58 protein-coding genes, 1 pseudogene and 1 riboswitch (1 of these 60 cut by a window edge) are annotated in these 57058 nt (G+C 43.6%); of the genes and pseudogenes, 43 read left to right on the forward strand and 16 right to left on the reverse strand.

All coding sequences use genetic code 11. The features are described 5' to 3' along the window. Positions 1-174: 174 nt before the first annotated feature. Both AC3EBE_RS24180 and AC3EBE_RS24185 read right to left on the reverse strand, forming a co-directional pair. The gene (locus tag AC3EBE_RS24180; protein WP_488597581.1) at positions 175-387 is read right to left on the reverse strand and encodes a methionine aminopeptidase; all 213 of its coding nucleotides are present in this window, start codon (positions 385-387) and stop codon (positions 175-177) included. Positions 388-965: 578 nt separating this feature from the next. Further along, on the reverse strand, positions 966-1274 hold the full coding sequence (locus AC3EBE_RS24185; RefSeq protein ID WP_488597582.1) for a winged helix-turn-helix transcriptional regulator: 309 nt from the start codon (positions 1272-1274) through the stop codon (positions 966-968). Between the two features lie 192 nt (positions 1275-1466). Between AC3EBE_RS24185 and AC3EBE_RS24190 the strand changes: the two genes are divergently transcribed. The 4 genes from AC3EBE_RS24190 to AC3EBE_RS24205 all read left to right on the forward strand — a co-directional run bounded on the left by AC3EBE_RS24190 (position 1467) and on the right by AC3EBE_RS24205 (position 4155). Next, positions 1467-1874: a DoxX family protein gene (locus AC3EBE_RS24190; RefSeq protein WP_488597583.1), complete on the forward strand. Its 408-nt coding sequence runs from the start codon at positions 1467-1469 to the stop codon at positions 1872-1874. Positions 1875-1890: 16 nt separating this feature from the next. Then, the gene (locus AC3EBE_RS24195; RefSeq protein WP_488597584.1) at positions 1891-2754 is read left to right on the forward strand and encodes a VOC family protein; all 864 of its coding nucleotides are present in this window, start codon (positions 1891-1893) and stop codon (positions 2752-2754) included. Positions 2755-2777: 23 nt separating this feature from the next. Further along, a complete protein-coding gene (locus tag AC3EBE_RS24200; protein ID WP_488597585.1) occupies positions 2778-3374 on the forward strand; it encodes an NADPH-dependent FMN reductase in 597 nt (198 codons plus the stop codon). Between the two features lie 145 nt (positions 3375-3519). Continuing rightward, the gene (locus AC3EBE_RS24205) at positions 3520-4155 is read left to right on the forward strand and encodes an FMN-dependent NADH-azoreductase (RefSeq protein ID WP_488597586.1); all 636 of its coding nucleotides are present in this window, start codon (positions 3520-3522) and stop codon (positions 4153-4155) included. Positions 4156-4199: 44 nt separating this feature from the next. Here the strand turns inward: AC3EBE_RS24205 and AC3EBE_RS24210 are convergent, their stop codons facing one another. The 3 genes from AC3EBE_RS24210 to katA all read right to left on the reverse strand — a co-directional run bounded on the left by AC3EBE_RS24210 (position 4200) and on the right by katA (position 7554). Further along, positions 4200-5351: a DUF4179 domain-containing protein gene (locus AC3EBE_RS24210; RefSeq protein ID WP_488597587.1), complete on the reverse strand. Its 1152-nt coding sequence runs from the start codon at positions 5349-5351 to the stop codon at positions 4200-4202. 12 nt (positions 5352-5363) lie between these two features. Beyond that, on the reverse strand, positions 5364-5873 hold the full coding sequence (locus AC3EBE_RS24215; RefSeq protein WP_488597588.1) for an RNA polymerase sigma factor: 510 nt from the start codon (positions 5871-5873) through the stop codon (positions 5364-5366). Between the two features lie 220 nt (positions 5874-6093). Beyond that, positions 6094-7554 (reverse strand): catalase KatA, encoded by a 1461-nt coding sequence (katA, locus tag AC3EBE_RS24220; RefSeq protein WP_488597589.1) that lies wholly within the window; start codon positions 7552-7554, stop codon positions 6094-6096. Between the two features lie 416 nt (positions 7555-7970). Here katA and AC3EBE_RS24225 point away from each other — a divergent pair, with 416 nt between their 5' ends. After that, complete coding sequence (locus AC3EBE_RS24225; protein ID WP_488597685.1) at positions 7971-8558, forward strand: cell wall hydrolase; 588 nt, start codon at positions 7971-7973, stop codon at positions 8556-8558. Positions 8559-8701: 143 nt separating this feature from the next. Here the strand turns inward: AC3EBE_RS24225 and dacB are convergent, their stop codons facing one another. Beyond that, complete coding sequence (gene dacB, locus AC3EBE_RS24230) at positions 8702-10180, reverse strand: D-alanyl-D-alanine carboxypeptidase/D-alanyl-D-alanine endopeptidase (RefSeq protein ID WP_488597686.1); 1479 nt, start codon at positions 10178-10180, stop codon at positions 8702-8704. A 129-nt stretch (positions 10181-10309) separates the two neighbouring features. On the opposite strand from dacB, the gene AC3EBE_RS24235 reads away from it, so the two are divergent. The 7 genes from AC3EBE_RS24235 (at position 10310) to AC3EBE_RS24265 (ending at position 16258) form a co-directional block, all read left to right on the forward strand. Continuing rightward, entirely contained in the window at positions 10310-10513 is a 204-nt protein-coding gene (locus tag AC3EBE_RS24235; protein WP_488597590.1) for a hypothetical protein, read from the forward strand. Between the two features lie 129 nt (positions 10514-10642). Next, on the forward strand, positions 10643-10963 hold the full coding sequence (locus AC3EBE_RS24240) for a metal-sensitive transcriptional regulator (RefSeq protein WP_488597687.1): 321 nt from the start codon (positions 10643-10645) through the stop codon (positions 10961-10963). A gap of 59 nt (positions 10964-11022) precedes the next feature. Further along, positions 11023-11168: riboswitch (FMN riboswitch) on the forward strand. A 163-nt stretch (positions 11169-11331) separates the two neighbouring features. Further along, complete coding sequence (gene ribD / locus AC3EBE_RS24245) at positions 11332-12426, forward strand: bifunctional diaminohydroxyphosphoribosylaminopyrimidine deaminase/5-amino-6-(5-phosphoribosylamino)uracil reductase RibD (protein ID WP_488597591.1); 1095 nt, start codon at positions 11332-11334, stop codon at positions 12424-12426. A 1-nt stretch (position 12427) separates the two neighbouring features. Continuing rightward, positions 12428-13084 (forward strand): riboflavin synthase, encoded by a 657-nt coding sequence (ribE, locus tag AC3EBE_RS24250; protein ID WP_488597592.1) that lies wholly within the window; start codon positions 12428-12430, stop codon positions 13082-13084. Between the two features lie 14 nt (positions 13085-13098). Further along, a complete protein-coding gene (locus AC3EBE_RS24255; RefSeq protein ID WP_488597593.1) occupies positions 13099-14292 on the forward strand; it encodes a bifunctional 3,4-dihydroxy-2-butanone-4-phosphate synthase/GTP cyclohydrolase II in 1194 nt (397 codons plus the stop codon). Between the two features lie 20 nt (positions 14293-14312). Further along, on the forward strand, positions 14313-14783 hold the full coding sequence (gene ribH / locus AC3EBE_RS24260) for a 6,7-dimethyl-8-ribityllumazine synthase (RefSeq protein WP_488597594.1): 471 nt from the start codon (positions 14313-14315) through the stop codon (positions 14781-14783). Between the two features lie 362 nt (positions 14784-15145). After that, on the forward strand, positions 15146-16258 hold the full coding sequence (locus AC3EBE_RS24265) for an IS110 family RNA-guided transposase (protein WP_488597595.1): 1113 nt from the start codon (positions 15146-15148) through the stop codon (positions 16256-16258). Positions 16259-16712: 454 nt separating this feature from the next. Here AC3EBE_RS24265 and AC3EBE_RS24270 read toward each other — a convergent pair whose 3' ends face one another. Then, positions 16713-16916, reverse strand: coding sequence for a hypothetical protein (locus AC3EBE_RS24270; RefSeq protein ID WP_488597596.1), 204 nt, complete (start codon positions 16914-16916; stop codon positions 16713-16715). A 62-nt stretch (positions 16917-16978) separates the two neighbouring features. Here AC3EBE_RS24270 and AC3EBE_RS24275 point away from each other — a divergent pair, with 62 nt between their 5' ends. From AC3EBE_RS24275 to AC3EBE_RS24295, 5 genes are all read left to right on the forward strand, one after another. Then, the gene (locus tag AC3EBE_RS24275; RefSeq protein ID WP_488597597.1) at positions 16979-17158 is read left to right on the forward strand and encodes a hypothetical protein; all 180 of its coding nucleotides are present in this window, start codon (positions 16979-16981) and stop codon (positions 17156-17158) included. Positions 17159-17470: 312 nt separating this feature from the next. Further along, positions 17471-18682: a S1C family serine protease gene (locus tag AC3EBE_RS24280; protein ID WP_488597598.1), complete on the forward strand. Its 1212-nt coding sequence runs from the start codon at positions 17471-17473 to the stop codon at positions 18680-18682. 229 nt (positions 18683-18911) lie between these two features. After that, complete coding sequence (locus AC3EBE_RS24285) at positions 18912-19787, forward strand: peptidylprolyl isomerase (protein ID WP_488597599.1); 876 nt, start codon at positions 18912-18914, stop codon at positions 19785-19787. A 282-nt stretch (positions 19788-20069) separates the two neighbouring features. Beyond that, positions 20070-20879: a zinc transporter ZupT gene (zupT, locus tag AC3EBE_RS24290; protein ID WP_488597600.1), complete on the forward strand. Its 810-nt coding sequence runs from the start codon at positions 20070-20072 to the stop codon at positions 20877-20879. Positions 20880-21351: 472 nt separating this feature from the next. After that, positions 21352-22593: a S8 family peptidase gene (locus tag AC3EBE_RS24295; RefSeq protein WP_488597601.1), complete on the forward strand. Its 1242-nt coding sequence runs from the start codon at positions 21352-21354 to the stop codon at positions 22591-22593. 45 nt (positions 22594-22638) lie between these two features. Here AC3EBE_RS24295 and AC3EBE_RS24300 read toward each other — a convergent pair whose 3' ends face one another. Then, on the reverse strand, positions 22639-23772 hold the full coding sequence (locus AC3EBE_RS24300) for a CAP domain-containing protein (protein WP_488597602.1): 1134 nt from the start codon (positions 23770-23772) through the stop codon (positions 22639-22641). A gap of 602 nt (positions 23773-24374) precedes the next feature. Here AC3EBE_RS24300 and AC3EBE_RS24305 point away from each other — a divergent pair. From AC3EBE_RS24305 to hemY, 9 genes are all read left to right on the forward strand, one after another. Continuing rightward, positions 24375-25370, forward strand: coding sequence for a hypothetical protein (locus tag AC3EBE_RS24305; RefSeq protein WP_488597603.1), 996 nt, complete (start codon positions 24375-24377; stop codon positions 25368-25370). A gap of 210 nt (positions 25371-25580) precedes the next feature. Next, positions 25581-26867: a kynureninase gene (kynU, locus tag AC3EBE_RS24310; protein ID WP_488597604.1), complete on the forward strand. Its 1287-nt coding sequence runs from the start codon at positions 25581-25583 to the stop codon at positions 26865-26867. Between the two features lie 20 nt (positions 26868-26887). Further along, positions 26888-27727 carry a tryptophan 2,3-dioxygenase gene (gene kynA, locus AC3EBE_RS24315; protein WP_488597605.1) on the forward strand — a complete coding sequence of 280 codons (840 nt, stop codon included), beginning with the start codon at positions 26888-26890 and terminating at the stop codon, positions 27725-27727. A 25-nt stretch (positions 27728-27752) separates the two neighbouring features. After that, positions 27753-28376 (forward strand): arylformamidase, encoded by a 624-nt coding sequence (gene kynB, locus AC3EBE_RS24320; protein ID WP_488597606.1) that lies wholly within the window; start codon positions 27753-27755, stop codon positions 28374-28376. Positions 28377-28517: 141 nt separating this feature from the next. After that, a complete protein-coding gene (locus AC3EBE_RS24325; RefSeq protein WP_488597607.1) occupies positions 28518-29141 on the forward strand; it encodes a TetR/AcrR family transcriptional regulator in 624 nt (207 codons plus the stop codon). 28 nt (positions 29142-29169) lie between these two features. After that, positions 29170-30054: an ABC transporter ATP-binding protein gene (locus AC3EBE_RS24330; protein WP_488597608.1), complete on the forward strand. Its 885-nt coding sequence runs from the start codon at positions 29170-29172 to the stop codon at positions 30052-30054. A gap of 3 nt (positions 30055-30057) precedes the next feature. Continuing rightward, a complete protein-coding gene (locus AC3EBE_RS24335) occupies positions 30058-30855 on the forward strand; it encodes an ABC transporter permease subunit (protein ID WP_488597609.1) in 798 nt (265 codons plus the stop codon). A 16-nt stretch (positions 30856-30871) separates the two neighbouring features. After that, positions 30872-31669, forward strand: coding sequence for a DUF2705 family protein (locus tag AC3EBE_RS24340; RefSeq protein ID WP_488597610.1), 798 nt, complete (start codon positions 30872-30874; stop codon positions 31667-31669). Between the two features lie 518 nt (positions 31670-32187). Further along, positions 32188-33594: a protoporphyrinogen oxidase gene (gene hemY, locus AC3EBE_RS24345; protein ID WP_488597611.1), complete on the forward strand. Its 1407-nt coding sequence runs from the start codon at positions 32188-32190 to the stop codon at positions 33592-33594. Between the two features lie 55 nt (positions 33595-33649). On the opposite strand, the gene AC3EBE_RS24350 is transcribed toward hemY, so the two are convergent. Further along, positions 33650-34399, reverse strand: a complete 750-nt coding sequence (locus AC3EBE_RS24350; RefSeq protein ID WP_488597612.1) for an SDR family NAD(P)-dependent oxidoreductase — start codon at positions 34397-34399, stop codon at positions 33650-33652. 214 nt (positions 34400-34613) lie between these two features. On the opposite strand from AC3EBE_RS24350, the gene AC3EBE_RS24355 reads away from it, so the two are divergent. After that, on the forward strand, positions 34614-36077 hold the full coding sequence (locus tag AC3EBE_RS24355) for a PAS domain-containing sensor histidine kinase (protein WP_488597613.1): 1464 nt from the start codon (positions 34614-34616) through the stop codon (positions 36075-36077). A gap of 35 nt (positions 36078-36112) precedes the next feature. On the opposite strand, the gene AC3EBE_RS24360 is transcribed toward AC3EBE_RS24355, so the two are convergent. Together AC3EBE_RS24360 and AC3EBE_RS24365 are read right to left on the reverse strand one after the other, a co-directional pair. Beyond that, positions 36113-36496 carry an SET domain-containing protein gene (locus tag AC3EBE_RS24360; RefSeq protein ID WP_488597614.1) on the reverse strand — a complete coding sequence of 128 codons (384 nt, stop codon included), beginning with the start codon at positions 36494-36496 and terminating at the stop codon, positions 36113-36115. Positions 36497-36688: 192 nt separating this feature from the next. After that, positions 36689-37477 carry a hypothetical protein gene (locus tag AC3EBE_RS24365; protein ID WP_488597615.1) on the reverse strand — a complete coding sequence of 263 codons (789 nt, stop codon included), beginning with the start codon at positions 37475-37477 and terminating at the stop codon, positions 36689-36691. A gap of 205 nt (positions 37478-37682) precedes the next feature. Here AC3EBE_RS24365 and AC3EBE_RS24370 point away from each other — a divergent pair, with 205 nt between their 5' ends. The 6 genes from AC3EBE_RS24370 (at position 37683) to AC3EBE_RS24395 (ending at position 44383) form a co-directional block, all read left to right on the forward strand. Next, positions 37683-38705, forward strand: a complete 1023-nt coding sequence (locus tag AC3EBE_RS24370; RefSeq protein WP_488597616.1) for a BUD32 family EKC/KEOPS complex subunit — start codon at positions 37683-37685, stop codon at positions 38703-38705. Between the two features lie 44 nt (positions 38706-38749). Beyond that, positions 38750-39856, forward strand: a complete 1107-nt coding sequence (locus AC3EBE_RS24375) for a glycosyltransferase family 4 protein (protein WP_488597617.1) — start codon at positions 38750-38752, stop codon at positions 39854-39856. After that, a complete protein-coding gene (locus AC3EBE_RS24380; RefSeq protein ID WP_488597618.1) occupies positions 39853-40629 on the forward strand; it encodes a HipA family kinase in 777 nt (258 codons plus the stop codon). Before AC3EBE_RS24375 ends, AC3EBE_RS24380 begins: the two co-directional genes overlap by 4 nt. 247 nt (positions 40630-40876) lie before the next feature. After that, entirely contained in the window at positions 40877-41785 is a 909-nt protein-coding gene (gene galU / locus AC3EBE_RS24385; RefSeq protein ID WP_488597619.1) for a UTP--glucose-1-phosphate uridylyltransferase GalU, read from the forward strand. Further along, the gene (locus AC3EBE_RS24390; RefSeq protein ID WP_488597620.1) at positions 41782-43107 is read left to right on the forward strand and encodes a UDP-glucose dehydrogenase family protein; all 1326 of its coding nucleotides are present in this window, start codon (positions 41782-41784) and stop codon (positions 43105-43107) included. Before galU ends, AC3EBE_RS24390 begins: the two co-directional genes overlap by 4 nt. Before the next feature lie 622 nt (positions 43108-43729). Next, positions 43730-44383 (forward strand): phosphatase PAP2 family protein, encoded by a 654-nt coding sequence (locus AC3EBE_RS24395; RefSeq protein ID WP_488597621.1) that lies wholly within the window; start codon positions 43730-43732, stop codon positions 44381-44383. A gap of 45 nt (positions 44384-44428) precedes the next feature. On the opposite strand, the gene AC3EBE_RS24400 is transcribed toward AC3EBE_RS24395, so the two are convergent. Further along, positions 44429-46390 carry an alkaline phosphatase family protein gene (locus AC3EBE_RS24400; RefSeq protein WP_488597622.1) on the reverse strand — a complete coding sequence of 654 codons (1962 nt, stop codon included), beginning with the start codon at positions 46388-46390 and terminating at the stop codon, positions 44429-44431. A gap of 376 nt (positions 46391-46766) precedes the next feature. On the opposite strand from AC3EBE_RS24400, the gene AC3EBE_RS24405 reads away from it, so the two are divergent. Genes AC3EBE_RS24405 through cydS form a run of 3 tightly spaced genes read left to right on the forward strand, consistent with a single transcriptional unit; the run spans position 46767 to position 49254 of the window. Next, positions 46767-48113 (forward strand): cytochrome ubiquinol oxidase subunit I, encoded by a 1347-nt coding sequence (locus AC3EBE_RS24405; protein ID WP_488597623.1) that lies wholly within the window; start codon positions 46767-46769, stop codon positions 48111-48113. Continuing rightward, positions 48110-49135, forward strand: a complete 1026-nt coding sequence (locus tag AC3EBE_RS24410) for a cytochrome d ubiquinol oxidase subunit II (RefSeq protein ID WP_488597624.1) — start codon at positions 48110-48112, stop codon at positions 49133-49135. Before AC3EBE_RS24405 ends, AC3EBE_RS24410 begins: the two co-directional genes overlap by 4 nt. Before the next feature lie 11 nt (positions 49136-49146). Next, positions 49147-49254 carry a cytochrome bd oxidase small subunit CydS family protein gene (gene cydS, locus AC3EBE_RS24415; protein WP_488597625.1) on the forward strand — a complete coding sequence of 36 codons (108 nt, stop codon included), beginning with the start codon at positions 49147-49149 and terminating at the stop codon, positions 49252-49254. 48 nt (positions 49255-49302) lie between these two features. On the opposite strand, the gene AC3EBE_RS24420 is transcribed toward cydS, so the two are convergent. Beyond that, the gene (locus tag AC3EBE_RS24420; RefSeq protein ID WP_488597626.1) at positions 49303-49620 is read right to left on the reverse strand and encodes a BC1872 family protein; all 318 of its coding nucleotides are present in this window, start codon (positions 49618-49620) and stop codon (positions 49303-49305) included. 159 nt (positions 49621-49779) lie between these two features. On the opposite strand from AC3EBE_RS24420, the gene AC3EBE_RS24425 reads away from it, so the two are divergent. The 5 genes from AC3EBE_RS24425 (at position 49780) to AC3EBE_RS24445 (ending at position 52573) form a co-directional block, all read left to right on the forward strand. Then, on the forward strand, positions 49780-49908 hold the full coding sequence (locus AC3EBE_RS24425) for a hypothetical protein (protein WP_488597627.1): 129 nt from the start codon (positions 49780-49782) through the stop codon (positions 49906-49908). Positions 49909-49935: 27 nt separating this feature from the next. Next, on the forward strand, positions 49936-50058 hold the full coding sequence (locus tag AC3EBE_RS24430; RefSeq protein ID WP_488597628.1) for a hypothetical protein: 123 nt from the start codon (positions 49936-49938) through the stop codon (positions 50056-50058). Between the two features lie 207 nt (positions 50059-50265). Next, on the forward strand, positions 50266-51147 hold the full coding sequence (locus AC3EBE_RS24435) for a D-alanyl-D-alanine carboxypeptidase family protein (RefSeq protein WP_488597629.1): 882 nt from the start codon (positions 50266-50268) through the stop codon (positions 51145-51147). A 96-nt stretch (positions 51148-51243) separates the two neighbouring features. Then, a complete protein-coding gene (locus AC3EBE_RS24440) occupies positions 51244-51795 on the forward strand; it encodes a sigma-70 family RNA polymerase sigma factor (protein WP_488597630.1) in 552 nt (183 codons plus the stop codon). After that, positions 51782-52573: a hypothetical protein gene (locus tag AC3EBE_RS24445; RefSeq protein ID WP_488597631.1), complete on the forward strand. Its 792-nt coding sequence runs from the start codon at positions 51782-51784 to the stop codon at positions 52571-52573. The genes AC3EBE_RS24440 and AC3EBE_RS24445 overlap by 14 nt, the downstream gene beginning before the upstream one ends. 42 nt (positions 52574-52615) lie before the next feature. Here AC3EBE_RS24445 and AC3EBE_RS24450 read toward each other — a convergent pair whose 3' ends face one another. From AC3EBE_RS24450 to AC3EBE_RS24460, 3 genes and pseudogenes are all read right to left on the reverse strand, one after another. Next, positions 52616-53485, reverse strand: a complete 870-nt coding sequence (locus AC3EBE_RS24450; protein WP_488597632.1) for an EamA family transporter — start codon at positions 53483-53485, stop codon at positions 52616-52618. 134 nt (positions 53486-53619) lie between these two features. Further along, the gene (locus AC3EBE_RS24455) at positions 53620-53790 is read right to left on the reverse strand and encodes a hypothetical protein (RefSeq protein WP_488597633.1); all 171 of its coding nucleotides are present in this window, start codon (positions 53788-53790) and stop codon (positions 53620-53622) included. 457 nt (positions 53791-54247) lie between these two features. Then, a pseudogene (locus tag AC3EBE_RS24460) lies at positions 54248-54685 on the reverse strand (peroxiredoxin-like family protein); the annotation flags it as partial. A 382-nt stretch (positions 54686-55067) separates the two neighbouring features. Between AC3EBE_RS24460 and AC3EBE_RS24465 the strand changes: the two are divergent. Beyond that, positions 55068-56018: an ABC transporter ATP-binding protein gene (locus AC3EBE_RS24465; RefSeq protein ID WP_488597634.1), complete on the forward strand. Its 951-nt coding sequence runs from the start codon at positions 55068-55070 to the stop codon at positions 56016-56018. After that, on the forward strand, positions 56015-57058 hold the 5' portion of the coding sequence (gene opuFB / locus AC3EBE_RS24470) for an osmoprotectant update ABC transporter permease/substrate-binding subunit OpuFB (RefSeq protein WP_488597635.1). The gene runs 477 nt beyond the window's last position; 1044 of the gene's 1521 nt are visible here — the first part of the coding sequence; its start codon is at positions 56015-56017; the stop codon falls past the right edge of the window. The genes AC3EBE_RS24465 and opuFB overlap by 4 nt, the downstream gene beginning before the upstream one ends.

A 57058-nucleotide genomic window follows, 5' to 3' on the forward strand; every position in this document is an offset into this window, starting at 1 on the left:
GATGGCCAACTGGACATGGAGAAGTCCAGAAATGGCCTAAAAGTATAGCAAAGGGAGTCTGTTTCCTTTGAAAAATCCGATAAAATCCAAAAAGGGGTTCGGAATGAGACCATTCCGAACCCCTTTTGTCTACAAACTGAAATGGCCGCTGCGCAGATGCAGCGGCCATTTTTTTTAATTGGCACTGTCAATCCAGTCTGAATAGAGCCCGCTGCCATTGCAGCCAGGGCACTCATAAGGAGCAGCATAGTAAACAAATTCATTGGCCGAAAATGGATAGTAGCCTCTTCCGTGGCAATCCGGGCATTTATTTTGCTCCTTCATATTGGAAAGATGATTCTCATATCTCGTATTTCTCCATTGGTTCAGCGCATTAAGCAAACCCATTTAACGTCCACCTCCAGTTCTATACACATAGTTTGGAGAAATTTATCTCTTTTTATGTATAGTTTATGGAGAAATTTGGATTTTGCGCCGGTATTAGCACAGAACTTGTCTTTATAAAATAAAAGGATCTGTTATGTAAGGCCGTTGATTTCCGTTCCAGGCGCTTCGCTTTCCGCGGGGCTGGCGCTGAGCCTCCTCGTCGCTTTGCTCCTGCGGGGTCTCACCTGTCCAGCTGCGCCCGCAGGAGTCTACGCGCCTTCCACTACAATCAACTCGTCTTGTAAACGGTAACGGGTATAACAGAGCTCCAAAAAATACCTATTTATGTGATAAAAGAATTGGATTTCTCTATAGTGCTAACCAAAAACAATTCAGAAGCTAAAGGACCTATTGAACTGCAAGGAGAGCCCCCTCGATCCACTTCGTAAAATAAGAACCGTCTTGAACAGTAATGTGGGCACCCCTCAATACACCGCGAAAGGAAAAAATCGGCTTGAACTGTAATGGTTAGTTCTAAACCGGAACCCACCACCCCCTTCAACCGCCTAAAAACAAAAAAACACCCGTTAACAGGGTGCTTATGCTTCCAGCCATCCTTGTGACCATTTTTCGATATCCCTCATAAGAGGCTCGAGTGCCATGCCTTTTTCGGTCAGGGAATATTCTATTCTAACAGGAGTTTCAGGGTATACTTCGCGTTTGACGATCCCTTCGTTCTCCAGGTCCTTTAATCTTTCTGACAGTACTCTGCCGCTGACTCCAATCGCTGATTCAATGCTGCAGAAGCGCTGTGGTCCGGTTAGCAGCTGGTATATGATCATTCCTGTCCATCTCTGGCCCAGGATTGCCATTGCTTTTTCAAATCTGGGGCATATTGTTTTATCCACTTCAATCACTCCTTATCTCTATTATAAACCCATTAGAAGAAAAATAAATTACTTTTTATAAAATAATTACTTGACGTAATTAAATAATGAAAATATAATTACTTACATAAAGTAACCTACTAACGAAATGAAATATAAAACTGCAGTTGTATTCTATCGTTGGAATGAATTAAAAAAAGGAGTTTTTAGGGTATGTTAAAAAATAAGGAAATCGGAACAACAATCTTGAGGGTATTTCTTGGAATCACATTCCTGGTTCATGGAGCGGCAAAGTTCCAGGGAGGAATTGAAAATACGGTTGGATTTTTTGAAAGCCTGGGCTTGCCGGGGTTCGCAGCTTATCTTGTAGCAGTGATTGAATTGGTTGGCGGAATTGCCATGATAGTGGGAGTGGGCACAAGAATCGTTTCCATTTTATTCGCTGCCGTACTTGCAGTTGCGACTAATAAAGTAAAGCTTGCCGGCGGGTTTCTTGGTAACGGCCAAATGGCTGGATATGAACTTGATTTAGCATTAATGGTTATTGCGATTTATCTCGCTTTGACAAACAAGTCGCTTTTCGCTTTAGATAATGTACTTTTTCAATCAAAAAATGCATAAAGAGGAGGCAATAAACATGAATTTTCATCAGCCGCCAGTCACATTTATCGGACAGGTAAATCTTAAAGTGCAGGATTTAGAAAGAGCTCTTGCTTTTTATAAAGAAGTAATTGGTTTTAAGGTTCACGAACAAGATGAAAAATCAGCAAAACTTTCTGCAGACGGGAAAACAGTCTTATTAACGATTGAGCAGCCTGCAGACGTTATGCCGAAGCAGGGAAGAACGGCTGGACTCTATCACTTTGCCCTTTTAGTGCCAACTCGCGGGGATTTGGGGAAAGTACTGAAGCATTTGCTCCAGTCTGGCTATCCGCTGCAGGGAGCTTCTGACCACCTTGTTAGCGAGGCCATTTATTTAGCTGATCCAGATGGCAATGGGATTGAAATCTATTCTGACCGTCCAGCTTCTGAGTGGGAGTGGAAAGGTGGGGAAGTAGTGATGGCCACTGATGCAATGGATGCTCAGGGTGTCATGGCTGAAGGTTTGAATGGGGCATGGACTGGATTGCCTGAAGGCACTGTCATGGGACATATCCATCTGCATGTTTCGGAATTAAGCAAGACAGCAGAGTTTTATACAAAAGGCTTAGGATTTGAAGTTGTTTGCCGCTATGGTTCCCAGGCGCTATTCATTTCTTCTGGCAAATACCATCATCATATCGGACTGAATACGTGGAATGGCGTGGGTGCACCAGTTGCCCCTGCAAACAGCGTTGGCTTAAAATCCTTTACTATAGAACTGCCAGATCAGAATGCTTTAACACAAACAATTGAACAGCTAACAAAGATTGGAGCAGCTGTTAAAGAAAAAAATGGTGTCTATGTAACAGCCGATCCTACGGGAAATAAGATGATTTTACAGATAGCGGATCAGGCATAACATTTTTATAGGTGGTGGAAGCTATGGGCTTTTTTGATAAATTATTCGGAAGACAAACTAAGGAGGAAGAAACAATGACTGAAAAATTGAACATCGGAATTATTTTAGGAAGTACACGCCAGGGAAGAGTAAGTCCACAGGTTGGAGAATGGGTGAAGGGCATTGCTGAAAAACGTGGAGATGCGAATTATGAAATCGTCGACATCGCCGACTTTAATTTGCCTTTCCTGGGGACTACTGACGGTACAGAGCCAGGGATTGCTGCCTGGAATGAAAAGCTGGCTAGTCTGGATGGGTTCGTCTTCATCGTTCAGGAATACAATCACAGCATTACTGGAGCACTGAAAAACGCGCTTGACTTTGCCCGTGAAGCATGGAATAACAAGGCAGCCGGGATTGTCAGCTACGGTTCAACTGGGGGAGCGCGCGCTGCAGAACATCTGCGCGGCATCTGTGGCGAATTGAAAATTGCAGACGTCCGGACACATCCAACTCTATCATTATTTACAGATTTCGAAAATGGAACTGAGTTCAAGCCGCAGGCGCTGCATCTTGATAACGTAAATGCCATGCTTGATGAAGTCGTTTCCTGGAGCGGAGCATTGAAAACAATCAGATAAATTTAGACTTAGTGAGACCATAATGAGCATTTTTGTTGACCAGCGGGCATGAATGAATTAATATCTCGAGGTAAACTATTTTTACTTCGAGATATCCCCCCCTCGAAGTAGTTATACTATATAGCAGAAAAGGTGAGATAACATCATGGCAAAAGTTTTATACATCACAGCACATCCACTGACAGAGGAGCATTCTTTCAGCCTTGCAGCAGGAAAAGCTTTCATCGAGACTTACAAGGAAGTCAATCAGAATGACGAAATCATTCACTTGGATCTTTTCAAAGAATTTATCCCGCAAATTGATGCGGATGTATTGGGCGGATGGGGCAAGCTTCAGAAAGGTACAGCTTTTGAAGAGCTTACTTCAGATGAGCAGGCAAAGATTGGCCGCCTTGCTGAATTGGTTGACCAGTTCACAGGCGCAGACAAGTTTGTCTTTGTAACTCCACTTTGGAACTTCTCATTCCCGCCAGTAATGAAAGCATATCTCGATTCAGTTGCAGTCGCTGGCAAAACATTCCGCTATACTGCAGAAGGTCCGGTCGGATTAATGACGGACAAGAAGGCTCTTCATATCCAGGCACGCGGAGGCTACTACTCTGAAGGACCTGCTGCTGAAGTGGAAATGGGCCACCGTTACTTGGCTAATATCATGAACTTCTTTGGTGTCCCTTCCCTTGAAGGTATTTTCATTGAAGGCCATAATGCAAATCCTGAAAAAGCACAGGAAATCAAAGAAAATGGAATTGCACGTGCGAAGGATATGGCACACACATTCTAATATTTTCAAAACGAAAGCAGGCCGGTTCCGGCCTGCTTTTTTTCTTAATTAGATAACGGAACTTTTAATTCTTTGCCAATCTCAAGTACGCAATCCTGGCGATCCTTGACCGGAGCGAAGGTAATAATATACTCATCTTTTCCGCCCCTAACTTCGGCCTTATGATAGATTGGGTCAGCGTATACACCAGCAGATTCCAGAAAAACCCCTGTTTTTGTATAATCAACCCTGAAGCCGAATTCTTTGTCATGCACCCTGGCGTTCATATATTGTTCTTCCAGTTTGCTCCACACTCTATATTCCATTCCTTGTTCATCTTTTAGAAGCTTGGTGTCAGTACCTGTAACGACAATCCGCGTCTCAAGTTTTGAAAACTCGACTTGTTTAATGAGATACACTTCATTTTTAAAAGTGAATTCTTTATTGAGCGCTACTATTTCCCGATTAGTGATAGCCGATTGATCAAGCTTGAAAACCAGCGGCCACACTGTTTCAACAGCGGCTGTGTCATTCACATTGTTTGCAGGGGTGTCATCCCATTTGGTTAAATCAGCGATTTCCAGCCTTACCTGCTGGCCTGCATATTCCTTGATTGAAGCAAAAGACAGTGCCTGTGCGACCTTATTTTCCTTTTTATCAAAATATCTGCTGCCCCAGCCGACATTATTCAGCTTGATTCGATTTCCTTCAGCACCAACAATAAAGATGGAACTTTTTCCTTCAAAAATATCTATTGAGTAGTTTTCCAAATCCGTACTTTTACTTTGATAGGTAAGGAGAAGCTTTGTCTCCTTGTCATCTGTCATGATGCTCTGGAACTGAACGGTAATATCGTTCTTTTCATCATAAAAAGTCTGGTTCGTGAATTGGCCTTCACCATTCAGGACGGCCGTTCTTACCGCGATATCATCAATATGATCAGAGGAAAACAGTTTATCATACATCTGCTGGAGTGCAGCCAGCGCCGGGGTGAATGTGAACATCGAAGCGATCATCAGGCAGGCTGCAGCCAGTGCGAGAACTTTATTAGAAATCATTCTGTTGGTCTTGATTCTATCTTTCCCCTGTAAAACAACAACTTTTCCGGATTCTGTCCTTTCGATTGTATGTATCCGGCGGTTGATTTGATCCCAAACATCAGGTACTTGCTGGTCAATACCTTTATTCAAATGCTCCAGCATTTTTTCCTTTTCCATTTGAATTCCCCCCTAGTTAAAATTCTGTCTGAGCTTTTTCATAGCTTTGCTATATTTCCACAGTACTGTTCCTAAAGGCATTTCAGTAATCTTGGCAATCTCTCTGTGCTTCATGCCAGAGATGTCCTTTAAAATGACAATTTGCCGCTCCTCCGTATCAAGAAGCTCCAGGTATTTCGCTAAAACCATCCTGTCTAAAGGGTCATGGAACTGGTCCTGCATCTGCTCAAAATAGCCAGTTTCAAAGCCGGTCAACTCACGTTTCTTTTTACGATACAAATCAAGTGCCATGTTTCTTGAAACGGTAAGCAGCCATGCTTTTACATTAGGGATTTCTTGATGGTTCATATGCTGGTAAAGTTTGATGAACGTCTCCTGGAGCACATCCTCCGCCAGGGAAAAGTCCCTTAGAACCGATAGCGCGATCGCAAACACATGCTTTTTATGCTCATCATATAACTGTTTAAATCCAGCTTTGTCATCAATCAGGTCATCATTATGATGCAAACTTGTTTGGCCCATGCTGCACCTCCTTCTATATAATAAACGATTCAGTAGGACCTTTTATTGGTTTGAAAAACAATTATTTACATATTTTTATAAAATTGCTTTGTACCTCTTAGAGATGGATGAGACTTGGGAAGCGGGGGGCAGGAGGTTCATCGCACTGGGGATTGGTTAAGAGGCCTGAAGTCTGGATAAAAAAAGAGTGCCCAAATGGACACTCTGCTTTCTATTCCTATTAAACTTCCTGCGGAACCTGAAGGCCCAGGCCTTGAGCGATCCTTGTTCCGTATTCTGGATCCGCCTTATAGAAATGGCCAATCTGGCGGAGCTTGATTTCTTCATATTCAACGGGCTTCATTGCCGCGACAATATTGGCGACAAGGCGGGCGCGTTCTTCTTCGTTCATCAGGCGGTACAAGTCGCCAGCCTGAGTGTAATGATCATGATGGTCGTAGCCCGCATTTTCTGCTATACCGCTGACAGGGAAGGCTGCCTGCTTATGCTCGTTCACCTCAGCAGGTCCTCCGAAGCTATTAGGCTCGTAGTTTACTTTCTTGCCGCCATTGCCATCAAAGCGCATCTGGCCGTCACGCTGATAATGATTCACCTCAGACTTTGGCCTGTTGATTGGCAAGTGGTTGTGGTTCACGCCTACGCGGTAGCGATGTGCATCAGCATATGCGAAAAGGCGGCCCTGAAGCATTTTATCAGGTGAAACATCGATGCCTGGCACAAAGTTTCCAGGTGAGAATGTGGCCTGTTCAACCTCTGCAAAATAGTTCTCAGGATTGCGGTTCAATACCATCCGGCCAACCTCGATTAATGGATAGTCCTTTTGTGACCAAACTTTTGTGACGTCAAATGGATCAAAGCGGTAAGTATCTGCATCCTCAAGCGGCATGATCTGTACATAAAGCTTCCAGGCAGGGAAGTCCCCGTTTTCAATCGCGTTGAAAAGATCCTCTGTATGGTAGTCAGGATTTTCACCGGCAATTTTAGCAGCAACGTCAGCAGTAAGATTCTTGACTCCCTGCTCAGTCTTGAAGTGGTACTTGACCCAAACGCTTTCGCCCTCTGCATTTGTCCATTTGAATGTATGGCTGCCAAAGCCATGCATATGGCGGAAAGTGGCCGGAATACCGCGATCCGACATCAGGATTGTCACCTGATGCAGTGATTCTGGAGACAGTGACCAGAAATCCCAAACCGCATTTGGGTTTTTTAAATGTGTTTGAGGATCCCTTTTTTGTGTATGGATGAAGTCAGGGAACTTGATAGCGTCGCGGATAAAGAATACAGGAGTATTATTGCCGACGATATCGTAGTTTCCTTCCTCTGTGTAAAATTTAACGGCAAAACCGCGTGGATCGCGAACCGTATCGGCTGATCCCAGTTCTCCGGCAACCGTTGAAAAACGGATGAACATAGGAGTCTTTTTTCCGACCTCAGAAAGGAAGTCGGCCTTCGTGAATTCAGAAACATCATTCGTCACTTCAAAATATCCATGAGCTCCGGCACCTTTTGCATGCACCACACGCTCAGGCACACGCTCACGGTTAAAGTGCGCCAATTTCTCCAAGAGATGCACGTCCTGGATTAGTGTAGGACCTCTTGATCCCGCTGTCATTGAATTTTGGTTGTCCCCAACTGGAGCACCCCAGCTAGTAGTAAGATGGTTCTTTTGATTATTGCTCATCATCAACCCGCCTTTATCATGTATTTTTTGAATAACTAAATGATAACACTTTTCAATTAAAAATCAATACTAATTTATAATTATTTTAAATTAGAAATTAGTACAAGTTATAAAACTCCCTATAAATATATGTATTACATTGTCCGAAATTTAGAAAAGATTTTTTAATAAATCGGAAAGTTACAAATCTGTAACCTCTGTAAAATTTGAACCGATAAATGCTAATGCTGGTTATAGAAGGAAAATGAATGGCGTTGGAATAACTTTCTAGGTTTAAAACGGTTTCAAGCATAATGCGGATTAGGGGATTAATAGGCCGATTGGCACTTATTGGACGATGAATAACTATATTACAACTGCTAGCCTTAATATCAGAGAGAGAAGCAACAATACTGGAGGTATGGAGAATGAGAAAAATGAAAAAGAGCTTGGCAGCGCTGACAGCAGTAATGTCATTATCATTGTTTGCAATGAATGGCACAGCAGATGCTGCTACACACACAGTCCGCGCTGGCGATACATACTGGGGAATTGCAAGCAAATACGGAGTGCCCCTGCTTGATCTTAAAAAAGCAAACAATGCAACTAGCTATCTAGTATATCCGGGACAGCAGCTGACAATTCCGTCATCGCCTGTAACAGCGACAGACCAGGATTTGCTGGCACGCCTTGTGCATGCTGAAGCTAAAGGGGAGCCATATGCAGGGAAAGTGGCAGTAGCGACCGTTGTCCTTAACCGCGTGGCAAGCCCGGACTTCCCGAATACAATCAAAAGCGTAATCTATCAAAAATCCAATGGCTACTATGCATTCACGCCAGTAAAGAACGGTGCGATCAACCAGCCTGCGGATGAAGCATCCAAGAAGGCTGTTAAAGAAGCGCTAGCTTTCAAGGGCAGCGGAAAAGGATCATTATTCTTTTACAATCCTAAAACAGCAGTGAGCAAATGGATCTTCTCAAGAGAAGTTACAGTTACGATCGGCAACCACCGTTTCGCGAAATAACATGGTTCCGGAATAAACTCTTAAGGGATGGTTTCCGGAATAAATAGCAAATTACCGGAATATGTGAAAATAACCTATGAGTTTAATGAAATATACCATCAGAAAAAGCTGTGCAGATTCTCATCTGCACAGCTTTTTCTCATTTAGGGCTGCTTTGCTATTATTTCTACTATCTGGTCCTGAACTTTTTTGCCAGTTTTCTCATCTAGCAGATTATTTAATAGCACAGCGAAAATGATTGTATCGCCATTGCTTAAGTTCACATAACCAGCGAGGGTGCTGACTCCTGTAAGCGAGCCCGTTTTGGCCATGACATTTTCCTTTAGCAGCTCATTTTTCATCCGGCTGCGCAATGTTCCGCCTGTCATTCGGTCAGGAGAGCCTGATACAGGCAGTGAATTCCTGAAGGCAGGAAACCACGTTTCCTTTTGGACCTGGTAGAGCAGGGAGGTAATCTCATTGGCGGGTATAAGGCTGGCATGTGAGATTCCTGAACCATCTCTAATCACAAGTTGGTCCATGTTGATTCCGAATCTTTTCAGTTCAGAAGCCATAACCTCAAGACCCTTTTCCCAGCTGCCCTTATTATGGACCACCCTGCCCATTTCCTTCACCAGAACTTCTGCGTGACCGTTATTGCTTAGCTTCATAAACGGGAACAGCAGCTCTGATAGCGGCATCGATTTATGAGAAATCACTGGTTCCAGTTTTTCGGATGCACTGCCTCTAATTATTTTCCCAACAAGCTGAATTCCCTGATTGGTTAATGAATCCTCCAATAGACTCATGGCATACAAGGAAGGCTCCCAGACTGCAACCCATTCCTTCATTGCCTTTGCCTTCAATGGAATGGTACCCGTAACGGTGATTGTATTTCCCCCATGAGCCCGCTCTATTTTAATGGCTTTTTTGCCATCTGAAGCTGCTGTTTTCGTATGATTAACGATTTTAATATAATCACTAGCTGGCTCCGTTGTAATGGATGCTTCCATTCCAGTCTTTTTTCCCGGGAGGATATCTAAAATGATAGTTCCCGCATCGTAATCATGATTCGGGGACGCTGTTAAAGCGGAGATTTGCGCACCGTAATATTCATGTTCATCATTCCAGGTTAAATCCATCGAATAACGGATGTCGTCAAACCAAGTATCATCGGCAATTAAATTCCCTTTGATTTTGCTGATTCCCATCGCTTTTAATTGTGTTGCAAATTCATCGAAATCTGCCTGGATGAGGGTGGGGTCGCCCTTTCCCTTTAAAAATAAATTGCCATGCAGTGTATCGTTTTTTATTTTTCCATCCGTCAATAGCTCTGTTGTAAAAGTATAATTCTCTCCCAAAACCGAGAGTGCCGAAGCAGCTGTGAACAGCTTCATTACCGATGCTGGCTGGAGCCGCGTGCTTCCCATATGATCATACAAGAGTTCGCCAGTTTCAGCCGATCGGACACTGATCCCTGCCAATGAACCTTTTAGTTCAGGTGTGCTTTGGATCAGATTGTTTATTTCACTGGCCATATCCAGCTGACGTTTTGGCTCGACGGCCTGTGCGGGCGGCTCCTCAGGCTGAAGGAAGGGGAAGGCGGCAAGCAATAAGGCCAATGAAAAAATGATAAAGAGCATGCTTTTATTCTGCAAAATTTGGATCCTACCTTTCACGATTGGATGAATTTCGACATGGATTTTCCCAATAAACAACTAGTAAAGTCTATGATAATCTTTACATTAATAGAATGTTTAGGAGGGAAATAGATGAACCGATTCATGTGGAATGCTTTACTCATTGTAGCCATCGGAACAGGATTTTACTTCTATGTCCAGCTGATTTTTTCAAAGATAGCCGATCCGCTATTCGGCACCCTGGCCCTATTATTTGGATGTCTGTTTGCTGCCGGCATACTGAGAGAACTGATGCAGACCTCCCATCCTGAACATGAAAAAAGCCAGATTACATGACACTCCTGTCGGGGTGTCTTTATTTTTTTTATAGCATGATGGGTTTTATGAGAAGTACTCCATAGGGGTATGATAGTATTAAGATAAAAGAAAAAAGGGGGTTTTTAATTGGATATCCTCGAAACAGGAATGGACCCGGCGGAGTGCGAGGACAGCTGTTGTTCCTCACATAGGAAAAGCCATCACTCCGAAAAAACAAAAAAGAATCTCGTAACCAGACTGAATCGGATTGAAGGCCAAATCCGCGGCATAAAGGGCCTTATTGAAAGAGATACGTATTGTGATGATGTCATCACTCAAATATCCGCAACCCAGGCAGCCTTGAATAGCGTAGCCAAACTGCTTTTGGAAGGGCATATGAAATCGTGCATCGTCGAGCGTATCCAGGAAGGCGATAATGAAGTCGTGGATGAATTGCTGACAACGATTGAAAAGCTGATGAAAAAATAGGCAGATGCGCTTTGCTCGTATTCTGATTATTTATTCTGTATAATGAGTCATTAATTGAATATTTCCTTCGGGGTCGGGTGAAATTCCCAACCGGCGGTGATGAAGCTTGTGCTTCTTAGTCCGTGACCCGGTTAACATTTGTTAAACGGTGGATCTGGTGAAACTCCAGGGCCGACAGTTACAGTCTGGATGGGAGAAGGAAAAAAACGAGGATTAAAAACAAGGGGCAAGTATGCCCATTTTTACTCCTCTGCTTAAGTATAGCCTTTTTTAGGACCCCGAACATTTCGATGCTTTGGGGTCCTTTTTTTATTGAAGGATTTTCAGCCAAGTTTTATTTGAAATCAACAAAGTTAGGAGGGAACTTGATGAACGACAGGGATTATATGAATCTGGCCATTAATCTGGCCAAGGCTGCCACTGGCCAAACGTCTCCCAATCCCCATGTGGGAGCTGTTCTGGTAAAAGACAATCAAATTATTGGGATGGGGGCTCATTTAAAGGCCGGGGAGGCACATGCTGAGGTACACGCAATCTCGATGGCAGGCGAGAAAGCAAGCGGGGCAACCCTTTATGTAACGCTTGAGCCATGCAGCCACTTTGGAAAGACGCCGCCTTGTTCCAATTTAGTCGTAGAATCTGGCATTAAGAAGGTTTTTGTCGCGTCGGTAGACCCCAATCCGCTGGTTGGCGGAAAAGGAATAGCAAGGATGAGGGAAGCCGGCATTGAGGTGGAAGTGGGCTTGATGGAAGAGGAGGCCCTGTCGCTTAATAAAGTATTTTTTCATTACATAAGCAGCGGTCTGCCTTTTGTAACGCTGAAAACAGCTATCACCATGGATGGAAAAACAGCCACTGCAAGCGGGGAAAGCAAATGGATCACGAGTGAAGAGTCACGGGAGGATGTCCATCAGTTCCGCCATCGGCATGACGCGATTTTGGTAGGTGTGAATACCGTCATCAAGGATAACCCCAGCCTGACCACCAGACTTGAAGGAGGGGGAAAGAACCCAGTCCGCGTCATTCTGGACACTACCCTTCGTACCCCCTTGGAATCTGCAGTGGTAAATGATCAAAAAGCAGCAACGATTATCTTTACAGGAGCTGAGGCTGATCCTGCCCGAGTAACACAATTCAGTGATAAAGGAATTGAAGTGATCAAGCTTTCCACATCTCAAATAGTGATTCCAGACCTGCTTAAAAAATTAGGCGAACGAGGTATCACTTCCGTCTATGTTGAAGGCGGCGCCGAGGTCCATGGCAGCTTTTTAAAGGAGCGGGCTTTTCAGCAGATCATTACGTATATTGCTCCAAAACTCATTGGAGGAAAAATGGCACCAGCATCATTTGGAGGAGAAGGCTTCCTGCATCTCGCCGAAGCTGTGTCTCTGGATATAAAAGAAGTTACGAAAATTGGACAAGATATAAGAATCATCGCAGAGCCTGTCCAGGAAGGAGGTTAATATGTTCACAGGAATCATTGAAGAAATTGGCTCCGTGGCAAATATACAGCACACGGGTGAATCATCTGTCCTTACCATAGAGGCCAAGAAGGTTTTAACAGATGTCCATCTCGGAGACAGTATCGCTGTAAACGGGGTATGCCTTACGGTCACTTCTTTTTCTAAAAGTCAATTTACCGTTGATGTGATGCCGGAAACTGTAAAAGCCACCAGCTTAAAATCGATCCGAAGAGGATCAAAAGTGAACCTTGAAAGGGCGATGGCTGCTGGCGGCCGATTCGGGGGCCATTTTGTTGCCGGCCATGTCGATGGGGTAGGAACCATAATAGGAAAAAAGCAATTTGAAAATGCTGTTTACTATGAAATCGAAGCAGATGCTGAAATGATTAAATTCATTATTTTGAAAGGCTCCGTTGCTGTAGATGGAACAAGCCTGACTGTTTTCGGGGTTTCGGAAAATAGTTTTACATTATCGCTCATTCCCCATACTCTTTCGGAAACTGTTCTGGGACATAAAGGGACGGGCGACATCGTGAATATCGAATGCGACATGATTGGTAAATATGTAGGCCACTTTTTAAACCAGCAAAATTCTGCATCCCCTAAAAGGGGCAGCAATATAACGGCTCAATTTTTAGAGGAAAATGGATTTATGTAAGGAGGTTGAAGGAAATGTTCGATCCAATTGAAGAAGCGATATATGAGCTTATGCAGGGTAAGGTCGTTATTGTGTGTGACGATGAGGACAGAGAAAATGAGGGTGACTTCATTGCTTTGGCAGAAAAAGCCACACCTGAAGTCATCAATTTCATGGCAACTCATGGCAGAGGGCTTATATGTGTGCCTGTCGAGAAGGAGTTAGCGGAAAAGCTTGATTTGATGCCGATGGTTTCACGCAATACTGATCCCCACGGAACAGCATTCACAGTGAGCATTGACCACAAATTTTCGACGACAGGCATTTCTGCGTACGAAAGGTCAGCAACGGTTTTAAGCATGCTAGATCCTGAATCAAAGGCAGCCGATTTTAAAAGGCCGGGGCATGTTTTCCCACTAGTAGCCAAGAGTGGAGGCGTACTAAGGAGGGCGGGCCATACGGAAGCTGCGGTGGATCTCGCGAAAATGAGCGGCGCGAAACCGGCAGGAGTCATTTGTGAAATCATGAATGAAGACGGGTCCATGGCGCGCGTGCCCCAGCTGCGCGAAATTGCCGACCAATTTGAGTTGAAGATGATCACGATTAAGGATTTGATTCAATACCGGAATCGGAAGGACAAGCTTGTCAAAAGGGAGGTAGAGATTAATCTCCCAACTGAGTTTGGAATATTCAGAGCAGTAGGCTATTCAAATGTTGTCGATGATAAAGAGCATATTGCTCTGGTAAAAGGTGAAATCAATCCTGATGAGCCAGTGCTTGTAAGGGTCCATTCCGAATGCTTGACAGGCGATGTCTTTGGTTCCTTCCGATGTGACTGCGGTCCGCAGCTCCACGCTGCCCTGAGCCAGATCAATAAAGAGGGCAGAGGCGTCCTGCTTTACATGCGCCAGGAAGGCAGAGGAATAGGCCTTATGAACAAACTGAGAGCCTATAAACTCCAGGAGGAAGGCTATGATACTGTCGAAGCAAACGAAAAGCTTGGCTTTGGTGCAGATTTGAGAGAGTACGGAATCGGTGCCCAAATCCTGAAGGACCTTGGCATAAAGCAGATGAAACTGCTCACCAATAATCCTAGAAAAATTAAAGGCTTAAAAGGATATGGCCTCGAGGTAGTCGACAGGGTGCCAATCCAGATGGAAGCCAAAGAGGAAAATGAAAACTATTTAAAAACAAAGCACAGCAAGCTAGGGCACTTACTTAAATTTTAAAATTGAGAGGAAGATAAATCATGAACAAAACATTCGAAGGCAATTTAGTTGGCACAGGTCTGAAAATTGGAATCGTAGTTGGCCGATTCAACGAATTTATTACAAGCAAATTACTCGGAGGCGCACTCGACGCCCTCAAGAGACATGGAGTGGAAGAAAGCAGCGTGGATGTAGCATGGGTACCAGGAGCGTTTGAAATCCCATTAATCGCACAAAAACTTGCGAAGAGCGGCAAATACGATGCGGTCATTACATTAGGTACAGTTATCCGCGGATCTACTCCACACTTTGACTATGTATGCAATGAAGCGGCCAAGGGTGTTTCTTCAACTGCCTTGAATACAGGAATTCCGGTCATTTTCGGTGTGCTGACGACAGACACAATCGAACAGGCAATCGAGCGTGCTGGCACAAAAGCAGGAAATAAGGGCTGGGATGCTGCTACGTCAGCGATCGAGATGGCCAATTTAGTGAAAAATATTGAGATGTAAGAGGCTTAACGGAAAAAGCTGCAGCAAATCTGTAAGTTTATAGACAGGAAGGGTTTGGAATATGACATTCCAAACCCTTTTTCGTGAATATCGTACCTTTCGCTTGCATAGATTAAAAATTTAAATTATACATTTGGATACTACCAGACTAAGATAAGAAGTCATGTTGATTGGAGTGGAAGGCGCGTAGACTCCTGCGGGATCAGACGGACAGGTGAGACCCCGCAGGCGCCAGCGGCGACGAGTTATTATGAACGAAACTAGCTCCTTACTCGTAAATTCGTAGGTTAATCTGGTTAGAATGTTTACTGGAAAGAAAACATACCCAAATCAGAGCTACATTACGGAAGGAGCTAGTCATTATGAAGGATACCATAAAATACGTAGGTTTAGACGTATCAAAAGAAAAAATTGCCGTCGCTATTGCAGAAGAAGGTCGAGAAGAACCAAGATATTGGGGAATGATTCCTCATACCCCGGAAGCAGTGAAAAAATTAATGAAGAAGTTAGGTAGTCCTGAATCACTGCGTGTGTGTTATGAAGCAGGTCCAACAGGTTATCCCTTGTACAGGCTATTTATCACCCTGGGTATTCATTGTTCGGTGATTGCCCCATCTCTTATTCCTAAAAGACCCGGAGAACGGATTAAAACCGATCGCAGGGACTCCGTTCGTTTAGCTCAATTATATCGGGCTGGCGAATTAACATCTATTTATGTACCAACTCCAGAAGACGAGGCACTGCGGGATCTTGTTAGATGCCGAGAAGATGCCAAGGAAGACGAACTGAGAGGAAAACATAGATTAAGTAAGTTTTTACTTCGCAATGATATCAAACCTCCTGCTGGAGTAAACAAATGGACACATAAATATTACATGTGGCTGGACACGTTGAAATTTGAGAATTCTTCTTCACAGGTCACCTTCCAGGAATACTATCACCAGCTCAAGGAGCTAGCGCAACGCATTCTGAGGTTAGAAGAAGAGATTAAGGCTGTGGCAAGTGAAGGTGTTCACGCCGAGAAGATTCAAGCACTACAATCCTTAAGAGGCATAGCTTTAATTACGGCGACAAGTATTGTGGCAGAAATCGGTTCTTTTAAACGTTTTTCTACTCCTAAAAAATTCATGGCTTATATAGGGTTGATCCCAAGCGAGCATTCTAGTGGTGAAAGCAGGTGGCAAGGGCAAATAACCAAAACGGGAAATCGCCACGTAAGGCGTTTATTGGTAGAGGCTGCTTGGAGTTATCGATACAAACCCGCTGTGAAAGGAGAACTACAAAGACGTCAAAATGGTCAGTCCCCAACGATTCAGGCCATCTCATGGAAAGCACAGAACCGGTTACACAAAAAGTATTACCGTTTATTATCCAGAGGAAAGCAAAGCGGAAAAGCCGTTACAGCAGTAGCGAGAGAATTGGCAGGTTTTATTTGGGCAGTAATGCAAGAAGTAGAAGATGTCCCTAAAGCTTAAAAATTAGGAACCGTATCGGCAGAAGTACTAAATAGGAAATGAGAATAGGGCTCGAAGGCAAAGAGTAAAACCGGGAAGGAAAACCCCACGTGCCTCCTCTGTGCTATATCTTAAAAAAGATTAACGCACGTCACGAGTTAGTGGATTTGTCCTTCATACGGAAAGATAATGTGTGATAACCCACGGATTTCAGAGTGCTAACCGCAGTTGAGATTTTTGCCTTCGTGCCGTGTTCTTACGTTCTATTCCAAGTCATAAAGGAAGAAAGGAACACCCCATCTTTAGCTTTGAAGAGCGTCTCATCTCATTGAATGGCAGTCAAGGAAAGCACTTGACAGCCATTCAATGAGATGAGGATTGGTCCGTAAGCTAAAGAAGGAGAGAATCTAGCCAGATGATGGCTGAATATCTAACCAGGCAAAGAAGCTTAAATAGCTTCTCTTCTTAAAGGTGCCTAAAAACAAAACCAAACGGGTACTGTAGTGAGGAACTTGACCGTTTCGTTCATATCAGGAGGCTCAGCGCCGGCCCCGCGGAAAGCGAAGCGCCTGGAACGGAAATCAACAGCCCCATTCAGGGCACCAGCCCAAAAAGACTGTAAACAAACACGATTTTCATCGAGTTTGTCTGCGGCTTTTTCTTTCTTAAAGATAGACATAAAAAAACCCCTTGAAGCGAATAATATTATATAGAAAAAAATGACAAAGGAGTCATCACAGTATGCAAAAAGTCATTTGCACCAATAATGAAGGAATCGAATTGGAATTCAATGTAGGTGATGAATACGAGGTTGAAAGAGAACTGGAGACAACCTACATCGTTATCAATAAATTGGGCAATAAGCACTCGGTTTTTAAAAAGCAATTCCAGACTGTTGAAGGAAAAGGGACTGAGCTGTAAAAATTTCCGTTTCTGAACCATTATGCATCAACCTTTTCATGGAACTACTATGAATTTATTTTTAATATATTTTCCCCCTGTTTGCCGTAACCGCTCCGAATTCCCCAATTTCATATCATGATTATCCTCCCTATTGGCGGACTGGAAAGAACAAGTTGTTCTTCCCAGTCCGCTGTTTTTATTTAAGATCAAAATTCCATAATTCTTCCGTTTAATTTAAACTCCTTGCCTCAGTTTGTTAATAATTTGTTCATATTTTCTGGATAAGATGAAAACAAGTTAACAGGATGAAGCATTCAAGGAGGAATATATATGAATGAATTTGACCAGCAATTCCGCTATCAGGAAGAGAAACCTGTAAAAAGGCCAAGCAAATGGAAAAGCTTTATGTCTACTGTGTCTGCCGGGGTCATCGGTTCTGCTGTAACACTGGCGGCAGTCAATTATACAGATTTTGATTTTGGCAATAAAGCACAGGCGCCAGCGAACCATGCTGTACAGTCTGCTGATCGCACATCTGATATTGTAACAACGCAGACATCAGCTAAGGGGACATCAACTATTGCGGACATCATTGAAAAATCATCCAAGTCAATTGTCGGCATCACCAATATCCAGAAGCAAAACAACCCTTTTTCTCAACAGCAGGGAAGTGTTGAAAGCGGAACAGGGTCGGGTGTCATTTTTAAAAAATCTGGAAGCAGTGCCTATATCGTAACGAATAACCATGTAATTGAAGGCGCTTCGAATGTTGAAGTATCACTGTATAACGGTGAAAAAACGGAGGCACAGGTTGTTGGTGCCGATGCACTGACCGATCTGGCCGTCATCAAGATTGAAGCTGACAAGGTAACAGACATCATTGAATTCGGCGATTCCACTGTCCTTCGTCCAGGTGATGAAGTACTGGCGATCGGAAACCCGCTTGGATTGGATCTGTCACGGACTGTCACACAGGGAATTGTCAGTGCGGTAGACCGTTCGATTTCTGTGCCAACTTCAGCCGGTGAGTGGGAAATGAATGTCATCCAGACAGATGCTGCCATCAATCCCGGAAACAGCGGCGGGGCATTGATCAATACAGAAGGAAAGGTAATTGGAATCAACAGTCTTAAAATCTCCCAAAATGGTGTGGAAGGATTGGGTTTCGCCATTCCGAGCAAGGATGTTGTCCCGATTGTCAACCAGCTGATCGAAAAAGGAAAGGTTGACCGCCCTTATCTTGGTGTCAGTCTTGCGGACTTGTCGCAAATTCCTCAAATGTACCTCGAAAGCCTGCCAGATGAGGTAGATGGAGGAACGATGGTTACGTATCTTGATCCAAAGTCAGCAGCTGCCAGGGCAGGAATCAAGGAACAGGATATCATCGTTGGCATCAATGATGAAAAAGTGGATGCAGCAAGTGATCTAAGAAGATATATGTATACAGAGCTTAAAACAGGCGATCAGGTGAAACTGAAAATCTATCGTGAGGGAAAGCAAATGACAGTAAAGGTAACCCTGACGGATAATGCTGTGAATTAATTTTTGGGGTGATCACCATGGAAGGAGGTGATGGTATTAAAAGCGTTGGGCCCTCGTTTAAGTGACCATCGTGCTTCTGGAGTTTATCTCAATGAGGGCAGCTGTTTTCTGTCCATAGGAATCAACAGCAGCAACTGCTTAAAGGCTTGAAATGGAATAGTAATTGGACGTAAAAAAAACTGTTGACCTCCCCCGTTCAACAGTTTTTTTACAGGAGGAGGATGGAGAAGTGCTTAAAAAAACACTTAACAAAAACTATATTATTTTAGCGGCTGCGCTGGTTGTAATAACAGTAATCATGAGCGTCGCTTTTTCCAAACAGGAAGCTGCAGCCACAATTGACGGTGAAGAGATCAGCAAGGAAGAATTGTATACAAAGCTGACTAACTTATATGGGAAGGAAACGCTCGACTCGCTCATCACCAATAAGCTGATTGAACTGGAAGCAAAGAAAGAAGACATGGAAGTCACCGGTACTGAAATAGATGAAGAGCTTACGAAATTGCAGGAATCCTATGGTGGAGAAGAGGGATTTACTGCTGCCCTTGACCAAAATAACGTATCAATGGAGCAGGTGAGGGAGGATATTGAACACTACTTGCTAGCCGAAAAGCTGATTAAACCCTCAATCTCAGTCACTGAAAAAGACATCAAGACATATTTTGATGAAAACAAGGAATCCTTCAATCAGAAGGAGCAGGTCAAAGCAAGCCACATTCTCGTGAAAGACGAAGCGACAGCTAAAAAAGTGAAGGAAGAGCTGTCAAAAGGAAAGGATTTTGCTGAGCTTGCGAAGGAATACTCTACGGATACAAACAATGCTGCCAATGGCGGCGACCTTGGCTTTTTTGCGGAAGGCGAAATGGCAGAGGAATTCGAAAAGGCTGCTTTCGGACTTGAAATCAACGAAATCAGCGAACCGGTAAAAACCGATTTTGGATACCACATCATTAAAGTGACTGACAAAAAAGCAGCAAAAGCAGCAGTTTTGGAGGATCATAAAGAAGAAATCAAAGAGCAATTATTTGAACAGAAGATCCAGGAAGAATATCCAAATTGGGTGGAGGAGAAAAAATCAGATTATAAGATAAAAAGCTACCTATAAACGAAAAACTCTGCTTAGTGGCAGGGTTTTTTAATTACGAACAAGTCCTCCCAGTCTGCCGCTTCCTATTCTAAATTTTACTCCGAAGCTCCTTTCAAAAAATAATATAGTTGCAGTTTAAGTTTCCTATAGATTAAAATGTTTACCAAAGGAAACTTTTTTAAAACTCGTGCATATATTGTTTTAACAACAAAAGGTATCGCTCTATCCAAAAAGTTGACTAAAGGAAACTTTTTGAGAAGCGGACAAATTTTAATAGAACTTTTTACAGGAGGCATGAAAATGACGGAGGAAATTCTGTTTGCGTTCGGTTTGACCCTATTGGCGGGCCTTGCAACAGGGATTGGAAGTATATTGGCTTTTTTTACATCCACGACAAATACAAAATTCCTGTCGATTGCGCTTGGTTTTTCAGCAGGAGTGATGATTTACGTATCAATGATAGAGATTTTCGTAAAGGCGAAGGATGCACTTGTTTCATCTATGGGCGTTCAGCTGGGAAACTGGGCAACAGTCGGAGGGTTCTTCGGAGGCATCCTGTTAATCGCTCTGATTGATAAATTCATTCCAAAACAAAGCAATCCTCATGAATTGAAAAAGGTTGAGGATATGAGTGAGCCAGAAAAAGAAGTAAAGGACCGGGCTCTGTTGAAAATGGGAATGTTCACGGCCCTTGCCATCGGGATCCACAACTTTCCGGAAGGGATTGCGACCTTCACTTCGGCTCTTCAGGACCCCGCTTTGGGTGTAGCCATCGCAATTGCCATTGCCATCCATAATATACCCGAGGGAATTGCAGTATCCGTTCCTGTCTATTTTGCGACGGGAGATAAGAAAAAAGCTTTTAAACTGTCATTCTTGTCCGGATTATCTGAACCTATCGGCGCCCTTGCTGCTTACCTGTTCCTGATGCCGTTTTTGAACGATATCATGTTTGGTGTCATTTTTGCTGCCGTAGCCGGGATCATGGTCTTTATATCGCTGGATGAACTGCTTCCGGCAGCCCAAAGATACGATGAGTCCCATCTGGCAATCTACGGACTGATTGGCGGGATGGCCGTCATGGCGGTCAGCCTGCTGCTCTTTATCTAAGGAGTTGTTATATTCCAATATCAATTTTTAAATCTTGTTGATTGTAGTGGAAGGCGCGCAGACTCCTTCGGGATTTAGCGGGCAGGTGAGACCCCGGTAGAATTGGCCCAAAAAGAAGGGGCCATTTTACCCCGCAGAAGCGAAGCGACGAGGAGGCTCACCGAACGCCCCGAGGAAAGCGAAGCGCCTGGAACGAAAATCAACAGCCTAACTTAACAGATCCTTATCTGTGTTTAAATCTATCACTAGTAAGCGGCCTACTAAAATGGCCGCTTTTTTAGGTCTTTAGATATTGGGAAATTTTCAAAATAAGTATATTGGTATGTGACTTTTGAATTCTTATGATTATATACCTGATTCAAAAGGCTTAAAAATGAACAGTTTAGCATATTGCCGTTTTCTGAATATTTTAAATATAATAGTATTGCAGTTTGTAAAACCTGCGAACCATAAAATGCAGAGGAGTGGTTGAATGAAGAAGAAGAAAGTACTGGGAGCCGCACTATTAAGCATGACGATGGGTCTATCAATGTTCACAGCAGGAGCATTCGGGCAAGCGCCTGATGCCCAGGATTCCTACCGAGTATTAGTCCAGGGACCATCGGCAGAAAAAGCGAAGGCAAAGGATCAATTTGGTGTCAGATGGGATTTCGGAACAGATGGTTTTACAACTACAGTCAATACAAAGCAATATCAAGCCTTGCTGAAAAATAAGAATTTAAAGATAGAAAATGTATCGAAAGTACAGGTAGAAGCCAAGCCAGGTTCTGGAGCACAGGCTGCACCATCGGATCGGACACCATGGGGCATGGAAGCCATCTATAATGACAGCAGTATTCAGTCTACATCTGGCGGCAGTGGAATCAAGGTGGCTGTGCTGGATACAGGTGTATTTACGGACCACGCGGATTTAGCAGGAAGTGCTGAACAATGTAAAGACTTTACTAACCGCCGAACAGCACTTGTTAATGGCTCTTGTACAGATAAAAATGGTCATGGAACACATGTTGCCGGGACGATCCTTGCTCACGGAGGCTCAGGCCAGGGAATTTATGGAGTTGCTCCTGATGCAGACCTTTGGGCGTACAAAGTATTAAATGACCAGGGATCTGGTTATTCAGATGATATTGCCGGTGCAATCCAGCATGCTGCCGATGAAGCAACCCGAACCGGATCAAAAGTGGTTATTTCGATGTCGCTTGGATCCAGCAGTAAGAGTTCATTGATCGCAGACGCGGTTGACTATGCATATGGAAAGGGCGTCCTCGTTGTTGCGGCGGCTGGAAACAGCGGACCTGGAGCAGATACAATCGGGTATCCTGGAGCACTTGTAAATGCAGTAGCTGTAGCAGCACTTGAAAATGTCCAGGAGAACGGTACATACCGTGTGGCGGACTTCTCGTCCCGCGGAAATCCGGCAACTGACGGTGACTATGTCATCCAGGAACGCGACGTGGAATTATCAGCTCCTGGAAGAGCGATCGAATCCACCTGGTTTGACGGTTCCTATAACACGATCAGCGGAACTTCGATGGCGACTCCGCACATCTCTGGCCTGGCTGCGAAAATCTGGGCTGCCAATCCAAATATGAGCCATTCACAGCTTCGCGCAGAGCTTCAAAACCGTGCGAAAGCGAATGATATTTTAGGCGGCTCCGGAGCAGCTTCTGGCGATGATTATGCATCTGGTTTCGGTTTCCCTCGTGTAAAATAAATGGTAAAGGAAAGCCGCATGATTCTCAGTAATCATGCGGCTTTTTTACATTCTTTTCGTATAGAAATTCTCGGTGAAATAAGGTTCATATTTAGGCCCGAACGCAACACCGACTCCTAAGAGCTCAAAATCGGGTTTAAGGATATTTTCGCGGTGACCCATGGAATTCATCAGGCCTTCATGCGCAAAAATGCTGCTGAACTGGCCGAAAGCAAGGTTTTCACCGGCAACGGAAAAGGTGATATTGTCCTCTTCCATCCGATCAAAAGGCGATTCCCCCTCAAGATTGGTGTGGCTGAAATATTTATTCTCAGCCATATCCAGACTATGCTTGCGCGCTGTTTCCCGCACATGATCATCCCACCCGAGGACATTAAGACCATTTTTCACCCTCGCAGCATTCGTCAGGTCGAATAATTGATACTCGAATCCCTCTTTCAGCTCCGGAGTACCCTTGGTATAAAATCCGGCTTTGCTTTTTTCAAGCTGCTCGCTGATCACCTGGATGGCTGTCACAGTATTATTCTTGTGTTTATCATAAAAAACGGTCACATAGCTGCCATCGAGCTGAAAAACATCATAGTCCTGGTCTTTTTGAAACTGGTAAAAAACCAGGCCTTTGCGGATTTCGGTTAGCGGTTCCCCTAAAGCCTTCCGGACTGTTTCCTTCGGGCTGCCAAACTTAATGCCATTTTTGGAAGCTATTAAATCCTGATTTGTGAACACACCATTTACCCTTCCATCAGCAGTGTAGGAAACCATGATGAAATTCTGGAAGTTTTCATGATAGGCGTGCCACTGGGTGCCATACTCATTTACTGATATTCTGTCCGGAGACCCTAGCTGTTTCTCGGCATCTTTTTTTGCATCATTCAGCTCTATATTGTGAATCGAGAAGGTTTGGTCTGCCGGGGGCGCCAGCTCAGGTTTTTCAACTGTTGGGAAGGCATTCTGCTCATCGCCGGTCAACTCCTCCTTCTTCTCATCCAGCTTCAGGAGGAACTGATTAATCCCTTTATTAAGATCATCAACTGCAACCCACAGTTCAGGGTTATCCTTCAAAGTGTTTAATTCGTTCTTAAATTCATCCAGACTCTGAGCGTCCTTTAAATTTGATATAAATGGCCAGGCAAAAAAAACAATTACGCCGATGACCACTAAATTAAATAATTGTCTCATTAAAAAGTTCACCGCCCTTACGTTGACTCTATCTATCAATATACCCACTATAAGGGATTTAAAAAAGGATAATGCATGCTGTACATGTTAATTGCATGGGAGATGGACAATACCTAGCGCAAAAGCCAAGATGTGTTATAAGTGCCATCCAGAGCGGAAAATGAAGATGAAGTGGTAACTAATAGTGACTATAAGAGCCATCCAGAGTGGAAAACGAAGGCGAAGTGGTAACTAATAAAAGTTATAAGAGCCATCCAAAGCGGAAAAAGAGATCGAAGTGGTAACCAATAAAAGTTATTAGAGCCATCCAGAGCGGAAAAAGAGGTCGAAGTGGTATCTAATAGAGGCTATTAGAGCCATCCAGAGGGGAAAATGAGGCCGAAGTGGTACCTAATAAATCTATAAGCCCTCTATAACTTAAAAGAATCAAAAAGAGGTAACTAATAAAAGCCAAAATAGAAAACACTAGCTATATAACACCTATCCAAAATAAATTATGTGAATTAATTCACATAATGTTCATATCTCCAACATCCAACCGATATAGGTCCATTGTATTATTACTATATCGATAGTGTTTATATTTCCGAGGGGGATCAGTCATGAAAAAGTTATTACAAATTTTATTAGGAGTAGGCTTGATTTTAACGCCTTTCTATACACAAGCACACGTTAAATGGTTTACCGAGGTTACACCTCAAAAAGAAACAATTGAGAACATCATGTCGCCTTTATTCATGGGTTTGGCTTTATTGGCCGCGGTTGTTCTTGCTTCACTTACATTGATCATTCCAAAAACAGCTGAATGGCCGCTGATTAAAAAGATGGATGATTTTCTTTCTGGTTTCAGGAAGTACTCAAGATACCTGCTAAAGTACGGAACTGCAGCTGCGCTGTTGATCCAAATATCAAATGGTACATTATTTGCACCGGAATTCCACGTGGAAACAACATGGATGACGATTCTTGTCTGGCTGACAATTGGCTTCCTTGCTGTTCCACATCATATAGCAACTAAAATCGGTGCTGCAATTTTACTCTTCCTTTTTATCGATGTGACAATGCATCAAGGTATCTTCCACATGCTAGATTACGGTTTTTATGTAGCGATTATCGGAGTGCTGCTTGTTGGCAGCACGAAGCTAGAAAAGATAGGATTCCCATTCTTGTACTTGGGTACTGGACTTTCCCTGTGCTGGGTGGCAGTCGAAAAATGGGTTTATCCAACAATGTCCCTTGATATAGTCGCAAACCACGGAGTACCGACATTTGGATTTGAACCAGCTGCCTTTATTGTCATGGCAGCATTCGTGGAGTTCGTCGTTGGTTATTTGCTTGTCGTCGGTATTTTGAACAGGGTCCTGGGCTTTGTGGTTACAACGATTTTCATCCTGACAACGATGCTATTTGGCTTCACGGAAATCGTTGGCCACTTCATGGTCCACATCGTCCTGATCATTTTCATCATTGAAGGTGTTTCTTTCTACAATCCGCCAATCAAAATGCACAAGACAAAGACAGATCAATTCATCTTTGTATTCCTGAACTTCATCTTTGTGCTTGCGGCATTCTTATTGATTTATTATCGATTTGCCTAGCTTTCATTTTATTTACGGTTACCGGGATTTTATTTACGGTTACCTTCAATTTATTTCCGGTTGCCTGTATTTTATTTACGGTTACCTGCAACGAAACAGCCCCATATCGGAGGCTGTTTTTTGTTTTTTAGAATTATCAGACCTTTTATTGACGCTTGCCTGAGTTCTTGTTACGATTTTTCTAGCTGCAAATAAGATGGGAGAGATACGATGAAGTCTTATGAATTCGAGCCTGCTGCGGATTTCGCCGCCCGGCTTGACCAGGAGGATACGCTTGCCCGCTTCCGTGACGAATTTTACTTAAAAGAGGATTCAATATACTTAGATGGCAATTCCCTTGGCCTTTTATCCAAGAGGGCTGAAAAAACTTTGCTGGAATCATTGTCTGACTGGAGGGAGCATGGCATTGACGGCTGGATGGGCGGCAATCATCCATGGTTCTATCTATCCGAAAAACTTGGGAAACTGACTGCACCGTTAGTCGGCGCTTTGCCTGAGGAAGTAATTGTAAGCGGATCCACAACGATTAATCTGCATCAGCTTGTTGCTACTTTTTATAAACCAGAAGGAAAAAGGACAAAGATCTTGGCGGATGAATTGAATTTTCCTTCAGATATATACGCACTGCAAAGCCAGCTGCGCATCCATGGATATGATCCTGATTCCCATCTGGTCCAGGTAAAAAGCGTGGACGGAAGATTCCTCGATGAAGATGATATTATTGAAGCGATGACAGAAGAAATTGCGATAGTCATCCTGCCGACGGTGCTGTACCGCAGCGGCCAGATTCTCGACATGGAGCGCCTGACAAGGGCGGCGCATGACCGTGGAATCTTGATTGGCTTTGATGGCTGCCACTCCATTGGTGCCATCCCGCATTCCTTTACAGAATGGGGAGTGGACTTTGCTTATTGGTGCAATTATAAGCATTTGAATGGAGGCCCTGGTGCAGTTGCTGGCCTATATGTCAACTCGAAGCACTTTGGCACGGAACCAGGTCTTGCAGGCTGGTTCGGCTCGCGAAAGGATAAGCAGTTCGATATGGACCATGTGATGACACCAGCGGAAAATGCAGGTGCCTACCAGATTGGCACCCCGCATGTGTTAAGCCTGGCTCCGCTATTGGGCTCCCTGGAAATGTTTGATGAGGCAGGGATCAATAACATTCGTGAAAAGTCCCTGAAAATCAATCAATACTTAATGGATTTAATAGAGCATGAGCTAGGTGATGCCGGCTTTACGATCGGCAGCCCTGTCGAGGATTTCAGGCGCGGCGGCCATGTCAGCCTGGAGCACAAGGAAGCGGCAAGGATTTGCAAAGCGCTCAAGGAAAAGGGGATCGTCCCGGATTTCCGCGCTCCGAATATCGTCCGGCTTGCACCAGTAGCACTGTATACTTCCTATACTGATGTCTGGAATGCCGTTCAAATTTTAAAGGAAATCATGACTGGGAAATTATATGAAAAATACAGCAATGAGCGTGAAGTTGTAGCTTAAATTCCAAGGGGGCTAAAGGGATGGAGAATCAAAAGTCAGGACTTGAAAAAGAACAGATTCATACAGACTTTGAAAAAGAAATGTCATATGGAAGCTACCTGCAGTTAGATAAAATTTTATCAAGCCAGCAGCGGCTTTCTGACCACCATGATGAAATGCTGTTCATCATTATCCACCAGGCAAGCGAACTGTGGATGAAGCTGATTTTGCACGAAGTCAAGGCTGCCATTGAATGCATCCGAAAAAATGACCTGGAACCATCATTCAAAATGCTGTCAAGGGTGTCGAGAATCCAGCAGCAATTGATCCAGTCATGGAGCGTATTATCCACTTTGACACCATCTGAATACATGGAATTCCGCGACAAGCTTGGTCATTCTTCCGGATTCCAGTCGTACCAGAATCGCCTGATTGAATTTGCGCTCGGCCAGAAGAATGCCCATGCCTTGTCTGTCTACAAGCATGATGCAGAGCTTTCAAAGCAAATGGAGGACGCACTTCATGAACGGAGTATCTATGATGCGGCAATCAGTGCGATGGCCATGAGAGGTCTGTCAATTGATGATGCAGCGCTGAACAGGGATTGGTCTGCCCCTTATGAACCCAATGCCAGTGTCGAGGAAGCGTGGCTGACAGTGTACCGTAATGTGGACCAATATTGGGACTTGTATGAGCTCGCAGAGAAGCTTGTCGATATCGGCAGCCTGCAGCAGCTTTGGCGCTTCAACCATATGAGCACGGTCGAACGGATTATTGGCCACAAGCCTGGAACAGGCGGGTCCGCAGGTGTATCCTATTTAAAAAAGGTAGTCGACCACAGATTCTTCCCCGAGCTCTGGAGCCTGAGGACGAAGCTATAAATATTGAAAGAAAGCAGGTAACGCTATGGGAGAATGGAAAGATATTTCACAGGTTCTGCATGATAACATTCCTGTCTGGCCGGGAGATACACCGTTCCAGTACAGAGTGAGCTGGGGGATGGAGGAGAGCGGTTCTGTAAATGTGGGCCAGGTGACGATGAGCACCCATACAGGCACGCATATTGATGCCCCGTTCCATTTTGATAATGATGGAAAAAGGGTTATTGACCTCGATTTCAATCTTTATATCGGTCACGCAAAGGTCATTCATTTGAATCAGCCTGCCAGCATTGGAATCAGCCATTTGAAGGATGAATCGCTGCAGGGCGTGAAGCGTTTATTGATCAGAACTGATGCATGGAAGGACAAAACAGTATTCCCTGAATCCATCCCGCATATTGAGCCAGAGCTGGCCGTATATCTTGCAGAGCAGGGAGTTCAGCTTCTGGGACTGGATTTGCCATCTGTCGACCCTCTCGACAGCAAGGAATTGAGTGCCCATCACGAATTGAACGGTAACGGGATTCATATCCTTGAAGGCTTGGTGCTGGATGAGGTCGAGCCAGGTGATTACGAGCTTGCAGCCCTGCCGCTGCCTCTGCAGCAGGCGGATGGAAGTCCGATTAGAGCTGTGATCAGAAAAAAATAATACTTTTTCAGGCTGTCTTATTCATAAATGAGGCAGCCTTTTTATGTCGAAAAATAGTTCATGAATTTTATTGACCAGTGTGGTCAATGAGGAATACAATGTAATTGACCACACTGGTCAATAATGTTTAAGGAGGCTAAAATGTCTTTAAAGTTTTTAAGCTTGCACCCAGAAAAGCAGGAACGGATCCTGAATGCAGCCCTTAAGGAATTTGCCCAAAAAGGGTACGAAAATGCATCCACCAACGAAATCGTGAAATCAGCAGGAATCTCAAAAGGCCTGTTATTCCATTACTTTAATAACAAAAAAGAACTGTATTTATTTTTATACAACCATTTTGTCGAGGTGCTGGCGGAGGAATTCTTCAATGAACTGGATTTCAGCGAAGGGGATATTTTTGAGCGGTTGAAGAATTTAATGCGACTTAAAAGCAAGCTGATGATTAAGTACCCTGAAGTGTTCAATTTCATGATGAAAGCCTCAATGGAAGCGGCAAGAGAAGTCAGCACGGAGCTTACCAGCACCACCATGGAACTGATGCACACAAGCTATAACAGGCTTTTTGAAAACATCGACCTTTCGAGATTCCGTGAAGGAACTGATATTGGAAAAACAATCAATATCATCATGTGGACTTTGGAAGGCTTCAGCAATCAGGAGATGGAAAAAGCAAAATTGCTTAACAAGGGAATCAGCGATTTTGATGAAGCATTTAAAGAAGCAGAAGTATATATCGAAATGCTGAAAAAGTCGTTCTATAAGTGAGAGATACATGAATCTGGGAGGGTCTGGCATGAACGTGATTGAGATTAAAAATCTGACGAAAATGTACGGCAAGGCCAGGGGAATTGAGAATGTAAGCTTCAATGTGGAAGAAGGGGAGATATTTGGATTCATCGGCCCAAATGGCGCAGGGAAATCGACGACGATCCGGACGCTGTTATCGCTGATTTATCCGACAAGCGGAAGCGCAGCGATTTTTGGCAAGGATATTATTACAGCTGGACCGGAGATCAAGAAGGAAATCGGTTATTTGCCATCAGAAGTTTTTTATTATGACAATATGAAGGTTATTGATCTGCTGAAGTACTCGGCCAGTTTTTATAAAAAGGATTGCACCAGCAGGATCAAGGAGCTGGCTGAAATCATGGAGCTAGATCTTACGAAGAAAATCGACGACCTTTCTCTAGGCAATAAAAAGAAGGTTGGGATCGTCCAGGGGCTGCTTCATGAGCCAAAGCTGATCATTCTTGACGAACCGACAAGCGGCCTTGATCCGCTTATGCAGCAAAAGTTCTTTGAGCTGCTGGAGAATGAGAACAAGAAGGGTGCGACCATTCTATTCTCATCCCATATTTTAAGCGAGGTTCAAAGGCTGTGTGACCGGGTGGCAATCATCAAGGAAGGCAAAATTGTCACTGTCGAGAAAATCAGTACGCTTAAGGAAAACACGTACAAGAAATTCAGAATCGAAACAGCAGGACATATTGATAGAGAGCATTTCAAAGCAGATGGTGTCAATCAGCTTGAACAGGATGGAAACACGATCAGTTTCCTATTCAAAGGAAACATCAACTCCATCCTGAAGAGAATTGCTGAAATTGACATCATGAACCTCTGGATTGAGGAGCCGGACCTCGAAGAGATTTTCATGCATTATTATGAGAAGGAGGCGTAAGCCATGAACATCTTCCTTCATGAACTGAAGGCATATCGGAAATCGACCGTGGTCTGGACTGTTTCACTCGTCGCCCTGGTTGCTCTGTTCCTGTCGATGTACCCCTCCTTCTCCAGGGATGCGGATGAATTCAAGCAGATGCTCGAAGGCTTCCCGGTTGAGCTAAGGAAGGCGATTGGATTGTCAGTTGACAGCATTGCGACACTTCTAGGATTCTTCTCTTATGCATTTACGTACATCAAACTTGCGGGAGCCATCCAGGCGATGAACCTTGGGACCTCGATCTTATCAAAAGAAACAAGAGATAAGACTGCCGATTTTCTGCTGACAAAGCCGGTGACACGGGTTCAGATTGTTACGTCCAAACTTTTGGCCGCATTTGTTTCTCTGGTGCTTACGAATATCGTCTTTATCGTGGGAACAATGGTGATTGCTGCAGCTGTGGCCGGTAATGATTTTAGCCGTAAAGGATTAATCCTTGTTTCAGGATCGCTGTTTATCATCCAGCTTATATTCCTGGCTCTCGGAATCATTGTATCTGCGGCATTCCCAAAAATTAAATCTGTCATTTCTGTTTCGCTTGGTACGGTGTTTGGCTTTTTCATCATCGGAATGGTCAGCTCGACAACGGATGACAAAGCGTTAAGATATTTCACGCCGTTTAACTATTTTGATTCCGCCTATGTCATTAAAAATAGCGCCTATGAAAATTCCTTTCTGGCGGCGGCTATCCTATTCATCATTGCTGCGGTTTCGGCCAGTTATTATCTGTATGTAAAAAAGGATGTCCATACCGTCTAGGGAGGAGGCTGGAAACATGAATATTTTCATGAGGGAAATGAAAGCAAACAGGAAGGCTTTAATCATCTGGTCAATCGGCATCATCTTCATGGTTGCGTCTGGAATGGGCAAGTATGCAAGCCTTGAAGGCACAGGGCAGTCCATGAATTCGCTGATGGCGGATATGCCGAAATCGCTGCAGGCCATCATGGGAGTGGGGTCGCTTGATTTATCATCTCCCATAGGCTACTACGGAGTGCTGTTTTTATATCTTGCCGTGATGGCGGCAATCCATGCAGCTATGCTTGGCGCGAATATCATCTCCAAGGAAGAGCGTGATAAGACCGTTGAATTCCTGGTCGTAAAACCTGTTTCAAGATCGAGGATGATTACTTCAAAATTGCTCGCTGCCCTGGGTAATGTCGTGATTTTTAATCTAGTAACATTCGCTTCCTCGCTCGGAATGGTCGGGAAATTTGCAGCTGGAGTGAATTATACAAGCGACATCGCTTTGCTGATGGCAGGCATGTTCATTTTGCAGCTGTTGTTCCTGGTGATTGGCACGGCAATTGCCTCCATGTTAAAAAATGCAAAAAAGGCTACGTCATTATCGACAGCTGTCCTGCTGATCTTCTTCATATTATCCATCGCCATCGAGATGAACACAAAGCTTGAAGGGCTGAGATATTTCACTCCATTCCAGTATTACGATGCCAAGGATATTTTGATGGAAGGCGGATTGGACACAATTTTTCTCGCATTATCTGTTGTGCTGATTATCCTATTGACGCTGGCAACCTATTTGTTTTATAGGAAAAGAGATTTGCATGCCTAAATGAAAGCCCGGAATTATTTCCGGGCTTTAGTTTGCAGCTGGGGTTCGGCATTTAAATATGACGATGAAGAGATCTATAGCTCCAAACTGTCTGAATGAGAAGTGGATTCGGATATAAAACCAGTGCCCAAAAATGAGAGCCTGGTAAGTGTGAATGTAGATAAATTGACTGTTACCGGAGATATAATCGCATTTACCGTAGATAAATTGACCTTAACCGTAGATAAATTCGCATTTACGTAGATAAATCGTCCCGGACCCGGGAACATTGATAATACGACACCTATTCCCCCATCAAATAACTCATAATCTAAGATAATTCCTTGTTGAAACATGAGAAATTCGCAATTAATCTTTTAACAGACTCAAATGAAAGGTAATTTCACATTTTGTTAAAAAAGCTCCCCTCGTCAGCTGGGAAACTGGTGCTATACTCAAATTATGTTAAAAAATTCACAGATATAGTTAACCACAAAATATAAAATCGGTATATCAACACTAGGGAATAGGTGAGCAGAATGGAAAACAAGAAGGTCATCGTCATTGGCGGGGGCATTACGGGGCTTGCGACGGCTTTTTACCTCCAAAAAGAAGCAAGCGAAAAATTGATTCCATTACAGGTGAAATTAGTAGAAGCGAGCGAGAGGCTTGGAGGTGTGATCAGCACGGCAAAGAGGGATGGTTTTACCATCGAACGGGGTCCTGATTCAATCATTGCCAGAAAAAAGAGCGCGCTTAGATTAATAGAAGAAGTAGGCCTCCAGGATAAAATCGTTTCAAATACTGCAGGTAAATCCTATATTTACGCACGCGGAAAGCTGCATACCATGCCAGAGGGATCGTTCATGGGAATCCCTACACAGGTTACTCCGTTTGCGCTGTCGGGGCTGTTTTCTCCTCTGGGCAAACTGCGGGCAGCCGGGGATTTTATTTTACCAAAGGGCAAGGCGATGGAAGACCAATCTTTAGGGGCTTTTTTCCGCAGACGTCTTGGAGATGAAGTGGTGGAAAATCTGATTGAACCATTATTGTCCGGGATTTATGCAGGGGATATCGATGAGCTCAGCCTGATGGCGCTGTTTCCGAACTTCTATGATATTGAACAGAAGCATGGCAGCCTCGTAGTCGGCCTGAACAAGACGATGCCAAAGCCGCCGAAAACAGCGAAAAAGGTTCCTTCCAAAAAGGGAATGTTCATTTCTCTGACTACCGGATTGGAAGAGCTCATCCGCCAAGTGGAAAAAAGACTTCAAAAGGACTCTGTTCTTAAGGGAACAGCAGTAGAAAAAGTTGAAAAGCTGGAGAAGGGCTATCGGGTACTATTCACTAGCGGAGAAGCAGAAATTGCGGACAGCGTCGTTATCGCAACAGACCGTTTCCATGCCCGGAAGATGCTGTCTGATTACTCCTTTATGGATGTTTTTAAAGACATGCCAGCCAATTCGGTTGCCAATGTAGCGATGGCGTTCCCGAAGTCAGCGATTGAAAAAGACATCGAGGGAACTGGCTTCCTCGTTTCCAGGAACAGCTGCTTCAGGATTACTGCCTGTACCTGGACGCATAAGAAGTGGCCCGGAACGGCTCCCGAGGATATGGCATTGCTGCGCTGTTATGTAGGAAAGCCGGATGACCAGGGGGCAGTCGATCTTTCTGATGAAGAAATAGTCGAGCTTGTCTTAAAAGATTTAAACAAAACGATGAATATCACCGTGAAGCCTGAGTTTCACATCGTGACAAGATGGAAAAAGGCGATGCCACAGTATACAGTAGGTCATTTGCAGAAAATCGAAAAGGTTAAGGAGAATTTAAGCAGGGAGCTCCCAGGAGTCTTCCTAGCCGGTGGCTCCTTTGAAGGAGTGGGGATTCCTGGCTGCATCGACCAGGCAGAAGCTGCAGTAGGAAAAGTTCTTAATTATCTAACCTAAGATGTGGTTTCAGACTGTAGGATATGATTTTCCTACAGTCTGATTGCATTTGGTGTTATTTAGTATTCGTGAATCCGCCATCAATTCGGATCACTTCACCATTAATATACTCAGCCTTGGATGTTAATAAGAATGTTACAAGTTCTGCTACCTCTTCCGGTGTTCCCAGGCGTTGTTGGGGAATTCCTCTCGTGGCATTCTCCTTCATTTCCGGATTAGCTTCATAGAAAGCTTTTACCATTGGAGTTTCTGTTGGGCCTGGAGCAATGGCGTTCACGCGAAGTCCTTCTTTGCCGTATTCCGCAACCATACTCTTTGTCAGGCCGATAATTCCATGCTTTGTAGCTGAATAAGTTACGACAGAATCCTGCCCGATCACACCCGCACTGGATGCAGTGTTAACGATGGAGCCGCCTCCATTTTTCAGCATTACTTCTGCAACGTAGCGTACACCGTATAAAGCTCCCATTAAATTGATGCCGACTATTTTATTCATTTCTTCAATGGAAGAATCCAGGAAGTATGCCCCGCTGCCAGAGATTCCCGCATTGTTGAAGAAATAATCAATTGTCCCAAAATGTTCAACGGTTTGATCAACATAATTTTTTACATCTTCTTGTTTGGAAACATCAGCTTTGATAAAAATGGAATCTGCTCCTGCTTTTTTTACCATTTCAACAGTTTCATTTCCGCCTTCTTCATTAATATCAACAACAGCGATGTCCACTCCTTCCTCTGCTAATCTAAGTGCGGCAGCCTGGCCTAATCCACTGCCTCCGCCTGTAATGATGGCAACCTTATTCATATGTAAAACCTCCTATAAAATCATTCGATTTATATTTTGGACCTATGCACGGATAACCATGACTTTATTAAAGTACCCTGAACTACCCTTAAATAACATTCATTAAGCGATTCCAGTCAGGGAAGTAGAGAACTTATAAAATACATCTTTTGAAAAGTGGAAACTTTCAGTAAAATAGTATTATAAAGATAATGAAATGTTTGGAGAGATCTCTATGCGTAATAGTTTTCCCCTGTTTGGAACCGAGGATCATACGAATTATAATCCAGATGAGCTTCTTGATTTATTTTTGGGCTGTACTGCGGACGGGTTTGCTATTGTCGATATGGAGAATCGCTTTGTCAGGATCAACCATATATATACAAAGATTTTCGGGTTCACCGAGGAGGATGTTATCGGACGCACCTTCTATGAATTTGCCAATCCCCAGTTCGTACCGGATATTATTGAGGAAGTGCAAAAGGGACAAGCTTATACCAATATGATCACCCAGCGTTACCATAAGGATGGTTCTCTGCTGGACATTGCAGTTTCCTATTCTCCATTCCGCAATAAAAACGGAGAAATCATTGCCGTCATTGCTATTTATCGAGATATAACGGAAATTGTCCAAATGGAAAAAGAACTGCACAGGACCCGGGAACTCTATGAATTGATTACCGAAAATACGACTGATATGATCAAGGTCATCCAAAAGGATAAAACAATTGTTTACGCTTCGCCTTCTCATGGGAAAGTAATAGGTTTGCCCCCCGAGAAGATTGTCGGCAAAAGCTTAAGCGAATTTTTAACGCCAAAAGAAGACATGATTCTGGATAAAAAACTAAACGAAATCCTGGAAACGGGAGAGCCGCAGCTTCTTCAAAAAAAATTCACTACCTGCGACAATACTGCTGTTTATACAGAATACAATTTTTCACCAATTTATAATGACAAAAAAGAAATCGAATCGTTCGTTAGCGTCGGGAGGAATATTACCGACCGGGTCAAAAATGATGCCACAATCCGAAATCTGGACCGCCTGTCTGTTACCGGGCAGCTTGCAGCAGGAGTGGCACATGAAATCCGCAACCCGCTGACCGCTCTGAAGGGCTTCTCGAAGCTGCTGCAAACCTGTTTCGAAAAAGAGAAGCAGGCAGATTACTTATCGATCATCATGAATGAACTGGACCGTATCGATATGATTGTCAATGAGTTCATGTCACTCGCCAAGCCGCAGGCTGTCCAATTTGTCGAAGAGGATTTAAGAACGATCCTTGACAGCACAATCAGTGTCATCCACCCGCAAGCAATGCTGCACAATGTCCAGGTCAATACAAATTACAGTGAAGACCCAGTCATGCTGCTTTGCAATCCGCATCAGCTCAAACAAGTGTTTTTGAACTTTCTTAAAAATGCGATTGAATCGATGCCGCATGGCGGGAAGGTCTTTATCAATACAAAAAAGGACAGTGAAGGGAAGATACTGATCAGCATTGCTGATGAAGGGCCGGGAATTGAAGCGGAGCTGATGAGGTACTTGGGAACGCCGTTTTACACGACAAAGGATAAGGGAATCGGGCTTGGCTTGACTGTCAGTAATAAAATCATCCAGGAACATAACGGCCAGATGAAAATTGAAAGCGAAAAAGGGAAGGGAACAACCGTAATGGTCTATTTGGATTTCATTGAAAAGTAAGGAAAAAGCGGCTTCCATTTGGGAGCCGCTTTCTGCTATTTTTCCTCTTCATTAAACCATAGAGGGTCATTGTTATCGACCTCTCCATTATAATTAATGACAATTTCCTCTCCAGCACGGATATCACGGTATGCATAGAAATCAAAGGTGTGATTGTCAAAATTGATATCATATGTCGCATTAGGCTCATAGGAATGGTTGAACAGCATTCCATATCCAAGCAGGATGGCCGAATGGTTGATTCCATATTCAAATGCATAGTCAGCGAGTGCCGTTTTTTCGATATGCTCATGCTGCTCGTTCGGATAAGAAAGTACTGGTGCTTCATGGATCAGCTCGCCTTTCGCAATGTCACGCTTGGCGAATACACCTCTGTTGAACTCTCCGTTGCTTATGGTTGAAGTTTTGATTTCGATCATAGTATCACCTGCTCGTCCTCTTCTAGTTGGTCAATCCTCTTAAGCATGACGGTTATTTGAGTGAAATGCAAACATTATCAGTAATATTTTGTTACCAGCAAAGAACTGACCAGCAGGAGGGTTACTCTTATAGGAATACAAATATTCATTGAAGCCTATCTGACTTGCTCAATGGTAGTGTCAGGCATCACTTTACTTCTTAACAATTTTAGATGGATTATTGATTTTATAGGCCACCGATACATCCAGCAGCATTGCTTCATCTTCAACATCCTTGCCCTTGGGCAGGCTTTTCTTGACGATTTTTCCATCGAACTCCAGCTCCTGGCCAGGTTCAAGCTCCAGCTTTTTCAAGGTTTTGCTATGTGAACCCCAGGCAAGGCCGACCTCGATCGGTTCATCCTGCTCAATCCGTACATCCTCGAACACGACCACTTCATCATTATCCTCATTGAAATGGTTCCAGCTAAAGGCAAATTGCTTCACCTTGGCTGTAAAATGGACCTTATCTTCAGGCAGCACCAACTTAGCTGCCTTTTCCTTTTTTTCCTTCGCCTTCTTCGCTGGTTTCTCTGCTTTTTCCTCAACTGAAGGAACTGAACTTTGCACCTTTTCAGTTTTAGTGGCAGCTTCTGGTTTAGCAGTTAAGCTTTCTTCGCTCTGTTCAATGAGCTCCTTGCCGAAGCCTGAGGACTGCATCTCTTTCAAATAGGCAGGCTGGATGCACATCAGGTTTCCATCCGGGAATTCAACCACAAGTGTGTTGTATTCAGCCGTTTCACCGAAGGTTTCGAAACCCTTGATAGCCACCAGGCAGTGCTGGTATCTGTCCTTGTACCAAAATTCCTTCTTGGCGCTCAGGCCCCATTCTTTCACTTTTTCAAAATATTGGGTTTCATCTTCGAACTGTTCGTATACGCCTTTTGGCGGAATGTATTGTGTCAAATGTGATTGTTTTGTGCCAGCAGTTGAACTCGCCATGTGTCCACTTCCTTTCTCTTTCATTTTACCTTCTACCCAGCAAGAAAAAAAGCATCTGCCATTGGTAACCTTATAAGCACATGTCCCATAGAGTGGACACATTTTTCCTTTACTAGATTTCTGCCCTTACGCTTTCTGTTTTTCTGGAATTAATTAAATAAGAAAGCAGTTTTTTTAGCAAACCATGACTGCAAGGAGGAACGTTGTGGATACAAAATTTTTAAAGAAGTGCATGAAGGAAATCAAAGTAACCAATCTGGAGAACGAGGATGTCGATGTTGTCAATAATTCTCCCCTGGAGATGATAGGCAAAGGGCGTCAGGGTGCCGTATTCAAATTCACTGAGGATATATGCGTAAAAGTATTTGGCAATATGGAGGACTGCGAGCGCGAATACTATGCCCTGTCTCTTGGCCAGAAATCAGAGCTTTTTCCGCGCCTGCACGCAAAGGGAGATTTGTATATTGCAATGGATATCATCAAAGGTGTGGACGTCAGAGAATATTTGCAGTCACAGCCGCTGACTGAAGAACTATCGCTAAAGCTGATCCACCTGCTGGTAACCTTCAAGGAGATAGGCTTTGACCGGATCGACCATCATAAGAGGCAGATTTACCTGCAGCCGGACGGAAGCCTGAAGGTCATTGACGTGGCAAGAGCTGTCTGGCGTGATCGCGTCTATCCATATCCAAGAAAATTGCTCACTTCCCTTGGGGAGAAAAATAAAAAAATCTTCCTTTCCCATGTAGAGGAGCTGAAACCAGAGCTTTACGAGGAATGGAAGTACTATATCCAAATGGAAGAGATTTCGCGTGAGATCTATCATTTATTGCTTGAGGAAAAACCAGATAAGGCAAAAATCAGTGAACTAAGCGAAAAACTTTTAAATGTTTCAGATAAAAAGGTTCATTTTAGCCAGCTGGAAAATATGATGCACAAAGTCTTCAAGGAAGAATGGGTCAAGACAATGCTCGCGCGCGGCGCTGACCCTGATGAAGTTATGGATAAAATTGATGAACACTGGGATCGGTTAGAGAATAAGATTTTGCCTAAAGAACGAAGAAAGAGGAATGGCAAAGGGAAGCAGGGGAACATTGATTTGTCTTCTTACTTCACTAAAGCAGCCGGAAAGGAATTAAAGAGTCCGAAGATAGACAATGCATCCTGGGAGAAAGTCCTGGAAGGGCTGGACAAGAAAAAGAAGAAAAGCAAGAAACGGAAGAAGTGAGTAAACAAGGGGAGGAGCCAAAATTTCAGCGAGGAGTAACCGGAATGAAAGTACTCGTAATCTGGCGGCTTCTGACAGTCGGCGGTGTCAATGCCGGGTGGCGGAATCGCTCGATTTATTTTAAAAAGCATGGAATTGATACGGAATTCCTGTATACAACTGATCATGGCGGACTTCATATCATGGAGGACATCGCTCCTGTTTATTTAACCAAGGACGAAAAGAAGATTATCAACATCATCAAATCAAATCATTACGACGCAATCATCGTAGTTGATACTGCTGCTGCCTATAAATGGATCCTGAAGGCAAAATACACCGGACCAGTGATCATCGAGGCACGGACACCGGAAATCATCAAACTGCAGCCACATATAAAAAGTTTCAGGGGAATCAAACCAGAAACCATTATTGTTCCATCTGACTATCAAAAACGGATTGTCTCTATTTTGACGGAGACAGAACCAGTAGAAGTCATCTATAACGGAATCGATACATCCTTTTTTAAAATGCTGCCGGAAAAACTGATCGATTACAGCAGTGCTCCTGTTCTTCCTGAGGGCAAGAAAATCATTGGCTGGATCGGAAGACTGGATAAACGGAAAAACTGGCCCATGCTCTTGGAGATAGCAAAGAAGGTAAAGCGAGAGCGAAATGATATAGAGTTCTGGGTGATTGGCGGCGCACAGAGCGTTCAGCGTGAAGATTTCGCAGCAAAATGGCAGGAAGAGAACCTTGAGGATATCGTTAAATGGTTTCCTGTCATCCCCTATCAGCAAATGCCACATGTTTATGCCAAAATCCGAAAGTCAGGTGGCTGCACACTCGCCACGACGAAATCGGAGTCCTTCGGCAACACTTTTATCGAATCGATGGCGTGCGGTGTGCCGGTAGTAGCCTCTAATATGAAGCCAGTCACGGAGCTGGTTTTACCCGGGCAGACCGGGATGCTCTTCCGAGGGCAAAATGTCGACGATGCGGTAAAGAAACTGTATTCAATCCTTGATGCACCAGAGCTTCATCACCAGATGTCAAGAACGTCAAGCCAGCATGTACAGCAGCATTTTGCGATTGAAGTGGTAGCCGACCAATATATTGATTTGCTTTATGAAATTGTTCATGGTGACCGGAAGGGGGCGGGCAAGAGATGATTCAGCCTGTCGCTTATCGGAGAAAACTGGAGGGCAAATCGAATGCCCATTTAATAGCCTTCGACGATGGAAGAGAGTATGTCGTTAAATTTTTTCAGGAAGGCTTCGAGAGGACTTTGCCAAACGAATGGTTATCCTATTGCCTCGCAAGATATCTGGGACTGCCGGTGCCATTCTCACAGTTGGCAGAGATACCGGCTGACTTTATTGCGAAAAGCCCTGAGCTTTCAGGAGTAATTGTCACACAGTACCAATTTGCCTCCCTATATGTTCCCGACTGCCTAAACGGACATGAAGTTTCTGGCATTACCAGTATCGTTAACAATGAGACACTGGCGGCTGTTATCCTGTTTGACTATTGGATGGGAAACCGTGACCGGACGAGAAAAAATATCCTTTTTCAGTGTGTTGATCAAAATTTTTATAAAATGTGGATCATCGACCATGCGGAGGTCTTAGGCTCGTATAATTGGCAAATCGACAAGCTTGAAACTATCCCGACAGGCATCAGAAAAAGCGCAGCACATCTGTTCATGGCCTCTTTTACCGAAAGAGAGGATGCGTTTTCCGAAGCGTTGGAGCTGATTCAAACAATTCCGATTTTCCTGCTAGAAGAAATTGTCGCTGTGATTCCTGAGGATTGGCAGGTCACAAAGGAAGAACGGAAGGCCATGGTGACAGCACTGCTAAAACGGCGGACGAAAATGCTTCCCAAATTGATGGCCAGATATATCAAAAAAGTATATTTGCCAATGCAAGAAAAACTGAAGTGATTCCGGGCCAGAGGGCAGAATCTGAAAAACAAGAATGATGTCATTCTTGTTTTTTAATTTTGATTTATAACCTATAAAGTCTTAAGGCTATTTATATCACCTGCCTAGGCATCGTATTTTTCATAGGCTGGAATCTATTAAGCAATGGCATCCAAGAGTCTATTTTAGGTTTGATAGGCTTTCAACGTGACCGCTGCTCGCCCATTTGAATATACAAGATTATCGGATTCAAAGAGGGAGGCAGCATATGAAAGTACGAAAAGCGATAATCCCTGCAGCGGGGCTTGGAACGCGGTTCTTGCCGGCGACAAAGGCACAGGCAAAGGAAATGCTGCCGATAGTGGATAAGCCGACAATCCAATATATAGTAGAGGAAGCAGTAGCCTCCGGGATTGAGGAAATTATCATTATTATCGGCAGAGGGAAGCGGTCAATTGAGGATCATTTCGATAAATCTTATGAATTGGAAGATGCATTATTAAAAAAGAATCAGATTGCTATTTTAGAAGAAGTCCAGAAAATTTCAAGCCTGGCGAATTTATACTATGTCCGCCAAAAGGAAGCATTGGGCCTTGGACACGCCATTTTATGCGCACAAAGCTTCATCGGCAACGAGCCCTTCGCAGTATTGCTCGGGGATGATATTGTATTATCGGAAACCCCTTGCCTAAAGCAGATCATCAATGTGTTCGAATACTGCAACAGCTCCGTAGTCGCGATCCAGCCTGTACCTGAAGAGGCTGTAAGTAAGTATGGAATTATTAAACCAAAGGGAGCAAGCCTTCAGCCAGACTTGTTTTACATTGATTCCCTGGTAGAAAAGCCTGTTCAGCAAGAGGCCCCATCTAACTTTGCCATCATGGGCCGCTATATCTTAAGGCCAGAGATTTTTGAAGTTCTGGAAAAGCTGCCCTACGGACATAACGGGGAGCTGCAGCTGACTGATGCAATCAATGAATTGAATAAAAAGCAGGCTGTACTCGCTTATAACTTTGAAGGAAGACGCTACGACATTGGCGACAAGATAGGGTTCATCAAAGCAACGATCGACTTTGCATTGGAAAGGGAAGATATCAGGCAAAACGTGCTTGAATACCTTGAAAAGGTTTATCTTGAAGCAAAGGCCGAGAGTCAGGACGGGGAGGAATTGCCATGAGGATCGCCGTCTTGGGTACAGGATATGTCGGCCTGTCCACTGGTGTCTGTCTCGCAGAGATTGGCCACAAGGTAGTCTGCATCGATGTTGATGAAAAGAAAGTGGAAACACTCAAACAAGGAATTTCACCTATATATGAGCCAGGGCTTGAAGAGCTGCTGATTAGAAACATGAAAGCAGGAAACCTTGATTTTACCACATCCCACTATAAAGGCTTGTCCCAGGCAGAAATTGTGATTATCGCTGTCGGAACTCCTCAGGGTGAGGATGGCAGCGCGGATCTGTCCTATCTGGAACGAGCCATAAAGGATATGGCTATCCATATTGAGAAGGATACAGTTGTGGTGATCAAGAGCACCGTACCCGTTGGAACAAATGAATACATTAAGGGCTTGCTTGAGGCAGAGCTGAAGGGGAGGGTCCCTTTTCAAATGGTTTCCAATCCTGAATTCCTGCGGCAGGGATCAGCAATAACGGATACGATGATGGCAGACAGGATTATCATCGGAGCGGAGCATGCTGACGCCGCTGAAAAAATCAAGGGAATGTACCAGCCGCTCGGAGTTCCTTTTGTCCTTACGGATGTGAAAAGTGCAGAAATGATTAAATATGCGGCAAATGCATTCCTGGCTACGAAGATAAGTTTTATCAACGAAATCGCCAATCTTTGTGAAGCAGCAGGGGCAGATGTGGAAGACGTCTCAATCGGAATGGGGCTGGATAGACGGATTGGAGAAGCGTTTCTAAAAGCGGGAATCGGGTATGGCGGCTCTTGTTTTCCGAAGGATGTAAAAGCACTTCTCCACACCTCCTCGCAGCATGGAATTCCATTTTCACTGCTAAAAGAAACAATTGCGATTAATGAGCAGCAGCATGAGCTTCTTGTGAAGAAAGCATTGCAGCATTTCGGCGGGAAGCTGACTGGATTAAAGATTGCAATGCTTGGCCTCGCCTTCAAACCAGAAACAGACGACATGCGGGAAGCACCATCGATTAAAATTGCAAAAGCTTTAATTGCGCTCGGAGCCAATGTAACAGGTTACGACCCAGTGGCAGCGGCGAATGCTACTAAAGTAATCGGCAATAGTATCGAATATGCAGCTTCAGCCTTCGAAGCTGCATCAGGAGCTGACGCACTGTTCATTGTTACAGAATGGAAGGAATTCAGGCAGCTTGATCTGGCAGCTTTGGTGAAAACCATGAAGCAGCCCATTGTTTTCGACGGGCGGAATTGCCTGTTGGAAGAGGCAATCCATTCATGCGAGAGGATTGAATATTACCCGGTTGGGCGGCCAGGGATTGTGATTGGAAAAGAAAGCTGAGGAGTGCCTTGACAGGTAAGGTCTCTTAAGACAGCTCAAAAGCGAAAAGCAATGATGAGTTGTTCTAATAGCCCCTCTTAAGATAATTCAAACGGAAAAATTGAAGCTGGGTGGTTCTAATAAGCATTCTCAAGACAAGTCAAAAGCAAAAACCAAGCTAAGTGGTTTTAATAAGAGCTCTCAAGACAATTCAAAAGCGAATATTGATGATGAGTGATTCTAATAGGCACTCTCAAGACAATTCAAATGCGAAAATTGATGATGAATGGTTCTAATAGGCACTCTCAAGACAATTCAAAAGCAAAAATTAATGATGAATGGTTCTAATAGGCACTCTCAAGACAATTCAAAAGCGAAAATTGATAATGAGTGGTTCTAATAGGCGCTCTCAAGACAATTCAAACGGAAAATCCGAAGCTGAGTGGCTTTAATAGAAGCTCTCAAGACAATTCAAAAAGAAAAAACGACGCTAAGTGGTTCTAATAGGCCCTCTCCATAACTATTTCAGTTCTCCCCAATACATTGTTTCAAAGAAGGGCAAATTCGTCCTTCTTTTTTATTTTCGAAAGGGAATAGTAAGGGTAAACTTTCATCGATAAAGGACAACAGAGGGGGGTGCTATATGAAGTTCAATATGCAGCTGGTGACTGCGTTCTTTGTATCTTTGATAGGGTTCATAGCGATGTCTTTTCTCGTACGAGCCAACCAGATTGTAAGGTTTGACAGCTACATCATTTCATTGATTCAGGGGACAGAGGCTGGGTGGCTCACAAGAATCATGAAATTCTTCACCTATATTGGTACTATTCGATTTATCGCCATCCTCTCTATTTTCGTTTTGTTTTTTCTTTTTAAAGTGCTTAAGCACAGGCTGGAAATTCTGATTTATTTAGCTGTGGTGTTCAGTACTCCACTCCTTAACAGGCTTCTAAAATTGTACTTCGAAAGGGCAAGGCCCGACATGCACCGACTGATCGAAATTGGCGGTTATAGCTTTCCAAGCGGACATGCGATGAATGCGTTTTCGTTTTACGGTATTCTTGCATTCTTAGTATGGCGCCATGTTTCAACCAGTTCAGGGAGGACAGCGGTTATTTTAATCAGCAGTTTCATGATTGCTGCCATCGGCGCCAGCAGAATTTATTTAGGTGTCCATTATCCAAGTGATGTCATCGGGGGCTATCTTGCAAGCGGATTATGGATATCGACCGTCATCTGGGTGTTCCAAAGATATCAGGAAAGGCATTATCCAGCCCTGGAAGGTGCGCCTGACTAAATGAAGAAACGCCTGCTATCTTTATCCAGATAGCAGGCGCTGTCATTATTTTTCCGTTATCTCTTTAATACTTTTTCCTTCAACGAATTTCGGAGTTTCCAGCCCTAAAATATCGTACACGGTAGGGGCGATATCCAGGTTCGAGATGGGCTTCAATTTTTCTTTTTGAGGGATGTCCGGTCCCATTGCGATAAAAGTTGCTTTGAGCTTCTCACGCTCGGGGCTGCCTCCGTGAGTCCCAAGCTCTGCTGCAGGCTTGACCACTTTTGACATTCCATTACCCATGATATAGCCTGGAGCAGCCATTAACAGTATATCACCGGAATGGTCGTCCTTCATATCCGGTTTGCCTTTTGGGCTCAGGCGCTTAATGTCCTCGTATGGATAGCTGTCTGTACGGAATACGTGGCTGTATAATTCTTTCGTGTTCTCTTCAAGGGAGCCCATGGACAGCCCTTCATTCCAGATACTTTTCCACATTTCATTCAGGTGGTGGGTAACCACTTTTCCTTTTACATTCCTTTCCACTTTCACTTCCTTGAAGGCACTGATAATTTCTTCCCTGACTTCTTCATACTCGCTTTCTGGGACAACACCGTATTTTTCCCGTGATTGGAGGTTGATATAAATATGTGCCGCCGATCCGCTTGGGATGGCAATTACTTTGGATTTTTTTATATCTACCTTGCCCTCTGGAGTTGCAACAATGAGGCCTTTGTCTTTCAAGATTTTATTTGGCTCGAGAGTGGAGTGGGCAGGCTCCATCCCATGGTCAGACACGATGAATAGGTTTTCGTTTTTCTCCAATGAGCTCACCGTTTTTCCGACAATGTTATCTGCTGTCTTATACGCCCATTCGATATTTTTCATATAACGCTTTGATTTTTCAGCCGTGTAGCCGGGCTGGCGCGGATCTGCCAGGAGGTACAAATGCTCCTGGTGATCGATTTGCGGAGCGTAGAACATCAGGAGGTCCGGTTCGTATTCGTTCTTGATGAACAGAGATACGTCTGTCACCCAATTCGCGAAACGCTCTGAGATCTCTTCGTATTCTTGTCGGCTAATCCAGCCTTTCTCAAGGGCACTATCATCATCCTGGGCTGGGAAAAAGCCGAATTTTTCTCGAATGGTTTGGCTGAAACCTTTTGGGCCATCAATTTCCGCAGAGGTGACCGCTGTCCTGTATAGTTTCGTCTCCTGTTTCAGGGTTTGATCGCCGGATGCAAACCTGAACCAGAAGCCTGCAGCCTGATTATTTTTCACATTTAGGCTAAGGGATCCCCATTCAGTTCGTTTAACTCCAGCCACTCCCTCCTCAAGCTGTTTGCTCTCAGAAATCACAAAGTGATTGTAATTTTCCTTCTGGTCGTTGGAGGAGTCATAGGCTAGTACATACAGGGTCCTGTCTTTGCCATCTTTAACTTTTAATTGGAAGGAAGTTTCCTTTAGAGGACTATAGCTCTGAGGGGTGTCTTTCCAGTTAACAGCATTGGTGAAGGTCAGCTTTTCTTCCTTGCTGGGGGACCACGTTTTCCCGTAATAGATGCTGTAGTCACCCTGTTTGCCAGTTTTCGGATTCGCACCGGCAAAAGCTACTGTCGCAGTTGTTTTGCCTTGTTTTCTTGCCTCGACCCACAATGGATCTACGTCAAGCTCACTTAAAAAAGCGTCCTGCTTATTCGTCAATGCTTTGTCAGGCTCCTGCCACACATTGCTAACGATTGAGGTTTTTAGCGGCGGTGCCCCGGTCGCTATTGCTGCATGTGATGGAGCTGTAAGTGAGGGGCTGACCGTGGTCGCATATTTTGCCATGCTGCCTTCCTTTACGGCCTTTTCGATATTGGGCAGCTTTCCATCCTTCATATATTTTCTTGTCAGGTCATTTCTCATCCCGTCAAAGGAAATGAGGACCACTTGGTGATCGCTCTTTGCGAAAGCGGCTGACTGAAATGTACTTGTAAAAATTAATATCATGAATATAAGCGCTGTGAAAATTCTTGCTGTCATAAAATCTCCCTTTAATCGTCTATTTTTCTCTAGTTTGTTTTACCTGGTTTTTTAGCGGTTAAAACTTTTTTTAACCTGGCTATTCCTGTAAATATAATTGACGGAATTGTTACAATGAAGGGTCATTCGTTTTAACTTGAGTGCATAGGGGAATAAGTAGAAATAAAGACAAATACATATCATATTTCTCTCACAATTTATTGTTATAAATGTAAAAGACAGTCCATCTTGTGATTAATTGAGCAAGTAATAAGAGGTGAGTGTATGTATAAGAAGCAGGAAAGAATGCTGATGTGGCTGGCCTTTATTGTTGCTGCAATTATGGGTCTGTCTTTCATTGGCCGTATATTTGCCGGTTAGAAAAGGGGAATGAGCAATGGGAAATGAAGAATCAGTCTTTTTCAGCCGGGTATTAACCGAGCTGACGTTATCGTTCCATATCATTTACGCTACGATTGGTGTAGGTATTCCGCTTATGATCATGATCGCCCAATGGGTAGGTATCAAAAAGAACGATGAGCACTACATTTTAATGGCACGAAGGTGGACGCGCGGCTTTGTCATAACTGTAGCGGTCGGAGTGGTCACAGGTACTGCAATCGGCCTGCAGCTGTCCCTGCTGTGGCCTAACTTCATGGAGCTGGCGGGAAATGTCATTGCGCTCCCGTTATTCATGGAAACCTTCGCATTTTTCTTTGAAGCCATTTTCTTAGGAATCTATTTGTACACATGGGATCGATTTGAGAATCAGAAAAAACATTTGCTCCTCTTGATCCCGGTGGCAATCGGGGCTTCTTTTTCAGCAGTGTTCATAACGATTGTCAATGCCTTTATGAATGCTCCGCAAGGCTTTGATCTTGTTGATGGGCAGCTTGTTAATATTAATCCGGTCCTGGCGATGTTTAATCCTGCGATGCCGACTAAGGTAGCCCACGTGCTGGCAACTGCTTATATGACGTCCGCTTTTATATTGGCATCGATCGGCGCTTATCGGCTTCTTAAGGGTTCGAATCATGTCTATCATAAGAAGGCCTTGTTTTTAACATTGAAAATTGGACTTGTATTTTCAATCGCAGCAGCTGTTATTGGTGATTTTTCAGGAAAATATCTGGCGGAATACCAGCCGGAAAAGCTTGCTGCTGCAGAGTGGCATTTTGAAACACATGAGGGTGCGCCATTAATGCTTTATGGGGTGCTGGATGACGGCGAAGTGAAGTATGCAATCAAAATCCCTTACGCACTCAGCATCCTGGCACACAGTAATCCTAATGCGGAGGTAATCGGCCTCAATGAATTCGAGGAGGATGAAATACCGCCGCTTTATATCCATTACTTATTCGACAGCATGGTCACGATTGGCATGTGGTTAACTGCATTATCGCTCCTCTATGTACTTGGCGTCTGGTTTAAAATGAGATTTATCCATACGAGATGGTTCCGCTGGCTTATTGTTCTAGGCGGTCCGCTGGCGATGCTCGCAATCGAGCTAGGCTGGTGGTTTGCTGAAGTGGGAAGGCAGCCATGGATCCTCAGGGGCATAATGAGGACAGAGGAAGCTGCAACGAAAAGCGGCCAGGTAGATATGATGCTCCTTCTGTTTGCAGGATTGTATCTTGTTTTAGCGATTGGAAGCATCGTCGTCCTGACAAGAATGTTCCGCAAAAATCCAGTGGAGCAGGAGCTCGCCGACAGGGAGCTTGAGAGGGAGGGTGAAGTGCGATGACATTAGAGACTATTGGAATTTCGGTTCTCTGGCTGTTCCTGTTTGGCTATGTCATCGTCGCTTCCATCGATTTTGGGGCAGGTTTCTTCAATGCCTACAGTTTATTCAGGGGCAAGCAGCACATTCTAACAAGGATCATTCAGCGCTATCTTTCTCCTGTTTGGGAAGTCACAAATGTTTTCCTTGTCTTCTTCTTTGTAGGGATGGTCGGATTTTTCCCGAAAACCGCCTACTATTATGGAACGATCTTGCTGGTGCCAGCAAGTATCGCGATCATCCTGCTTTCCATCCGGGGTGCCTATTATGCTTTTACCACCTATGGAGGGCTCGAACATAAGCGGTACACATATCTTTATGGATTGTCAGGTCTATTCATCCCTGCTTCGTTATCCATTGTATTGACGATTTCGGAGGGCGGTTTTGTGAACGAGACCGCATCAGGAATCGACCTTGATTATCTGGCGTTATTCACGAGTCCGCTTACGTGGAGCATCGTCGTTCTTAGTCTGGCGGCGGTCCTGTATATTTCGGCTGTCTTTTTAACCTGGTATGCCAACAAGGCGCAGGATGAACCGGCTGCTGAACTGCTGCGTAAATACGCGCTGATCTGGTCTGTACCGGCGATTGTCGCCGCCACCGGAATCATCATAGAGTTGAAAGACCATAACCCACAGCATTATAGCAGCCTGGTGGATTTGTGGTGGCTGTTTGCCATCTCATTTCTTCTGTTTGCAGGTACCGTTTATCTTATTGGTAAAAGAAAAGCCTATGGTGTTGCTTTTGGATTGTTAGTTGGCCAATTCATTATCGCCTTCTTCGCCTATGGGGTTTCACATTATCCATACCTGTTGTATCCGCATTTGACGATTTACGACAGCTTTACGAATGAAGCCATGGCCATCGCGCTCATCATCGCATTCATTGCCGGGCTGGGGCTCTTGCTCCCGTCCTTGTATCTGCTGCTGAAGCTATTCCTGTTCAACAAAGATTATGTACAGGGCAAGAGGAATGACCATGCATAGGAGGGAAAACCATGGCTGAATTTACTATGTTCTACGCGCCATTCCTTGTCATCTTCGGATCCATTGCAGCTGCATTCTGGCTGGCAGGAAAGGATCGTCCAGTAAGGGACCGGGAATAAATATTAAAAGCTGTAAAACCAGGAGTGGTTTTACAGCTTTTTTTGTCTCTAGCACAATCTTCGCCAGAGATTTGCGGTGTTCACGAAAGAAGTATTTTCAATCAGAGTGTAGGCAGCATTTGTTATAGCTTCAGCGAGTGTTTCACCTGTTGCCCGCACATCATTGAACCATACTTCGGCATCCCCAGAAGATTTGAATTGGAATCCTAATTCCTCAAGCCTTTCAACAACCATCATCGCATGGCTAAGTCTCTGCTCAGGCTGGAAGTCGTAAATAAAGACGCCTTTTTCATAGTCGTACCATCTGTCCCACCTGTTCAATTTCCAGCCAAGAATCCTTCGTGCAATTGAATCAGTTTTATTCATTTTAACCTCTCCTTAATCAGATTTATTTAACAGGATTGTTGTATAACAGATTTATTATTTAGATTATAATATATAACAGAAACTGATGACAACAACTAAATGAATTACCATGGAAATTTGTTTTTATAAATGAGCATCTTAAAAAGGGAGGTGACAAATATGAGTGATAAACAAGTCAGTGTTCCTAACGTCCGTCTGGGAGGCAAAATCGTCAAAGAAAAAGGCAGAACCAATGGTGAGCTTGGCAACGACCAGGATATCAACGCTGGCAAGAATCGTAAGAAGTAATTAATTGATAAAGGGAGGACTAGGGCCATGACAAATCGCAATGACAATCGTGAACGCAAAAATAAATATCCTAATAATAAGCAAGGAAATGCCTCTAAGGATGTTAATATCCGCAGTGAAATGACAAAGGCTGATATGAGAAATAAGTGAAAATAATGGCCGCAGCAGCAGTTTTTTATAAGGGCTGCAGCCTTATCAAACTCTAAAGCGGTGCTTCAATGGAAGCATCGTTTTTTTATGTGGAAAATTGATAAATGTGGGAACCAGAGGCGGTATTATCCTCTCTAATTAAGTGTTAACACTTTTAGGAACATGACCTTAAAAAGAGGAAATCAAGTCTTTCAGGAGGTGAGCTCAATGCTCAAAATAAAGAAAGCGGTAATCGTTTTGCTGATGTTCCCATTTTTATTGATAGGAAACAAAGTCATCGGAATCATGCTCCCTAAGGAAACAGGAGATGCCGTCAGTACATTAAATGGGGATGCGGCGTTATTGCTGGATATGGATTCAGGAAGAATTCTTCTATCGAAGAATGAAAATGAAAAAATGTATCCTGCAAGTACCACAAAGATACTAACTGCTGTATTGGCGATTGAAAATGGAGATTTAGATGAAACAGTGACAGTAGGGAGAGAAGCAAAAATGAAAACGGAAGGCGAAAGTACCGCGTGGCTCGCGGAAGGACAAAGCCTAACGTTAAGAGAATTATTAGGTGGACTGCTGCTTGCTTCCGGAAATGATGCAGCACGGACAGTTGCCGTACACATTGTCAGGAAAATGACAGGGAACCATACACTCGCTGAAGAAGAGGCGATAAGGATATTCGTTTCAAAAATGAATGAAAAGGCAAAGGCTTTAGGTGCGGCTGATTCCCATTTTGTTAATCCTAATGGACTGCATCATCCTGATCATTATTCCACAGCTGAAGATATGGCCCTGTTAGCAAAGCATGCAATGAAGAAAGAAGAGTTTAAAGAAATTGTGAGTATCCACAGCTTCTCAGACGAGAAAGTAACTTACCAAAATACAAATAAACTGTTAGATCCTGCTAGCCCTTATTTTTTTGAAGGCGCAAATGGAATAAAGACTGGATTTACAGATGAGGCTGGATATTGTTTGGTTTCATCTGCCAAGAGAAAAGATACAGAACTGTTGGCCATAGTATTTGACTCCTCAAAGGAAGAGATTTGGAAGGATTCAATACATTTATTGAATAAAGGCTTCTCTTTAACAGAGTAGCAAAAGAATGTAAAAAAAGTTTTAAAATGTGGAACCGATCATGGCAGTTATCCACTCTAATAGCTGAAATGAATGATTGGAAAGGGAGTGAGGGATTTGAGTGAGGATATGGCAGAAGACGTCTTGAAAGCACAAACGGGTGACAAGGAAGCATTTACCAGACTTGTTAAGCTAATAGAACCGGACTTATATCGGATTGCATCAGCCATCATGAAATCGGAAAGTGATTGTTTGGATGCTGCGCAAGAAAGTGTTTTAAAGGCCTATCTTTCGATTCGGAGTTTAAAGCAGCCAGAATACTTCAAAACGTGGATAACTCGCATTCTGATACGGGAGTGTACTCGATTATTAAGGGAAAGAAACAAAGTCGTGCCAATTCAATCCTTGGAGTTAAAGCCCCAGTATAAGGATTATAGTAATGAAGAAAAAATGGATCTTCAAGAAGGAATCCTGACATTGGAACAAGATTATCGAATCGTGATCACGCTCTTTTATATCCAGGATTTATCAGTGAAGGAAATAGCCAGTATTATTGAGCAGCCGGAGGGGACGGTTAAATCCAGACTGAGCAGAGCAAGAAAGAAGTTAGAAAAATGGTTAACCACTGACATTCAACAAGGGGTGATGATGGAATATGAAAAACGCTGAATTAGAGAAAGAGTTACATAAATATGCTGAAGGTAAGAGAAACCTGCCAGTGCCTGTTTCATTTACCGCAGGCTTAGACCAAACTTTAGCTGCGCTGCCAGATTACCCAGCCTCAGTTAGACAGCCATTGGCAAAGCGGAAATACAACAGGCTTCAAGTTGCATCTGCATCAGTAATACTTGCTGGAGGCATCATAGGTTCGGGATTTGCTTCACCTGCTATGGCACAAGTGTTAACTAAAGTGCCTGGCTTAAGCTTTATCTTTTCAGCCTCCTATAATGATTTGTCAAAGCATGAACCTGAAGAGCATAAATCAATTGGGTCCCAGTTTGGGTTTGGAGATGAAGGACCGTTTAATGCTGGAAATGTGGAAGTTAAGACTTTTGAAGGTTATACAAAAGAATTGCATAGCTATTTGGGTTTTTCAGTGCCGCATTTACCTAACACACATTATGTGAAAGTGGATAAATACGGGGATCATCAGTTTGAAATAAATGCTTTTGGAGAAATCAACAATGAGAGAGTCATCTTGAATATCGTGCCACATGCAATCAATCTTCCGCAGTTCGAAGGCGGAAGCATGGAGCCAATCATTAAAGAAAGCATTGATATTAACGGAGTAAGCGCAGATATTCTTACTTACAAATTCACTGATAACAGTATGACAAACTATATAGTTTGGAAAAAGAATGACATGGTGTTGATTTTAGCGAGTGCATTGCCGCTGGAAAGATTAATAGAGGCCTCCAGGGAAGTGGATTCCCAGCTGGAAAAATAAAGACAAAGAACACCTGCTGTCTCATCAGCAGGTGTTTCTATCTTATAAAATCAGCAGGCCAGTCCCAACGGTAATAAGAATTGCACCGGCAACCGTAGACTTTGTTGGTTTCTCTTTTAAAATAATGAAGCTTAGGATCATCGTTACAACTACGCTGAACTTATCAATAGGATTAACAACACTTACATTGCCGATGGCCAGCGCGGCGAAATAACATAACCAGGATAAGCCGGTTGCAGCACCTGATAATATCAAAAATAGATAAGATTTTCTTGAGATCTTTTTGAGGTCTTTGAACGTTCCCTGAAACAGTACGATTCCCCATGCAAAAATAATAATGACAACTGTCCTGATAAATGTAGCCACATTTGAGTCCACATCTTCAATTCCGATCTTTGCTAGGATGTTGGTCATTGCAGCAAAGACGGCTGAAAGGATGGCGAGAAAAATATAGGATTTTGTATTGAAAACTTTTTTGCGTGTGCTTTCCTTTTTATCTCTCCCGATCAGGACAAAGGTTCCAATCGAGATGACAATGCCCCCTGAAACAACGAATGCCGTGGCAGGCTCCTTGAGGATGATAAAGGATAAAAGAATCGTCAGGACCACACTTGCTTTATCAATCGGCACCACTTTTGAGACATCACCAATCTGGATTGCCTTGAAAAAGCACAGCCATGATAATCCCGTTGTCAATCCCGATAAAATCAGAAAGAGCAATGAGTGGGCAGAGACCGTCATGATATTTTCTGTTTGTCCGGTGATGACAACCATTAGATAGGCCATGATGACAACAACAATCGTTCTGACAGCTGTTGCTAAATTTGAATCAACCTTCTCGATTCCGATTTTTGCAAGAATGGCAGTGAACGAAGCAAATAAAGCTGCCAGCAGAGCTAGGATAATGCTCATTGTTTGTGAACTCCATTTCTATGTAAAACAGTTTATAGTTTAGTTTATAGAAGTGGACAGGGAATATTCATTTGAAAAAGCAAAAAAGGACATGGCCCCATTGAGTTCGGGTCCATGTCCTTTTTAGGATAATTCTAATTCTCCTCGTCACCGTCTGACTCTCCTTGATCCAGCTTGAAGTTTTCATCTTCGACTTCATTATTTGTATCTTCAACCGGGGGTTCCTGCTCCTTGTCTGTTTCAGCTGAACAGCCTCCTAAAATGGCCAGTGACAATGGGATTGCGAATAGTAATTTTTTATCCATAATAGTCTCCTTTCATGTAACATCTTTAGTCTTTATCTTTATTATTAATGTTTCTGCTAAATATGAGTCTGTTGATTTCCGTTCCAGGCGCTTCGCTTTCCGCGGGGCTGGCGCTGAGCCTCCTCGTCGCTTTGCTCCTGCGGGGTAAATTGGCCCCTTCTTTTCGGGCCATTTCTACCTAGGTCTCATCTGTCCAGCTGCGCCCGCAGGACTCTGAAAAGCTTCCTTGAATGGGCGCACGCACGATGGAAATGCGTTAGCATTTTCGGAGGAGTCTACGCGCCTGGAACGAAGAGCAACAGTGTGCAATAACAGAGCTATATTAGTAAAAATTCAACAGATGGGTTACCTATTTCTTACCCGGCAGCCGTTCCTGTAAACGTTTTGGGTTTACTCAAAGAGCAGCTTCGAATTTGTATTGTTTTGGAGCAAGAAAAAAGCAGCTCTTATCAGCTGCCTATATTTTCACCTTATTCATCATTTTTAACACGTCATCAATTTTTGCATGGTCCTCAGGTGACTGGTCGATATGCTTCCACAAAATTTTTCCTTGAGGTGAGAAAAGCCAGGTTCCTCCCTGGATATAAACATCCTGCGTTTTCATCGATTTCATCACAAATTCTTTTTGCTTCTCATCCTGAGGTATGAAATTTTTCACCTGGCCGGTGATAAACCCAATCCCAGCTTTAGTCAACAGCTTCCATTTTGCCATTGTTACATGGCCCATGCCCTTATATGCTTCGCGTGAAGGGTCACCGAGAATCGGAAAAGGGAAAGGCCCAAACTGTTCAAGAAACTGCTGGATGAACGTTCCTTTGGAAGGGGCGATGGCTATAACCTGAAAACCACTCGCTTCTATTTCGGTTATTCGCTCGCGCAACTGCGCAAGATACTCTCTGCAAACCGGTCAGCCAAGATGACGGACGAACACAACCATCGTATACTGGCCAGCAATCACTGCATTTAGAGTAATGGTTTTATCGGAATCAGTTGTTTCCAATATATATTCCAATTAAATTCCCACCTTTTAAGTTGATAGTACCTATCATATAAGTATTTTCCAGGTTGATAAAGTAAGAGCACTCTATGCTGGTTATCTTTCACAGTCGAAGAGTAAAAATCCTAGAAGAGGGTAAAGAGTTAAGTGTTTTTTAAAATTAGAAGTTAATGTTTTCCAAGTCATTTATTGCTTTGTGAAAATAAGAAAGTCTTCATGTGTTAACAATAAAAGTAGGAATCTGTTTGTTTTTATAGAAGTAGATACTTGGGGTGATGGAATGATCGGCTTTGAAAATGTCACAAAAAAATATCTAGACGGCACATATGCGGTCAAGGATTTAAGTCTGCATATCAATGAAGGAGAATTCTTTGTACTGATTGGGCCTAGCGGCTCTGGCAAAACAACAACATTAAAAATGATCAATCGGATGGTTCCTATTTCCGAAGGGTCGATCAAAATCAAAGACAAAGAGATTAATGAGTACAATATTCATGAACTTCGCTGGGATATTGGCTATGTCCTCCAGAATATCGCTTTATTTCCCCATATGACCATTGAAGAGAATATTGCCGTAGTACCAGAATTGAAAAAATGGGAATCTAAAAAAATCAGTGAGAGAATTGATGAATTGTTGAATATGGTGGGGCTTGAGCCTGAAACGTACCGAAAAAGAAAGCCGCATGAATTATCAGGAGGCCAGCAGCAAAGAGTCGGGGTTGCGAGGGCACTTGCAGCCAATCCCCCAATCATTTTGATGGATGAGCCATTCAGTGCACTTGACCCAATCAGCAGAGGCAAGCTGCAGGACGATATATTACAGCTGCAGACCAAGATTAAGAAGACGATTGTCTTCGTTACCCATGATATGAACGAGGCCCTTAAGCTGGGTGACAGGATTTGCCTGATGCAAAATGGAGAGGTTGTACAAATTGGCACACCTGAAGAATTGCGCAATGAACCAGTCAATGATTTTGTCCGTGACTTTGTCAGCGTTGAGTCTCCAGGTGAAAGAAAGATAGATGTTCGGGCTGCAATATTGCCAATCAACGGCAGAGAACAGCTGGATGGTTTGCCCAGGATTGGAGCAGTTCCGCAAATGGCAAAGTTGATTTCCTTACTGAGTGAGCATGACGCAGTGGCTGTGGAAGAAAACGGAGAGCTGCTTGGAACGATCGATCGCCAGGGATATTTCCGGATTATATCCACGGAAATGGAGGTTAATCAATGAGCGGCTGGAATTCTGCCTTATTTGAAAGAAAAGATGATTTAATTCGTGCGTTATTGGAGCATATGCAAATTTCTTTTATCGCACTGTTTTTTTCGGTGCTGATCGCAATACCGCTCGGGATTTTTTTGACAAGAAAAAAGCGGATTGCAGAAGCGATAATAGGTGTCACAGCGGTTTTGCAAACAATCCCATCCTTGGCACTGCTAGGATTATTGATTCCGATTTTCGGGATTGGAAAGATACCTGCCATCATTGCGCTTGTTATTTATGCACTGCTGCCGATATTAAGAAATACATACACAGGAATCAATGAGGTCGACCCATCATTAATTGAAGCTGCTAAGGCAATGGGGATGAACAGTTCACGCCGCTTAATGAAGGTTGAACTTCCGCTGGCCATGCCGGTGATTATGGCGGGAATACGGACTGCCATGGTTCTCATAATCGGAACAGCCACACTTGCTGCCCTTATCGGTGCAGGGGGATTAGGTGATCTAATCCTTTTGGGGATCGACCGGAATAATACTTCTTTAATCGTTCTTGGTGCGGTGCCAGCAGCTTTGCTTGCGATATTCTTTGACTTCCTGCTCAGAAGGTTCGAACGGGTTTCTTTTAAAAAATCCCTGATTTTGATGGGGACAGTAGCTGCAGTCATCGGTCTCATGATGGCCGTTCCGCTTTTAGGGGACAGAGGTGAAGAAGAGGTTGTCATAGCGGGGAAAATGGGAGCAGAGCCAGAAATCCTTATTAATATGTATAAACTTTTAATAGAGGAAGAAACCGATCATTCTGTTCAGCTTAAACCGGGCCTTGGTAAAACATCTTTCGTTTTCAGTGCGCTGAAAAATGGAAATATTGATATCTATCCGGAATTTACGGGGACGGCGATATCGGAATTCATCAAAGAAGCACCGGCAAGCACGGATAGGGAAGAAGTGTACAATCAGGCAAAAGACGGGATGAAAGAGAAGTTTGGCATGGAAATGCTCAAGCCGATGTCCTATAACAACACGTATGCTTTGGCTGTTCCGGAAAAACTG

This window comes from Mesobacillus sp., assembly GCF_057785455.1.

Excerpts from the sequence above, each read along its gene's own strand:
- AC3EBE_RS24465 (WP_488597634.1), top strand. The coding sequence starts at position 55,068 with ATGATCGGCTTTGAAAATGTCACAAAAAAATATCTAGACGGCACATAT.
- zupT (WP_488597600.1), top strand. The coding sequence starts at position 20,070 with ATGACGGAGGAAATTCTGTTTGCGTTCGGTTTGACCCTATTGGCGGGC.
- AC3EBE_RS24305 (WP_488597603.1), top strand. The coding sequence starts at position 24,375 with ATGAAAAAGTTATTACAAATTTTATTAGGAGTAGGCTTGATTTTAACG.
- AC3EBE_RS24455 (WP_488597633.1), bottom strand. The coding sequence starts at position 53,790 with ATGGATAAAAAATTACTATTCGCAATCCCATTGTCACTGGCCATTTTA.
- AC3EBE_RS24430 (WP_488597628.1), top strand. The coding sequence starts at position 49,936 with ATGACAAATCGCAATGACAATCGTGAACGCAAAAATAAATATCCTAAT.
- AC3EBE_RS24270 (WP_488597596.1), bottom strand. The coding sequence starts at position 16,916 with ATGTCTATCTTTAAGAAAGAAAAAGCCGCAGACAAACTCGATGAAAAT.
- AC3EBE_RS24265 (WP_488597595.1), top strand. The coding sequence starts at position 15,146 with ATGAAGGATACCATAAAATACGTAGGTTTAGACGTATCAAAAGAAAAA.
- AC3EBE_RS24405 (WP_488597623.1), top strand. The coding sequence starts at position 46,767 with ATGGGAAATGAAGAATCAGTCTTTTTCAGCCGGGTATTAACCGAGCTG.
- AC3EBE_RS24205 (WP_488597586.1), top strand. The coding sequence starts at position 3,520 with ATGGCAAAAGTTTTATACATCACAGCACATCCACTGACAGAGGAGCAT.
- katA (WP_488597589.1), bottom strand. The coding sequence starts at position 7,554 with ATGAGCAATAATCAAAAGAACCATCTTACTACTAGCTGGGGTGCTCCA.
- AC3EBE_RS24235 (WP_488597590.1), top strand. The coding sequence starts at position 10,310 with ATGAACCGATTCATGTGGAATGCTTTACTCATTGTAGCCATCGGAACA.
- AC3EBE_RS24215 (WP_488597588.1), bottom strand. The coding sequence starts at position 5,873 with ATGGGCCAAACAAGTTTGCATCATAATGATGACCTGATTGATGACAAA.
- galU (WP_488597619.1), top strand. The coding sequence starts at position 40,877 with ATGAAAGTACGAAAAGCGATAATCCCTGCAGCGGGGCTTGGAACGCGG.
- AC3EBE_RS24240 (WP_488597687.1), top strand. The coding sequence starts at position 10,643 with ATGGACCCGGCGGAGTGCGAGGACAGCTGTTGTTCCTCACATAGGAAA.
- AC3EBE_RS24445 (WP_488597631.1), top strand. The coding sequence starts at position 51,782 with ATGAAAAACGCTGAATTAGAGAAAGAGTTACATAAATATGCTGAAGGT.
- AC3EBE_RS24210 (WP_488597587.1), bottom strand. The coding sequence starts at position 5,351 with ATGGAAAAGGAAAAAATGCTGGAGCATTTGAATAAAGGTATTGACCAG.
- AC3EBE_RS24255 (WP_488597593.1), top strand. The coding sequence starts at position 13,099 with ATGTTCGATCCAATTGAAGAAGCGATATATGAGCTTATGCAGGGTAAG.
- AC3EBE_RS24435 (WP_488597629.1), top strand. The coding sequence starts at position 50,266 with ATGCTCAAAATAAAGAAAGCGGTAATCGTTTTGCTGATGTTCCCATTT.
- AC3EBE_RS24300 (WP_488597602.1), bottom strand. The coding sequence starts at position 23,772 with ATGAGACAATTATTTAATTTAGTGGTCATCGGCGTAATTGTTTTTTTT.
- AC3EBE_RS24275 (WP_488597597.1), top strand. The coding sequence starts at position 16,979 with ATGCAAAAAGTCATTTGCACCAATAATGAAGGAATCGAATTGGAATTC.
- AC3EBE_RS24450 (WP_488597632.1), bottom strand. The coding sequence starts at position 53,485 with ATGAGCATTATCCTAGCTCTGCTGGCAGCTTTATTTGCTTCGTTCACT.
- AC3EBE_RS24390 (WP_488597620.1), top strand. The coding sequence starts at position 41,782 with ATGAGGATCGCCGTCTTGGGTACAGGATATGTCGGCCTGTCCACTGGT.
- AC3EBE_RS24380 (WP_488597618.1), top strand. The coding sequence starts at position 39,853 with ATGATTCAGCCTGTCGCTTATCGGAGAAAACTGGAGGGCAAATCGAAT.
- AC3EBE_RS24400 (WP_488597622.1), bottom strand. The coding sequence starts at position 46,390 with ATGACAGCAAGAATTTTCACAGCGCTTATATTCATGATATTAATTTTT.
- kynA (WP_488597605.1), top strand. The coding sequence starts at position 26,888 with ATGGAGAATCAAAAGTCAGGACTTGAAAAAGAACAGATTCATACAGAC.
- AC3EBE_RS24360 (WP_488597614.1), bottom strand. The coding sequence starts at position 36,496 with ATGATCGAAATCAAAACTTCAACCATAAGCAACGGAGAGTTCAACAGA.
- AC3EBE_RS24295 (WP_488597601.1), top strand. The coding sequence starts at position 21,352 with ATGAAGAAGAAGAAAGTACTGGGAGCCGCACTATTAAGCATGACGATG.
- AC3EBE_RS24330 (WP_488597608.1), top strand. The coding sequence starts at position 29,170 with ATGAACGTGATTGAGATTAAAAATCTGACGAAAATGTACGGCAAGGCC.
- AC3EBE_RS24420 (WP_488597626.1), bottom strand. The coding sequence starts at position 49,620 with ATGAATAAAACTGATTCAATTGCACGAAGGATTCTTGGCTGGAAATTG.
- cydS (WP_488597625.1), top strand. The coding sequence starts at position 49,147 with ATGGCTGAATTTACTATGTTCTACGCGCCATTCCTTGTCATCTTCGGA.
- kynB (WP_488597606.1), top strand. The coding sequence starts at position 27,753 with ATGGGAGAATGGAAAGATATTTCACAGGTTCTGCATGATAACATTCCT.
- AC3EBE_RS24225 (WP_488597685.1), top strand. The coding sequence starts at position 7,971 with ATGAAAAAGAGCTTGGCAGCGCTGACAGCAGTAATGTCATTATCATTG.
- AC3EBE_RS24200 (WP_488597585.1), top strand. The coding sequence starts at position 2,778 with ATGGGCTTTTTTGATAAATTATTCGGAAGACAAACTAAGGAGGAAGAA.
- AC3EBE_RS24280 (WP_488597598.1), top strand. The coding sequence starts at position 17,471 with ATGAATGAATTTGACCAGCAATTCCGCTATCAGGAAGAGAAACCTGTA.
- ribH (WP_488597594.1), top strand. The coding sequence starts at position 14,313 with ATGAACAAAACATTCGAAGGCAATTTAGTTGGCACAGGTCTGAAAATT.
- AC3EBE_RS24410 (WP_488597624.1), top strand. The coding sequence starts at position 48,110 with ATGACATTAGAGACTATTGGAATTTCGGTTCTCTGGCTGTTCCTGTTT.
- AC3EBE_RS24180 (WP_488597581.1), bottom strand. The coding sequence starts at position 387 with ATGGGTTTGCTTAATGCGCTGAACCAATGGAGAAATACGAGATATGAG.
- hemY (WP_488597611.1), top strand. The coding sequence starts at position 32,188 with ATGGAAAACAAGAAGGTCATCGTCATTGGCGGGGGCATTACGGGGCTT.
- AC3EBE_RS24195 (WP_488597584.1), top strand. The coding sequence starts at position 1,891 with ATGAATTTTCATCAGCCGCCAGTCACATTTATCGGACAGGTAAATCTT.
- AC3EBE_RS24350 (WP_488597612.1), bottom strand. The coding sequence starts at position 34,399 with ATGAATAAGGTTGCCATCATTACAGGCGGAGGCAGTGGATTAGGCCAG.
- kynU (WP_488597604.1), top strand. The coding sequence starts at position 25,581 with ATGAAGTCTTATGAATTCGAGCCTGCTGCGGATTTCGCCGCCCGGCTT.
- AC3EBE_RS24375 (WP_488597617.1), top strand. The coding sequence starts at position 38,750 with ATGAAAGTACTCGTAATCTGGCGGCTTCTGACAGTCGGCGGTGTCAAT.
- AC3EBE_RS24365 (WP_488597615.1), bottom strand. The coding sequence starts at position 37,477 with ATGGCGAGTTCAACTGCTGGCACAAAACAATCACATTTGACACAATAC.
- dacB (WP_488597686.1), bottom strand. The coding sequence starts at position 10,180 with ATGCTCTTTATCATTTTTTCATTGGCCTTATTGCTTGCCGCCTTCCCC.
- AC3EBE_RS24190 (WP_488597583.1), top strand. The coding sequence starts at position 1,467 with ATGTTAAAAAATAAGGAAATCGGAACAACAATCTTGAGGGTATTTCTT.
- AC3EBE_RS24355 (WP_488597613.1), top strand. The coding sequence starts at position 34,614 with ATGCGTAATAGTTTTCCCCTGTTTGGAACCGAGGATCATACGAATTAT.
- AC3EBE_RS24335 (WP_488597609.1), top strand. The coding sequence starts at position 30,058 with ATGAACATCTTCCTTCATGAACTGAAGGCATATCGGAAATCGACCGTG.
- AC3EBE_RS24395 (WP_488597621.1), top strand. The coding sequence starts at position 43,730 with ATGAAGTTCAATATGCAGCTGGTGACTGCGTTCTTTGTATCTTTGATA.
- ribE (WP_488597592.1), top strand. The coding sequence starts at position 12,428 with ATGTTCACAGGAATCATTGAAGAAATTGGCTCCGTGGCAAATATACAG.
- ribD (WP_488597591.1), top strand. The coding sequence starts at position 11,332 with ATGAACGACAGGGATTATATGAATCTGGCCATTAATCTGGCCAAGGCT.
- AC3EBE_RS24340 (WP_488597610.1), top strand. The coding sequence starts at position 30,872 with ATGAATATTTTCATGAGGGAAATGAAAGCAAACAGGAAGGCTTTAATC.
- AC3EBE_RS24425 (WP_488597627.1), top strand. The coding sequence starts at position 49,780 with ATGAGTGATAAACAAGTCAGTGTTCCTAACGTCCGTCTGGGAGGCAAA.
- AC3EBE_RS24325 (WP_488597607.1), top strand. The coding sequence starts at position 28,518 with ATGTCTTTAAAGTTTTTAAGCTTGCACCCAGAAAAGCAGGAACGGATC.